The following is a 50,123-nucleotide window of genomic DNA, read 5'->3' as shown; positions in this document are numbered from 1 at the left end:
GGTCGGCTGGCCGTTGAGGGTGACTTGCCCTTGACCGTCAATCGCTATCGTGACGTTGGCGGTCGGTTCGCTGGTCAAGGCGACGGTGTAGGTTTCAGCCGGCCCGCCCTCGGCCACCGTGAGCGCGGTGGGCGTGAGGACGATCCCGGCGTTGTCGTTCTCCAGAATGGTGACAGTGAGCGGTGCTGGCGCCAGAGCGGCGTAGATCGGGTCGCCGCCGCCAAAGGTATGCAGCAGGATGGCATCATAGCTGGAGCCGGTTGACGTCTCATCGATGAGATCATCAATCGCCTGCACACTGACCGTCTGCGGCGTATTCCAGTTGGCCGGCGTGAAGGTCAGGCTCAGGGTCGGCTGGCCGTTGAGGGTGACTTGCCCTTGACCGTCAATCGCTATCGTGACGTTGGCGGTCGGTTCGCTGGTCAAAGCGACGGTGTAGGTCGCCGCCGGACTACCCTCGGCAATGGTGAGAGCGGTCGGGGTGAGTATCACGCCAGCGCTCTCCGTTTCACTGATTGTTAATGTCAGCGGTGCCGGACTGAGCGCGTTGTACACCGGATCGGTTGAGGTAGCAGCGTGATCAAGAACCACAACATACGTACTGCCAACCGGTGATTCATCGATTTGATCATCGATGACGGTTAGAGTGACGGTTTGGTCAGTATTCCAGTTGGCCGGCGTGAAGGTCAGGGTCAGGGTTGGCTGACTGTTGAGAGTTACTTGCCCTTGGCCATCAACATTAACCGTCACATTAGCAGTCGGTTGGCTTCCCAATCGTAGATTATAGGTGACAGTATCACCCTCGTTAACGGTAAGACTGGCAGGGGTCAGAACGACTGCGGCAACATCATTTTCGATTATCGTGAGTGAAAGTGACGTTGTGGGCAACCCATTATAAACAGGATCAGCACCAGCAGTAATGTGGTTTAAGCTAACCAGATACGTTGAGCCGCTGACAGTCTCGTCGATGAGGTCATCAATCGCCTGCACGTTGACCGTCTGCGGCGTATTCCAGTTGGTCGGCGTAAAAGTCAAGGTCAGGGTCGGCTGGCCGTTGAGGGTGACTTGCCCCTGCCCATCAACGGTTACAGTCACGTTATCCAACGGTTGGGTAGCGAGGCGGACAGTGTAGTTCACCGCCGGGCCACCCTCGGCCACCGTCAGGCTGGTAGGGGTGAGAATGAGATTGGCGACATCATTCTCTTGCACGGTAACGCGGAGTAGCCGGTCGGCGAGGCCGTTGTACACCGGGTCGCCGGCGCTGGCAAGGTCGTGGCGCAGGTCTAACTCATACGTGCCGGTGAGGGTCTCGACCACCGCATCGTCTATCGCCTGTACACTGACCGTCTGCGGCGTATTCCAGTTGGCCGGCGTGAAGGTCAAGCTCAGGGTCGGCTGGCCGTTGAGCAACACTTGGCCGCTGCTGGGCACGAGCGGCGAGACGGCGCTGACGATGTCAGGCGTGATGGTCACGGTCACATTGGCAAGTGGTTGCGTGGCAAGGCGCGCGGTGTAGTTCACCGCCGGGCCACCCTCGGCCACCGTCAGGCTGGTAGGGGTGAGAATGAGATTGGCGACATCATTCTCTTGCACGGTGACGCGAAGCAGCCGGTCGGGGAGGCCGTTGTACACCGGGTCGCCGGTGCTGGCAAGGTCGTGGCGCAGGTCTAACTCATACGTGCCGGTGAGGGTCTCGACCACCGCATCGTCTATCGCCTGCACACTGACCGTCTGCGGCGTATTCCAGGTGGCCGGCGTGAAGGTGAGGGTAAGGGTCGGCTGCCCATTGAGCAGCAGTTGGCCGCTGCTGGGCACCAACGGCGAGACGGCGCTGACGATGTCAGGCGTGATGGTCACGGTCACATTGGCAAGTGGTCGCGTGGCGAGGCGGACAGTGTAGTTCACCGCCGGGCCACCCTCGGCCACCGTCAGGCTGGTAGGGGTGAGAATCAGGTTAGCGAAATCATTCTCGATGATCGTCACTGGTAATAACACCGGCGGCAGCGAATTATAAATCTCATCGCTAACGCTACTCGCGGTATGGCGCAGGTGGACGAGATATGTGGTTGCAGAATCGAACGTTTCGTCAACCTGATCGTCAATCACCTGCACAGTAACCGATTGCGGCGTATTCCAGTTGGCCGGTGTAAAGGTCAAGGTGAGGGTTGGCTGGCCGTTGAGCAACACTTGTCCGCTACCGGTAATCAGTGGTGAAGCTGGTGCGACGATTTCCGGTGTGATCTGTATTGTCACCGGCGCAATGGGCTGGCTGTTGAGGCGAACAGTATACGTATCGGTATCTCCCTCAGTGAGGGTCAGGTTACTCGATGACAGAACAATACCGGCCAGATCATTATCGATGACAGTGACATCCACATTCGCAGTTAGCCCATTGTAAAAAATATCGGTGCTACTGGCGACGTGGGCAATCTGCACGACCGTACTAATTCCCTCATCGATTAAATCATCGACGGCGCGGACCGTAACGGTTTGAACAACATTCCAATTTGCCGGTGTAAAGACCAACGTGATCGGAGCCGGCGTGGTTTGTCCATTAAGGAGTACTTGCACAGATGGGGTGATCGTAAGAGTAACATTCGCGGTAGGTTGGGTTGCCAGTCGTACCTGATACGTTGTTTCTGGACCACCTTCAGCGACCGTTATACTGAATGGTAAGGCAATAATGTTGGCGGTATCATTATCGGCGATCCGCACTGCCAGTGGAGACAAACTCAGACCTTGATAGAACGGATCGGTACTGGTACTCGTGTGGAACACTGTACCAGTATGTGGCGATGGTTCGGCCACCTGATCATCAATCGCTTGTACGATAACTGTCTGTGGCGTATCCCACGTAGCAGGCGTAAAGGTCAGCGTCGTCGGGTTCGTGGTCACCTGTACACCGCTAAGCGCAATAGTCACCGGGGCAATTGGCCGACTGCTCAAGCGGATGGTATACGTTCCATCAGGGCCACCTTCGCCGATATCGATCCGTGTCGGTTGCAAGACAATTCCTGCCTGATCGTTATCTTGCACCGTGATCGTATGCGCAGTTGGCTCACCAAGTATTGCATCGACTGGTGCGGTAAGGCGAATAACGATTGTTTCGTCTAGTTCAACTTGAGGATCATCGCTAAGCGGAACTAATAGGCGAACCGATCGAACACCGGCAGGTATCACGATTGTCCCATTGCGCAGTCCATGATCGGTGAGGTCTGCCGTACCGGTGACAGTATACGACACCCGCGCATCGACAGCCGAAATACGGCTTAGGCTAACGGTAATCGCAACGATTCCGTCTCCCTCCTCAGCAGTACTAGAAGCACCGGTAAAGCTTACTTCTGGGGGCAAGCTCGTATCGATAATGGTGACAGTGGCTGTACTGGGCAAGCCAATAAAACCACCCTCAGGATTGAATAAGCGTAACGTGAACGTTTCCGCCGGTTCATAGAGATCGTCAGCAATCATCGGGACGGTAAACATCTTTTGGCGCTCACCGACAGCGAACGTTAGTTGACCGGTGGTAGTTGTATAGTCACTGCCGGCTATGGCACTACCATTCACCGTCTCGTAGCGCACCCGTACCGTTTGCTCTGCAGGGGCGCCCAGTTGCACGGTTACGGTTAGCGTACCGGCATTTTCATTAACGCTCAGGTTTGCGTTGGCGAAGAAAAAGATCGATTCGCCTGGGCGCGGCGTTGGCGTACTCGTCGGTTGTGGTGTAGCAGTGCGGGTGGGAGTAGCGGTTAAAACCGGCGTAGCAGTCCGGGTAGGAGTTGCCGTCATCGACGGTGTAGCTGTCCGCGTCGGTGTCGCCGTGGCAGATGGCCGTAGTAGCGGTGATGTTGGCGATGGCGGTGGTGGCGATGGCGATGGTGTTTCTACCGTAGGAATAGTCGTTGGAGTCAGCGTTGCCGTCGGAATAGGCGTTGCGGTACGAAGCGGCGTCGCAGTGCGTATTGGTGTTGCCGTTGGTAGCACCGGCGGCGTTGCGGTTGGCGTCGCCGTTGGGGTTGGCGTCGCCGTTGGGGTTGGCGTCGCCGTTGGGGTTGGCGTCGCCGTTGGGGTTGGCGTCGCCGTGGGCACCTCGATAACTATCACCGGCGGTACTTCTTCCTCAGGTTCTGGTTCGGTACCGGGGGTACTGATCGGGGTTGGCGTCTCGTTAGGAGAAGCGATCGCTTCAGGATTCAGCGGAGGCAATTGCGGTCCACCGCTCCACAGGCTATAGTCAACCCGTCCACTGTTGCTAACATCACCGCGAAACCACTCCATGCGTGGCGCAACCTGATCGATCATCAGGTTGGCAACACAGGAGATCAGCAGAAACAGTAGCAACAGCGACGCGAGGAACAACCATAGCTGAGGTTGTTGTAGGCGCTCTCGGTCAAGCAGCCGATTCCACGCGGGCTGCCGGTTTTTCAGGACTGGCGGAATCATCGGCGTATCGCAAGGTAAAGAAAAATGTACTGCCCTGTCCCGGCGCGCTCTCTACTCCAATCGTGCCGCCTAAGCGTTCGACAAGCTGCTTAGCGATCGCTAAGCCAAGCCCGATCCCACGTTCGCTCGAGTTAATCCCTTCACTGGTACCTTCACCGCGAATAAAGCGCTCAAAGATCTGTTCGTGCATATGGGGCGGAATACCACGACCCGTATCGCTCACTTCGATCCGCATCATATCAGGTTGCGGAATGGCACGAATCGTAATGGTACCGGCACTTGTGTAGCGACGTGCATTATCGAGCAATTGGATCATAATAGTTCGCACATGATCAATATCGGCCAACACCGCGGGTAGCTTCTTGGGAATAGCGATTTCGAGCTGCAATCCTTTCGCCTTGATCTGTGATTGCACTTGCCAAACCGCATCTTCGATCGGGCGTCGCACTTCGATTGGTTCTAAATTGGATTTGAGCGAACCAGAGTCGAGATTAGCAATGGTAATAACATTACTAATCAAGTTAGTCATATTATTCGCATGCAACCGGATAGACTCGACAAAACTCTTTTGCTCTTCGTCGAGTGGACCGGCTAGCCCTCGCAGCAGCAGATCGGCATTACCACGAATCACCGTCAAAGGCGTGCGCAACTCATGCGAAATTGTACCAATGAAGTTCGTCTTTGCTCGGTCGACCATCACCTCCTCTGTGAGATCCTGTAAGACGGCCACATAGCCGAGCAACGTACCGTTTTCTTCCTTCACCGGAGCAACCGAGAGGCGAATAAATGCATCACCGAGCGCAAAGAGATCTTGCGCTCGTTGGTCACCAAAACCGGGAATACCTTCTTGCAGCGGTTGTAACGGCAGATCGCTCAGCCGTTTGGGAATGGGATTGTCGTCGGCCAACCCTAGTAAACGACGGGTAGCACGATTAATCGACCGAATCTCGCCATGAATGTCGGTAAAGATGATACCGTCGGTAATACTCTCAACAATGGCCGCACGCTGACCGGCTTCGGCGCGGACTTGGGCCAGCAGCTCGATCAGATATTCGGTCATGCGATTAAAATTATGGGCCAACACGCCGATCTCATTTTGGGTGGCCGTACTTAACTGAACCCGCCGCTGGAGATCACCGTTCACGATGGCATTTGCGGTATTGGTCAACTCTTCTAGTGGTCGGGTAATGCGTCTGGCGACCCATAGACCGAGGATAGCAATCCCGGCGCCCAGACCAAGGGTGATCATCAGCAACACCGGGCTAATATCTGCCCACGTCGTCAGGACCTCTTCACGTGCGCGGGCAGTTGCGAGGATGCCAACGCGACTACCGCGAATAGTGAACGGGACATAGGCAAATTGATACTCAGTACCATTGACGGTTTGAACGGTAAAGAGAGTCTGTCCAAACGGATCGGGATTAGCCTTAATGCGCACCACCTGATCGGCGTTTAGGGTGAGTGTTGGTGTGATATTTCCGAAGGTGCCGGTAATAACCTTACCGTTTTGGTCGTAGATAACTATGCCATCGAGACGGGCTTGTTGCACAATCGTAGTAAGTAATCCATCAAACCGGATCGCGACGATTAACCCGCCCACCACTTCGGTATCAACCCGAACAGGAGCAATCGTGGCAAGGTAGAGCGTTTGGGTATTGCTAAATTGGATCAAACCGGCGTATTTATCGCCGCGCGAATCGGACTCGCCGTTGAGGACTTTCGGTGTAAACCACGCACCACTCAGATCGAACGAATCGTGGGTAATATAGGTATCAGATGCCTGCGGCGGTCGCTCAAAATCGGCGATAGTGCGACCATCACGGCCAAAGGCAATCAGTCGATCAAGGCGGACATCACTCCGGCGTGTACCTTGCAGGAAGAATGGTTCAAGCGCGGTCCGCAAGCCAGCGACATCATTCGTGCGAAACGCCTCGGCGACGGCCGGTGCACCGATACTATCGTTGCGCTGAGCAAAAGCAACTTCGCGTAAAAAATCAAGATTGGCTTGTTCTTGAGCAAGAAATGCGTCGCTAACGGTACGAGTGGCGGCAGCCAACTCATTGTCAAAGCGATCTTGTTGCTGACGGGCGATAAAAAATGCGACGATCGACAGCCCTACCACTGCGACTACGATCGCAAGGATAAGGAAGGGGCCGATAATCTGATACTTGAGTTGCGTGCGCAACTCGCCAATCAGCCGTCGCATGACAGATCTCCTACTTGGAAGGTAACCGGTCAGCAATGATACGAATGGATACGAATGTGCGTTCCTAATTATTCTAGAGTATCACTGAGACTGAGATCGTTGACCGCATACCTTACCGTTTACCGATAGTATAAGACAGGTTGTGGTCATCGCGAATACATATTTGATGGCAAACAGTTAACAGTTTATTTATGATGAAAGGTGACATCATTTCTCCATAGGCGCTGGCGAGTAAATGATGAGCAAGCTGTAATCCTTTGATAAGTGTTACCATACCGACAACGACTAATCGCCAACAGCCATGCTATAATGCCGGTGTACATGTTGTTTCATCATTTATTCACCCCTGTACGGACGTTATGCAGGTACGTTTTCTCGGCACCGGTACCTCGATGGGCGTTCCCGTTATCGGCTGCAATTGCCCGATCTGCACCTCATCCGATCCACGTCACCACCGTTTGCGTACTTCGGCGCTTGTTCGCAGTCATGGTCTCACCATTTTAATTGACGCCGGACCAGACTTTCGGTTGCAGGCGCTTGCTGCCGGGTTATGTCGGATCGATGCAGTCCTGCTTACCCATGCCCATTTCGATCATGTGGCCGGTCTCGATGATTTACGGCCGCTTTGTCTACGCCAAGGAACGGTGCCGATCTACGGTAGCCCGCAAACACTCGCCGATGTGCGTCGACGTTTCGCCTACGCATTTGATGAGAGTTCGTCAGGTTCGTCACGTCCGGCAATTACGCTACATCCGGTTGAAGCGCCATTCCAGCTTGGCGCGCTGACCATCGTACCGATCGCAATTCCTCACGGCACGTGGACGATTACCGCCTACCGCATCGGCCCATTAGGGTATGTTACCGATGCGAGTGCAGTACCACCGGATGCGGTCACTACCCTACGAGGGGTGCAGGTGTTGGTACTAAATGCCTTGCGTGTTGAACCGCACCCAACCCATCTCTCGATTGCCGAAGCGGCGGAAGTGGCAACAGCCATAGGCGCACCTCGTACCTTTCTCGTTCACATGACCCATACCGTCGATTATCGGGCTGACTACGGGTTACCGCCTGAGGTGACATTTGCCTACGATGGCCTTGAGGTCGAAATCGAAACACCGTCGAGTTGCCCATGATCCGTTTTGCCATCGATGCCCGTCTCAATGCGTACCGGCAGGGTGGTATTGCTCATTACACGCAGAGCCTCGTGCGAGCTATGGCGCCACTGCTGGCCGATGAGGAAGAGCTGCTCGTCCTTGAACACGTCCGTGCGCGTATGCCACCGGTAGATGGTCTACGGCGTAGTCGGTTGCTCACGCCGCCTCACCATCGGTTTGAGCAACTCAGTTTGCCGGTAGAAGTGTGGTTACGCCGACCGATGCTCTTGCATAGCCCCGATTTTATACCACCGCTCGTACATGCATGGCGGACGGTCATCACGATCCACGATCTGGCGTTCCTCTATTTTCCCGAGATCCTCGACCGTGCTGCTCGGCGGTATTATGGCCGTATCTATCAGGCAGTAGCCGGTGCCGATGCGATTATTGCGGTGTCACAGGCGACTCGTGATGATATTGTCGAACGACTAGGTGTGCCACCGGAGCGAGTAACGGTCATTTATGAGGCAGCCGATGATGATTTTCGACCTTTGACTATACCCGCCGGTACGGCCCGCATCATCGACGGTCAAACATTAATCGCCGACACGTTTCTGCTCTTCGTCAGTACCATCGAGCCGCGAAAAAACATTCCCACCTTGCTGCAAGCGTTACGGATCTGTTGCGATCGGCGCCCATCGGCGGGCTACCGGCTGGTTTTGGCCGGTGCGCGTGGTTGGCTTGATGAACCGATTTTGGCGCAGATCGGTGAGTTAGGTTTGAGTGATCGGGTAATCCGCATCGGCTTTGTGGGCAGGGAGGATCTACGCTGGCTGTATGCTGCTTGTCGAATCTATCTCAATCCATCGCGATACGAAGGATTTGGCTTGCCGGCGCTCGAGGCATTGGCCTGCGGAGCACCGGCCATTGTGTCTGACACCAGCAGCCTACCGGAGGTCGTCGGTGATGCAGCATGGTTAGCGCCACCACTCGACCCCTTGGCTTGGGCCGATCTTATCGAGCAGCTCTGGCACGATGAGGCAGCACGGGCCGACCTCAGCAGCCGCGGCCCGCGACAGGCAGCCCGTTTCTCGTGGCAGACAACCGCGCAACAGACCCTGGCGCTTTACCGGCGATGTATCAGGCATCACGAGTGAGGCTCATCCAGACCGTTGCGAAGCAACGGATGGAGATGCGTTGCCGCCAACCACGCTTCAATCCCAACCGGCGGTGCAATCCCTCGTTCAGAAATAATACCGGTGAGGAGATCGAGCGGCGTGCGGTCACAGTACGCTGTATGTACAGTAATACCTGGTGGTACTTCGGTCCACAACTGCTTGATCGACTGGATTGATTGAGTCGGCAAACGATACCCCGATGGTAAAAGCTTTTCGCTCGAACAGAGCGTATAGATGGGGACACCGGCAGCTTGTGCGGCGAGTGCCAGAGGATAGGTACCGACGCGATTGATCAACCCGTCGCTACTAATGAGATCTGCACCGACCAGCACAAGATTGCATTGTGCGACCTGCGTCGCTGCTGAGGCATCGGCGATTAACGTCGTATGAATGCCACTGGCGGCCAGCTCGCCGGCCAGCATGCGCCCTTCGCCGAGTGGGCGGCTCTCGGTGCAAATCACGCGCGGTCGTCGTCCGGCGCGGTGGGCATGGCGCAAAGCAGCGCGAACCGTCGTACTACGCCCGATGGTCAAAATCCGCGCTTCCTCACCGATTAACCGCAGCGTCGTTTCCGCGATGGCTGCTTCGTGGACGTGCAAGCGACGGCGAAAATCGTTGGTCGTCTCGTCAACCAGCCGGATTGCGCTTTCACTATCTCCCGCCTCTTCAAGTCGCCAGAGTAAACTGTTGACGAGATTCACCAGCGGTGCCACCGTCGGATGACTACGCATCAATGCCCGCCCGACGGTCAGCACCTCGTGTTGTACATCAACGCGACCGCTCATCGGCCGACTGCGGACAGCGCGGGCCAACACCTCAGCGCATTTTTTAGCAATCTCCACCGCACCTGAGACCGTATCGGCCGCAATCGCGGCAACGGACTGGGCGATAAATGGATCCATGGTTATTCCTGTGCCAGTATTCAAGCCATGGCTCAGGCCGGCCTCATTGCCGGCTTACCCTCCACTGGGTTGATCTTACCATAGCATATGTTAGACGTGTTCGGATGAATTGATCATTCGTTTGGGAGGGAGATTACGCAACAGTTCGGTCAGTTGGAGAATGGAGAAAGGCTTACTCAGGAGCCGATCTTGCAATTGCTCTTTCTGCTGCGGTTTGAGAGAATTGAGTGTATCGCCACTGATGAAAATGATCCGCTCGGCAAGATGCGGATGGATCTGACTAATCGCATCTTTGAGTTCAAAACCGCTCTTCCTCGGCATGCGGACATCGGTAATGACGAGATCGTATGGATGAAGGGCTAATTCGTTCAGTGCCGTATCGACATCACCGACAGTCGTTACCTCGTGGCCGAGTTCTTTGAGTAGACGGTCTAGCATCTGGCGGACCGACTCTTCATCATCAACGACCAGTACGCGCTGCAACGGGCCGCTCTCGGTCAGCTCCGGTGGTGGTGGTTCTTCTAGTATCTCATCGTGGGTTTCGATCAGTGGCAAGCGAATAAAGATCCGAGTCCCTACACCTTCACGGCTTTCAGCCCAGATCTGGCCTTGATGCTCTTTGATAATTCCGTAACAGATTGAGAGGCCTAAACCGGTACCCTGACCAACCGGTTTCGTGGTAAAAAACGGATTAAAGATTTTATCGAGATACTGAGCCGGGATACCGATGCCGGTATCAGCGACGACAATCTCAATTTGGGGACCATCGGTCGTATCACAGAGGGCAGTGCGGATGGTCAGCGTACCCCCACCACGTTCGATCATTGCTTGGCGGGCATTCGTAATCAGGTTCAGGAGCACCTGTTGCAACTGATGAGGGTCGGCTACCGTCTTGGGCAACTGCGGATCGAGTTCGAGTTGCACGGTAATATTATCGACCCGTAGTTGATAGACTTGCAAGGCCAACGCACGCTGGACCACATCGTTAATTTGCACAACCGACCGTTCTGGCTTATGCTCGCGGGCAAACATCAGCAGGTTGCGCACGATCCGACCGGCCCGATCAGCCTGCTGATGGATTTGTTCGAGATCGCTACGGGTATCTTCATCGAGGGCACGTTTACGCAACAACAACTGGGCATAGCCCGAGATACTGGTGAGGGGGTTATTCAGCTCATGCGCTACACCAGCGACCAACTGGCCCAACGCCGAAAGTTTATCTGACTGGATCAATTGTTGTTCAAGACGCCGTCGTTCGGTGAGATCGCGACCGATACACGCAATCATCACCTGATCATCAACTGCGAGGCGTTGGGCACTCATCTCGACAATGGCGAATTCGTTGGAGGGGCGTTGAAATGAGACGGTGAAGGGTAGCGATTGCTGACCGGCAGTCACTCGTTGTAGAGCTTGGGCGATGGTTGGCCATTCTGTCGGCAGGCACCACCGTTGCAAGGGCTGACCGATCAACTCATCGAGCGTGACATTCAGAATCTGGGCGCCGCTCTGATTACTACTCACGATACGCCAATCGGTATCGAGCATCAGTATCATATCGGAGGCATTGGCAAAGATAGTGCGATAACGAGCCTCACTACTGCGGACTGCTTGATAAAGGCGTGCATTTTCAATGGCGATAGCCGCGTAATCGGCCAATGCAGAGAGGAGCGATTGATCACTTTCGCTAAATGCTCGACCGGTGCGCCGATTATTGACGGCCAACACGCCGATCACCCGATCGCCAAGCTGCAACGGTACCTGTAATGTCGCTTGGACGGTGACGGACGGCATAATCGTGATCGGCTCGCCGGTAACGGCGCCACTCAGACGTAACGCTTTACCGCTGCGTATCACCTGTCCAGCCAGTGCAGTGTTCAGATGGAGATTATCAGGTGGTTGGACCGCAAGATTACGCCATGCGCGGAGGAGTAAGCGATCCTCCTGTGCGGCGCGTTCAAACAAGATGCCTTCCTCTGCTTGAGTCACATAGACTGCCGCTTCAACAATCCGATCTAACAACTGGCGTTGATCCATCAACGTGGTGACCGATTTACCGACACGGGTCAAGACGGTCAATTCCTGTACACGTTGTTGCAAAAGCGACAGGAGCCGGTCGCGTTCACGTTGCAACCGGCGTTCACGTAATGCCTGATCGATAACCTCACGGGCTTCGGCATCCGAAAACGGTTTGATCAAGTAGTTGCGGGCACCGAGACGAAACGCTTCAACGGCGATCATCTCAGAGCCGTGCGCAGTCATAAGAATAACCGGGACATCAATACCTTCTTGTGTTAAGATACGCAAGAAGTCAAGCCCGTTCATATCGGGCAATTGCAGATCGAGTAAGATGAGATCAGGCTGGCGTGCTCGTAACCGATCCAGACCACTCTTACCGGTCAGAGCGATCGTGGCTCGGTATCCCAACTCAGGGAGAACACTACTGGCCAACATGCGGCCAACTTGTTCACTATCATCAATAACAAGGATCTCTTCCATAATGGAGAGCCCAATCTGTATTCTAGGAAGGAAGTTGCTGGGGTTGTTGACGGCAGTGTCTTGCCAGCTCTATTGTAGAATTGTACACGTAAGCGCCATCAGCTGCAACATGTAAAGGATAACCATGGATGTGGATACGCGGCGAGTGGTAACGACCCTGGGCGACATCAATGTCGATCTCGGTTTTATGTTGCCGCACTTTCCCCGCGAAGGTGATGACAACCCAGCCACGACGGTACATTGGGGTGGAGGTGGTTCTGGATTAAATATGGCCGTTGCCGTGGGCCGGTTAGGGGCGACACCATATGTAATCGGTCGGGTTGGGAATGATCTCGCCGGATCATTTGTGTTGCAAACTGCGCGTGCGCATGGAGTACAGGTGAGTGCGGTGCAGGTCGATCCGGTTGCAGCAACCGGCCTGTGCGGAATTGTTGTCACCCCGAATGGTCAGCGAAGTTTTATGAGTTTTCGGGGGGCAAATATCTATTGTGACGCTTCGACGGTCACGTCGTCCCTTATCCGGTCGAGTCGTATCCTGTTGGTAGGAGCCCATGCACTGCTTGATGATCCGCAGCGATCGGCTGCATTGCACGCAATGGAGCTAGCGATTGAGCAGGGATGTGCGATTGCGCTTGATCTCTGCTTGCCGGCAGTACGGATGGCACGACGCTTGATCGTGCGACTCCTACCGCAGTTGTGGTTGCTCACGATGAATGAAGATGAGTTACGAGCACTGTTGCCGGGACAAAACATACCTCAGGCAATCGATAGCCTGATAGGATCGGGGGTGCGCCATGTAGCGATCAAGCGAGGTGCACAGGGGTGTAGTGTTGCCAGTGTTGATGGTGGGCGGCTCGATGTGTTACCGCCGGCAGTAACCGTAGTAGATACAACAGCCTGTGGTGATGCGTTCAGTGCCGCCTACGCTTGGGCATTGGCGCACGGGCTTGATCTCTCGGAGAGTGCTACCATTGCCAATCTGATGGGGGCATTAACGGCAACACGCCACGGAGCAGTTGAAGCCATTCCTAAGAGTGACGACATTCGCAGTCGGCTCAGTACGGCGATCAACGAACGACTTTGGCCGGCTAATAGGTGAGGAAGAGGAGATACGCAATGCCGCCGCTTTGGAAAGAACAGCTCGACCGGTTGCGTCTGCGCGATTTACGCGAGATCTTTCGTACCGCAAAACCGGTGATTGGGATGGTGCATTGTTGGCCGTTGCCCGGCGCACCCGGTTACACCGGTTATGGAATGCAGACAATTATCGATCATGCAATTCGCGATGCCGAAGCCTTGGCTGAAGGTGGCTGCGATGGTTTGATCGTCGAAAATATGTGGGATATTCCCTTCCGCGCCGGCCCCCACGTACAACCTGAAAGTATTGCCGCCCAGGCTGTGGTGGCGTATGCCGTTCGGCAGGCAGTGCCAGAGTTACCGCTAGGGCTTAATCTGGTGCATAATGGTGGCGTAGCGCTTTTGGCAATGGCCATTGCGGCCGGCGCCAGCTTCATTCGCGTTTGTATGTTTACCGGCGCTGGAGTGTGGGATGCCGGAAGTTGGGATGAAGGTTGTGCAGCCGATCTGATGCGTCGTCGCAAGGAGTTACACGCCGAATCGATCAAGATCTTTGCCGATGTTGATAAAAAACATTCAGTGCGCTTTCCCGGCATCGATCTGGCGACACATATCGAATGGACGCGCTTTTTTGGCGCCGATGCGCTGATCATTTCTGGCCGGATGACCGGCGATGCGCCCGATTTAGCGAAGGTTGAGCAAGCACGGTCGTTAGCCGGCGATACGCCGATCTTACTCGGTAGCGGTACGAATGAGCAGAACATTGCTGCCTTTATGCGCATTGCCAATGGCGTGATTGTGGGGAGTAGTATTAAACAAGATGGCGAAATTACGAATCCCGTCGATGTCAATCGGGTGCGACGATTTGTGATGGCAGCCCGGAGCGCTGATTAGTACTTTTAGGTTACTTGAAAATAGTACCAGGTTGACCCTGTAATAGGACTATCACGCTATTGTGGACAGACCGGGCAGCGGGTATAGTTATTCCTGGACGGTGCGTTGAAGTTGATATTTGATTAGCCGTCCAACGTCCAGACTGCTAAAACGACTTTACGAGAGTACAACTGCCATCGAACCAACGTCACAGCTAGCATCTGACCTTCATCGTAGCCGACATCGCAGCACCGATCTTTCCCGCAGTTGATCGTATTGTTGTAGAAGCCTTCATCTTACAGTACGTTGTTAAGTAACTTCCATCAGCAGTCTGAACTACCTCAACACCCCGCCGTTGCGCGGGGTGTTGATTTTTATCGGCGAGGTGCAAGGAGAACGGTATGACGGTTGTATTGGCCGCAACCCATCATGATCCGGATGGACGGCTCTATCCGCAGATGGTACGAGTCTTTCCGACGTTGCAGCAGTATTTCGACGGTATCGCGATTTTGTTGACGCCAACGAGTGCTACCGAGACCCAGGCATGGTTGGCCCGATCCGAGGTGGCACTGCATGTTGCACCATCGGATGCGCCGATTGGCCATCGCCATCTTGGTCGGTGGCGGCGGGGGGCAGTGCAGACGGCGTTAACGACCTTTGCCAACGCAGAGTGGCTCCTTTTCTGCGATCTTGATCGTGTCTTGCATTGGGCCGAGTACTGGCCGGATGAGTTGGCAGTGACGTTAGCTGCGCTACCGGAGGCTGATCTGACAGTACTGGGACGGACAGCGCGTGCGTTCTATAGTCATCCGCGGGCACAGGTGCTACCGGAGACGATTGTGAATGAGGTCTTTGCCCGCATGACGGGTTTGACGTGGGATGTAATGGCGGCGGCACGCGGTTTGTCACGGCGGGCAGCCGATCTGATCGTTACGGCCAGCCGCGATGATAGTATTGGCGCCGATTGCACGTGGTTGCTGTTAGCGCAGCGAGCCGGTTTGCAGCTTGCGTATCGGGAAACGGAGGGCTTAGAATTCGAGACCCTCGATCGGTATCAAGATGAAGTCACCACCTTGGGAGGGCCACAAGCGTGGCTAGATCGCTTTGATGCCAACCTCAATAACTGGTTGCTACGCCTTGAACTTACCTACACAGTGGTAGAGTCATGTCGGCAGCAGATGAACGAATAAGTTGGGGAAGGAAAGCGAACAGGAAGGAACAAGTTAGCCGCTTGTCCCTTCCTGTTTGTGCTTGTAGGTGGTATACCGAATCGGAGACAACGCTAGCGATACGGTCGAATCGCGCCGACAAAACGGCTCGTCCAATACGCACCCCAAATACTTGAGATTTGGACACCGTAGGCAGGCGTCATCGCATGCACCATTTGACCACCGCCGATATAGATCGCGACGTGGGTAATCCCACGGCCACCACCGGTATTGGCGAAGAACATCAGGTCACCGGGAGCCAGATTATTTAGATTACCAATCACAGCACCGTATCGAGAGTTGAACTGGGAGGCAGCGGTACGCGGTAGGTTAACGCCAAACTGGCGATAGACGTACCACGTGAGGCCACTACAATCGAAACCGGTACGTGGACTAGCACCGCCCCAGACATAGCGATACCCGACAAACTGCACTGCGTAGCTGGCAACATCACCGCTGGCCGGAATATTCACCGGACCGCTATTAGCCAGGCGAGCACGGTTGGGAAGGGGGGGGATATCGTTTGTATAGGGCACGCGGCGAGCGGCCATCGGTGTCACGCTCAACAACTCCGAATAGATCCATGCTCGCGTCCCGTTGCTTAGCTCAACGCGGTACCAATCGTTGTGGCGAGCCAGCAGCTTCAATTCAGCGCCGGCATTGATCGAGCCAATCCGTTCGTATGCAGAACCGGGACCTTTGCGGAGATTAACCGAGTTTTCGAGTACAGACCCGACAAGCGGTGGGTTAGGATCGGGGATCGATGACGCGACCGGCACTCGTTCGATCACACCGGGAGCGATGTTGAGAAACTCAGAGGTTACCCATCCGTAGATACCACCGGTCTCGATAAGGAACCAGCCGTTATACTGTTCGACCAGGTTCAACTCTTCACCGGCGGTCAACCGTTTCATACTGACATAATTCGTGCCGGGGCCATCACGCAGATTAAGGCCGTCTTCACGCACGATTGCCACCTTGGGTGGGGGTGGAGGGGGAATAGTGGATTCGTCTACCGGTTTGAGGTTGTAGAAGATCGCTTCCGGCAAATCGACCAGCTCGGCGGCGATCCAGCGCAAAGTAGGATCGTCGGTAGTGCGGAACTGAAGCCACTCGTTATGCCGACCAACAACTTCAATGGTGGTACCACCATTCAGCCGGGCGATGTCGTCGTAGGCAAGACCGGGGCCATTACGTACTTTGGCTACGTCGGCGGTAACGGTGGCCGGCACAATGAGCGGAGCATTGATTTCACTGCGCGAGAGGATCGTGAGTGGTACCGGTAACGACTCATCGGTAGCGAGGGGTAGATCGCCGACTACCGCACCGGTGCGTGTTTGGTCGAGGTTAATCGGGCCGAGCATGATGAGCGGAACGTCTCCGTCGGGTGCCACAGGTGCAGCAGTGGGTTGGACGGGGATCGGCTTCACCGGGCGTAGTGGCAATTGCCCTAACAGGAGAGCGACCGGTAGAAAGAAGGTAATTACCGCATGGAAAAGATAGCGGGAAGGAAGTCGGTTCAGTTGTTGTTGGATATCTAAGGAGGTACGAACAAAGGCGACGATTGTAGCAAACGGTCGCGAGCGTTGTCGGTGTCTACTCCGATGATGAACAGCGCGTTGACGTAAGCGTTGTAGTTCAAGGGGTAGTAGATCACCAGATCGATCGTGTTGCAGCTCAATCATGGAGCGTCTTTCCTCTTTCTGTCTGCCAACCGGGTCAGCCTAGATTGCATCGCCAAGCGATTAACACGGTCATGGTGAAGCTGAGGTTGGCAGGCTTGGAAGCGAAGCAGACGTTGGGGAGACAATATCAGCGTGCTATCAGTCGTGCTTCAGCTTCTTGCCGGCGTTCACACTGTGTTTGAATCAAATCGTTAGTCACAGCGTCTCGTCGCAAAAGTAGAAAAATAGTAATACAAGTTGCGCCGTTTGTCAATCTTCAACCGATACATGAGGCGATTCATGCGTTGGAATGCGCCACGAGAAGACCTTGCCACCTTCGTTGAACCGATCCTATGTTAAGTGTTTTGAAATGAATATGAGCGTATACCGTCATCTGAGCGACAGCATATCGCATTGCGGCATATTGCGTGTCGAAGCGACCGTATGCAGATTGCTGAGCAACATCTGATAACCGTTATCAGGATGCACGCCAAAATAACAGCATCCGCCAATAGAGTAAGGCAGCAGTCACCCGTTCGGACAGAGTCGGAGCAGTGCCACTATCAAGTGCGGCGACGGCGAAGCCCATTGTTTGTGCCTGGCGAACGAACATCAGGCGATGACTAAACGGCGCAGCAATCATTAGTCGGCGCAAACCGGCAGTGTGCGCGGTCGATAGCAACTGATCGGTGTCGTCCAGTATCCGCAACCGATCATGTGACACACCACGGCGGCTCAGCTCAATGACCAACGCTTCGGTGTTGGGACCGGCCAGATACGCGACTGGTATCGCACCAGTATTGAGAAGATCGGCAAGCTGGGTACTCACTTCGACGGTAGGTGACTCTGTAGCGACAACCAGTACGGCATCGGCGCTGAGCGGGAAGGGTTCGGCAAGTGGCCGATCCACTACCCACAGCGTAATTGCAGCGATAATGACGATACCACCGAGGAGCCAACGGAAGGCAGAGCGAAGCGATTGGAGCCAGAAGTTGTGTGTCTTCATACTTGTTCGGCTGCGTCGACTAAGCTAGCAATGAGATTCTGCACCGATTGGATTGTAAACGGTTTGGCGAGTATCGCGTTGACACCGTACCGCTGCATATCAGCCGGATCAACCTGTTCGCTCCAGCCGGTCACCAGAACGATCCGAACCGTTGTATCGATCTGTCGCACCTGTGAGGCCAATTCCCAGCCTGACATACCGGGCATGCCGAGATCGGTACAGATAATCGCGTACCGACCGGGCCGATACTGGGCAAGCGCTTCTTCGCCCGAAGTAGCTTCGACGACCCGATGACCTTGGCGCTCGAGAATGCGGGTCAGTACTTGCCGCACCGCCGTTTCATCATCAACCACTAAAATATGCAGCGGCATCATAGGTGACGGTTGTGATGATGAGGTGGGTAGTTCTGGTGGTTGTCCTACCGGCAACCAAATCTGGAACATCGTACCTTTACCGGGTTCGCTTTCGAGCGTAATCCGTCCACCATGCTGTTGCACGATACCACGGACAATCGCCAGTCCCATTCCGGTACCGTGCACACCCTTGGTCGAAAAGAAGGGTGCAAAGATCCGTTCGTGGAGGGCGGGATCGATCCCGACACCATTATCTTGGATTATCAACAGCACACCGGCTGCGCCGAACACCTCAGGAGGTGCAGGAGTAGTACGGATCGTTATCGTCCCACCATTCGGTAGTGCATCGATAGCATTTAACACGAGATTAATGATCAATTCGCGTAATGCAGGAGCGTCACCGGTAATTATTGGCAACGCTTTCAGGTCGGTACGCACCTCGATCACAATCCCACGACTCTGTACTTCGTCGCGCCAACGGGGGCGAGTCAGCGCCAGACTCTCTTCGACCACTTGGTTAAGATCAACGGCACCCTGCGGAGTCGATTGGCTGGTTTGAGCAAATCCTTGCAGACGTTTAATTGTAGCTGCGCCATCGATCGCTGCTAACTCAATTGCCCATAACCCCTCTTGCAATCGTGGATCGTGGTACTCGTTGAGCAATAACTGAACGTGACCAAGAATGCTCGCCAGTAAGTTATTGAAATCATGTGCTACACCACTAGATAACTCACCAAGCGCCCGTAATCGGTCACGTTCGATCAACTGTTCACGGGCGCGCTGGAGTTCGGCGTCGTGTTGAAGGTTAGCGATGGTGACACCGATCAGATGAGCCATTGCCGTCACCAAGTCGAGGTCACTTTGAGCAAACACCCCGCGAACATCGCTTTCGATGGTGATGACGCCGAATACACGCTCGTCAACCAAAATCGGGACGATCATTTCAGCCGCAGTAGCCGGCAGAAAGGGATGGCAGACATAGCGTTCGTCGCGGAGGACATCGTTGACGATTGCCGGTTGGGCATGGCGAATGACCCAACCGCTGATACCGACATCACACGGCAAGGGGGGAAAGACCTGTTCACTCGATTGGCAGTGCATCAGGCAACCATGGGCAGCACGCACGACGAGCTGATCATGCTCAATGCCACTAATGAGTACTTGATAGTACCCGAAGGTACGGTGAAGCAATTGGGTAGCTTCATCGAGCAATTGATCGATATCACGTATGGCGCCGATACGGACGGTGAACTGTTGCAGAACCTGAAATTGGCTGGCCCGTTCTTGTGCCTCACGGAGAAGACGAACGTTATTGATGACGACGGCAACCTGTTCGCCAAACATCTGTGCCGTACCGACATCTTCGGCAGTGAAGGCATTGGGTGTCCATTTATCAATCGTTAAAAAGCCAATTGTGGTCTGATCAACCCGCAGTGGCACACCGATCCAGGAACGGATGATCTCGCTATCGGGTACCTTCTGCCAACCGGGTAATTGCTGTACGTCAGAATAATACCGTGCCGTACCGAGTTGACGCAGCTCATAAATCGTTGAACCCGGTCCGGCGAAGAGCGTTACTTGATCGACCGGAGTACGCAGACCACGCTGGGCAATGAGTCGGACATACTCATCGTCATGCACAACGAAGACACAAGCCGAGTCGAACGGGATAAATCGTTGCAATTCGGCCAGGATCTGATCAAGCACGCTGGCCTGATCGATGCGTGCGTTGGTCAGTGCCACGAGACGGTGCAGCGCTTCGGCGCGAGCATGTGCGCGCTGCTCGAAAGCGCGCTGGCGGGCACGCATCAATTGATTGGCCGCAAAAGTAAGCAGGTTAGTATCCTCTTTGCTCCAATAGCGACCCGGTTGGTTGACTACTAACCATGCCGGTAATCCATCGAAACGTAGATCGGTGATCAGCGCGCCTTCATTGCGCCAGCAGTTTAGGTCATCGTAGTGAACGTTGTGACCGGCGTGATCAAGAAGGTTCCCATCATACGTGGTGCTAATAAGGAGAGGTTCGACTCCAAGGACGACGGCTAATTCGGCCAAGATCAACGTTTCGGCTTGGGTCGATTCGGTGCTATGGGCCAATATTCGTTCGCGTGCCGTGGCGTAACGCAGGATCTGGACCTTTGTAGCGTTATCGATAGCGATGGCAGCCTGATCGGCGAAAATAGAAATCGTTTCGATAACTTCTTGGCTAAACGGTGTGACGACACTGTAGCGAGATAGGCTAAGCGCACCGACGCACTGCTCGCGAACGATCAGGGGGATAGAGAGAATGATAGCCGGATGGCGTTCGAGTTTGGGTACGTAGCGAGGATCATGAAGTGGGTCGGTAATTTGGAGGATTTGACGATAGGCAACTGACCAACCGGCAATGCCTTCACCGACCCGCAAACGAAAGATACGTTCATGCTCAGAACGGTCTTCAAGCCCAAGAATAGCAGCGCTTGTCAACCACTCGCCTTGCTCATCGAGCAGCCAGATAGTCACAACATCGGCTCCGCTTAGATCACGGGTGGCGACTAATACACGCTGTAACACATCCGGCAGTTCGAGCCATGAAAGAACTGCCTTACTGAGTGCAAGAATAGTGGCGATCGGTGAGGTGACGGCAGATTGGTCAGATGGTAAGTCTTGGTTCGTCATGACTTTATTATACACTCCCGGTGTTACCAATAGCATATACTGGTGGATACTTTTGGAAATACGTGCAAATTTTTTGCGAATTGCGCAACTTTTGCCCTCTTTCTACGGTTTACTACATGCAACGGCAATTGAATAGTCAATTTGAGCACAGAGGAGGGCACGATGCGTAGCTTCAAAGGGACGATGAATCGGGTCGAGTTGATCGGACGATTGGGGGCCGATCCTGAACTAAAACATGTAGGAAATGGTGTAACGGTCTGTCGGTTTAATCTGGCGACCAACCGTCCGGGTGGCAACGATGAGCAGGGACATCGGACCAGTGAAACTGAGTGGACGACGGTGGAGGCATGGGAGCGTTTGGCAGAAGTGTGCGGTAATTATCTGCAAAAGGGGCGGCGGGTGATGGTGATGGGCAGTTTGCGCACCGACAAATGGCAAGATAGTGAGAGTGGGCAAACGCGATGGCGGACGTATGTACGGGCCGATGAGGTGATTTTCCTTGACGGTGGAGCTGGCCGGCAAGAAGAGGGAGATGAGGAGTAGGGGAGCGTACAGAGGTTAACGCAGTTAACGCAAAGGCGCAAAGGGCGCAGAGGCGCGGAGAGGTTAACGCAGTTAACGCAAAGAACGTTAACGCAAAGGCGCAAAGGGCGCAGAGGCGCGGAGAGGTTAACGCAGTTAACGCAAAGGACGTTAACGCAAAGGCGCAAAGGGCGCAGAGAGTAGATGAGGTAGTTACTCCGTATTCTTCGCGCCTGTGCGTGACGGTGTGGGTGACGACGGCAGCTGGGTTGCCACCCCGACCATCTTCGCGCCTGTGCATTACGGTGTGGGTGACGACGGCAGCTGGGTTGCCACCCCGACCATCTCCGCGCCTGTGCATTACGGTGTGGGTGACGACGGCAGCTGGGTTGCCACCCCGACCATCTCCGCGCCTGTGCATTGCGGTGTGAGTTACTCTTCAGCGAAGAGAGGAGTAGAGAGATAGCGTTCACCGTTGGAGGGCACGATAAAAACGATCAATTTGCCGGCGTTTTCAGGACGACGAGCAACGCGGAGGGCGGCGGTAGCGGCAGCACCACTTGAGATGCCGACCATCAATCCCTCTTCACGGGCGAGGCGGCGAGCCATCGCAAAGGCATCTTCGTTGCTGACTTGCTGGATCTCATCAAGAATGGAGGTATTCAACACATCGGGAATAAAGCCGGCGCCGATGCCCTGAATCTTGTGGGGGCCGGGCTTACCGCCTGATAACACCGGTGAAGCTTCCGGTTCGACGGCAACAATACGCAGGCTAGGCCGGCGCGGTTTGAGTACTTCACCAATGCCGGTGAGGGTACCGCCGGTACCGACACCACCGACGACAATATCAACCTGACCATCAGTATCGCGCCAAATCTCTTCAGCGGTAGTAGCGCGGTGAATAGCCGGGTTAGCAGGGTTCTTAAACTGCTGAGGCATAAAACTATTCGGAATCTCGGCCAGTAGCTCTTCGGCACGGGCAATGGCGCCGCGCATTCCTTCACTACCCGGTGTCAGTACCAATTCAGCACCGAAACCGCGCAGAAGTTTACGCCGCTCGATGCTCATTGTTTCAGGCATTGTCAGGATGAGACGATACCCGCGGGCGGCGGCTACTAGCGCCAAGCCGATACCGGTATTGCCACTGGTTGGCTCGATAATCACCGTCTCACCGGGACGGATCAGACCTTCACGCTCGGCGGCGTCGATCATCGCCAAACCTATCCGATCTTTCACCGAACCGGCTGGATTGAAAAATTCGAGTTTGGCAACAACAGTAGCATGGGTGTCGTTAACGCGGTTGAGACGGACGAGCGGTGTATTACCGATCAGTTCGGTGATCGAATTGTAGATGCGGGCCACGGTAGGCTCCTTTGTACTAAGCAGATCCTTATTTATCGTATTGTAATTGGATCGGTGTGAAATGTCAATTTGTTGCTTGACAAAGTTAAGATTAACTATAGCTGTGACCGACGAAAATCATGCTATACTGAACTGACGCGAAGGAACGCAAGTAACGGAGGGCAAAGTATGCGCGGTCGCGCAATACGTCCGGTTGATCGAGCCGGTGGTGGCGAAGAAGCAGTTCGGCTGACACGGTGTGCCGGAACGTGGTTAGCCGATCCACCCGATGACGCCGAGCAAGCGCGGATTGCGGCTGCGGTGCGGGCTGTGAGTGAGCAGCGCACCTTAGCACTCGAATTGCATCGTGATCAAGCAGCACTCGATGCATATTGTATCGAATTGTTTCGCGACCCAATGTTTGATCCATTGCATATTGGCCCAGAGGTGATCCGGCGGATCATTGACAAGCTCGGTGAACCACCGGTGGACGATGAGGCGAACACGACTGCTTTTTCAGAGTATTTGCAACGTGCAGTGCTGTTGTTTGCACTGCCCAACCCACGCCGATTGCTAGCGGCGCAACTGCGTCGTTACCTACCACGTTTTACCGAGGTCGGCGATTGGAAGGCAGCGGTGGCAATTGATTACAGCGCGTTCCGCACCTCGCTCGGCAACGAAGTGACGCCGTTTTTGGTCCAGATGACGCTGGCCGGGTTGGCTGATTACTACGATGAATTACCGGAGGCGTAGGCGGCTGGTTGGTAACGGCTAACGCATATATTTTCTTGGCACAACAACGCCGAAAACCCTGGGCGAACGGGCAAGACGGACCAGTACCTCGTACCACGTTGTGTGGCGGCTGTGGAAGAGTGCCAACAGCGGCGAGACCGCTGCTCGCTGAGCCTGTCCGATATGACCAAACGCCACGCACACCGGCTGCGGCGAGACCGCTGCTCGCTGGGCCTGCCCGATATGACCAAATGCCACGCACACCGGCTGCGGCGGAGACCGCTGCTCGCTGGGCCTGCCAGATATGACCAAACGCCACGCACACCGGCTGCGGCGGAGACCGCTGCTCGCAGCCGCTATCCGACCGGGCTGAACGCTGTTGAGCCAGTAGCATTGAGGTGGAACGTTGGTTTCCTTCCTTGAAGACCCTGCCCCGCGAATAGTGCTGGTGCCGGAGCGATACCGCTCTCGGTGTGCGAATGGATACATGATTGCGACGTGAATGCGACGAAGAATCCAGAGCATCGCACTCCTATATGAGAAGCATGCGAATGATGTTTACGGAGATCGGTTCTGCGGCGGAACGGTGATTACCGGTCTCCGCGTATTCGGCTGTTGAAGCAGGTATCAAAACGATTTGGGTATAGTTTGCGCAACAGTTGCAACAATCGCAAAGTATGGTATAATGCACGAGCGTCAGGCCCCCATCGTCTAGTGGCCTAGGACATCACCCTTTCAAGGTGGAGATCGCGGGTTCGAATCCCGCTGGGGGCACCAGCACAAGCGCGCCACCACGTGGTGGCGCGCTTCGTATTTCTCCGATTAGCTTGGCTGACGTTCGGTCGATGCCCACGCTGGCGGGCGTTTTTCGACGAACGCAGTTACCCCTTCTTGCGCGCACGGTTCCATCATATTGCAGGCCATTGTTTGCCCGGCCAGTTGGTACGCCTCAGCCATTGGCAGCTCAATTTGGCGATAGAAGAGCGATTTGCCAATCGCAATCGACTCGGCGGGTTTGGTCAAGATAGCACTGACTAGTTGCTCGATCGCGGCGTCGAGTTGGTCGGGTGGTGCAACCCGGTTGACCAAGCCGAGGCGGTGAGCGGCTTCGGCATCGATAAACTCGCCGGTAACCAGCATCTCGAAGGCTGCTTTGCGACCGATATTGCGCGATAGCGCCACCGATGGCGTCGAGCAGAACAGACCAACATTAATTCCCGATACCGCAAACTTAGCCTCACTCGAAGCGACAGCGAGATCGCACATCGCCACCAACTGGCAGCCAGCGGCAGTCGCAATTCCGTGGACGCGGGCGATAACCGGTTGCGGCATGCGCTGAATCGTCAGCATCATGTGAGAGCAGCGGGCGAAGAGGTCTTCGTAATAGTGCTGGTCGGGATGGGCCAGCATCTGTTTCAGATCGTGTCCGGCGCAAAACGCTTTACCGGCGCCGGCCAGTACGACAACGCGGATCTGCGGATTGGCGGCAATCGCGTCGAGTTGGGCTTGCAGCGCAGCTAACATCTCTTCGGATAAGGCGTTGAATTGGCGTGGTCGGTTGAGTGTGATCCGAGCAACGCCACGACCATCGGTTTCGCACAAGACATAAGGTTCGACCGCTATTTCACCGGCCCGCATAGCAACCTCCTCATTTAGTGATCGGCAATGTGGGATCGTCACGAGTATTGTACACGATAAGGGCAAATGGATCGACGGGTGTGAGGTTGGCTACTCCTCTCACAACCAATCTTTTCCAAAATCCCAACTCACGTTCGGTTATACCGAATTTGGTTATCGACAATGGTGGCATCCCTCTCTATAATCGGAATTACCGCGGCGAGGAAACTAAATAATATCAAAACGCGGCAATGGCGCTAGGGATTCGTGTACAAGGAGGTGATGTGATGACGGTATCCGAAGTAACGACGGAGACCACCATAGCCAGTGTGCGTCCAATGAACGGGCGGGAGTATCTCGAAAGCCTGCGCGATGATCGGGTCGTCTATTTTCAAGGGGAACGGGTCAAGGATATCACGACTCACCCAGCCTTCCGCAATTCGGCGCGCATGGTAGCACGATGGTACGACCGGCTCCATGAACTGCATCAGGAGGATGTAACACGCGGTGGTCCCGATCAGTGGAAGTGGACAATGCCGACCGATACCGGCAGTGGTGGCTGGACCCATCCCTTCTTTGTCGGGTCGCGGACGGTCGAGGATCTGGTACGGGCACGGGATACTATTGCCGAGTTGCAGCGCGCGGTCTACGGCTGGATGGGGCGTGCGCCTGACTACAAAGCAGCATTTACCGGCACACTAGGAGCGAATGCCGAGTTCTACGCACCCTATCAAGAGAATGCGCGGCGCTGGTATCGGAAGACGCAGGAGGAGTTGATTTACTGGAATCATGCGATTGTGAATCCGCCCATCGACCGCAATCGACCACCGGACGAAGTTGCCGACGTGTACATGCATGTCGAACGGGAGACGGATGCCGGGCTGATCGTATCGGGGGCGAAGGTAGTAGCGACCGGTAGTGCCTTAACCCATGTGAACTTTATCGCTCACTATGGTCCACTGCCGATCAAAGAGAAGCGATTTGCACTTATTTTTGCGGTACCGATGAACGCGCCCGGCGTCAAGTTGATTGCACGCACCTCGTATGAATACAACGCGGCAATCGTCGGTAGCCCTTTCGATTACCCGTTATCGAGCCGGCTGGATGAGAACGACTCGATTTTGGTCTTCGACCGCGTCCTGATCCCGTGGGAAAACATCTTTGTGTACGGTGACGTTGAGAGGGTCAACACCTTCTTCCCGCTCTCCGGCTTCGGCCATCGCTTCCCGTTGCATGGTGGTGCGCGCTTTGCCGTTAAGCTCGATTTCATTACCGGGCTTATGCTCAAAGCGGTTGAGTCTACCGGTGTCGCTGAATTTCGCGGTGTGCAGGCACGGCTTGGCGAGATTGTCACCTATCGCAACCTTTTCTGGCAATTGACCGAGGCAATGGTGCGTAATCCGATGCCGTGGGTAGATGGGTACCTCTTACCCAACCTCGAAGCCGCCTTCGCCTACCGAGTATTTGCCCCGGATGCCTACGTCAAGATCAAAGACCTGATCGAGAAAGACGTCGCGAGCGCGCTGATCTATCTGCCATCACATGCAGCCGATCTGAAGAACCCTGAAGTGCGCGCCTACCTCGACCGTTTCGTGCGCGGTTCAAACGGTTATAGCGCATTCGACCGAATCAAGCTCATGAAACTGCTCTGGGATGCCATCGGTACCGAGTTTGGTGGTCGGCATGAATTGTACGAGCGCAACTATGCCGGCAACCATGAAAACATTCGCATCGAGACGTTAGGTGCGGCGATGGCGATGGGGGTGACGGCAAACCTGAAGGCATTTGCCGAACGTTGCATGGCTGAATACGACCTCGACGGCTGGACGGTGGACGATCTGATCAATCCAACCGATGTCAATGTGGTGATGAAGTAATAGGTGACCCAAAGGAGGGCTTCCATGAGCGAACCGATCTTTGATACTCATCAATTGGCGCACGTTGAGATTCTCACGCCCAAACCCGATCAGACACTATGGTTCTTCCGCGATCTGCTGGGCATGGAGTTGACGAAGCAGGAGGGGCAATCGGTCTACATGCGTGCTTACGAGGACTGGTACCATCATACCCTCAAAATTACCGAAGCCAAAGAGCCGGGCTTGGGTCACGTAGCGTGGCGCACCAGCTCACCACAGGCGCTAGAACGTCGGGTCAAGGCGATTGAGGCATCGGGTTTTGGCAAGGGCTGGATCGACGGCGATCTCGGGCACGGGGCGGCCTATCAGTTTACTACGCCTGATGGACACCCCATGGAGATTCTGTGGGAGGTTGAATACTTCCAACCGACTGAAGATCAGAAGACTCCACTCCTCAACCGGCCACAAAAGCGACCGTTGCGCGGGGTTCCGGTACGTCGTCTCGACCACGTGAACCTGCTAGCGTCGGATGTAACGGTCAACAAAAACTTTTTAATGGAGCAGTTAGGCTTCCGATTACGCGAGCATATCGTGCTCAACAATGGGACTGAAGCCGGTTGCTGGCTGAGTGTCTCGCCGCTGGTACATGAAGTGGCGCTGATGCGTGACGGGAAAGGTGCACGTGGCCGCTTGCACCATGTCTGCTACTGGTACGGCTATCCGCAGAACCTCAACGATCTGGCCGACGTCTTCCGCGAGCAGGGCATCTTTATTGAAGCCGGTCCCGGCAAGCATGGCATTAGCCAAGCGATGTTTATGTACGTCTATGAGCCGGGAGGCAATCGCGTTGAATTGTTCGGTGATCCGGGCTACCTGATCTTCGATCCGGCTTGGAAACCGATTGTCTGGACGGAAGAAACTCTGGCAGCAGGGATCGTTTGGTTTGGGGGCAATTTGCCCGGTGAATTCTTCCTCTACGGCACACCGATAGTACACGAGCAGGAGCCGGTCGAAGCAACAGCGTAAGGTAGAGGAGCGTGCCCTCTTCCGGTCGGATTCGGCCGAGAAGAGGGCGAACGCGGTATTATCCCGGTGAAAGGAACGAGCTATGTTGCAGACCCTGCAAAAAGCAGCACGAGCACTCACGCTTTTTACGCCGCAGCACCCAGAGTGGAGCGTTGGTGAGATGGCAAAAGCATTGGAGTTGCCAAAATCGAGCGTCTCGGAGCTGCTCAGTAGTTTGGCCGAGCAGGGTTTGCTCCGTCGGATTGGTGTAGGGCGTTATCGGTTAGGCTGGCGGCTACTCGAACTTGGTCAAACCTTACTCAAGACAACCGAGTTCCGCGATGAAGCACGAGCCGTTATGCAGGAGATGGTTGCAGTATGGGGCGAAACCATGCATTTGGCCGTGTTAGAAGCCGGAACAGTCGTCTATCTGGAGAAGTTGCGCGGCCAGCAAGGGTTGCAGGTGGAATTATCGGGGATTGGTGTGCGCCTACCGGCGCACTGTTCAGGGGTAGGGAAAGTCTTGCTCGCTCACCAGCCGTGGGATGCGGTATTGCGTGTGGTCGGCAATGATCAACTGTATCCCTTTACGCCCAACACCATCACCTCACTCGACGCACTGGCCGAAGAGCTGGCACAGGTGCGGCAATGCGGCTACGCCTACGATCTCGAAGAGGTCTCAATCGGCCTCTGTTGCGTAGCAGCACCGATCCGTGACTATGAGGGACAGGTTATTGCCGCCATTAGCTTTTCGGCGCCGACCCATCGCTTTCGCCTCCACCGCGATCAGTACACGCGAGCAATTATCGAAGGCGCACAGCGCATTTCAGAGCGGCTAGGCTATTATGGAGGAACATCTGCATGCAAGCCGACAAAGTCAAAGTCGCCATCCTCGGTTCCGGTAATATAGGTACCGATCTGATGTACAAACTGTTGCGACAGCCGGGACCGATGGAGCTGGCGCTGGTAGCCGGGATCGATCCTGCGTCGGAGGGGTTAGCACGAGCCCGGCAGTTGGGCATTCCGACCAGTGCCGGCGGTATTGAGGCGATTCTGGCCGATCCCGAGATTCGGATCGTATTTGACGCGACCAGTGCAAAGGCGCATGTGCGTCATGCGAGACTGTTACGGGAACACGGGCGTATCGCGATTGATCTGACTCCGGCGGCGCGCGGGCCGTATGTCGTGCCACCGGTGAATCTTGGGATGCATCTTGATGCGCCGAATGTCAACTTGATAACCTGTGGCGGTCAAGCAACCATCCCGCTGGTCTATGCGGTCAGCCGGGTGACGCCGGTGCGTTATGCGGAGATGGTGAGCACCGTGTCGAGCCGTTCGGCAGGACCGGGAACGCGCCAAAATATCGATGAGTTTACCTTTACCACGGCACGTGGCTTGGAGGTCATTGGTGGGGCACACCAAGCGAAAGCGATCATCATCCTGAATCCGGCTAACCCACCGATTCTGATGCGGAATACCATTTATGTATTACCGGAAGGGGAGTTTGACGAAACGGCCGTACAAGAATCAGTAGCGCAGATGGTCGCCGATGTCCAGCAGTACGTTCCCGGGTACCGGCTGAAGAATCGACCGGTAATAGAGCGACGGGCAACCCCATGGGGTGAGCGACCGGTGTTGATTATGCTGCTCGAAGTTGAGGGAGCAGGTGACTTCTTACCACGCTACGCCGGGAATCTCGACATCATGACATCAGCGGCGCGGCGAGTAGGGGAAGTATTTGCACTGCACATACTGAAGGAGGTGGTAGCATGAAGGCGCCGCGCTTGACCGATACAACCTTACGCGACGGTTCGCACCCGATGCGCCACCAGTTTACCCGCGAACAAGTAGCCAAGATTGTGCAGGCGCTCGACCGGGCCGGCGTACCGGTGATCGAGGTCAGTCATGGTGATGGATTGGCCGGATCGTCACTGCAATATGGCTTTTCTCATACATCGGAATTTGATCTGATCGAAACTGCGCGTAGTCATGCCGAACGGGCCAAGATTGCCGCATTGATGCTGCCGGGGATTGGCACACGCCAAGAATTGAAAGAAGCGGTAGCGCGTGGTATTCAGGTGGTACGTATAGCTACTCAGTGTACAGAAGCGGATATTTCAGAACAGCATTTTGGTTTGGCGAAAGCGTTGGGTCTAGAAACGGTCGGCTTTCTCATGATGGCGCATATGCGTCCACCAGCAGCGTTAGTCGAGCAGGCGAAACTAATGGAATCGTATGGAGCCGACTGCGTCTACATCGTAGACTCGGCGGGAGCGATGTTACCGCACGACGCTGCGGCACGAGTTCGGGCGTTGAAAGAAGCGTTGTCGGTACAAGTTGGCTTTCATGCCCACAATAATCTCGGGTTAGGCATCGGGAATACCCTCGCAGCACTCGAAGCCGGCGCCGATCAGATTGATGGCTGTTTGCGCGGATTAGGAGCTGGTGCCGGTAATGCTGCAACCGAGCTGCTGGCAGCCGTGCTCGACCGGCTAGGACTAAATCCGGGGCTTGATGTCTTTGGGCTGATGGATGCTGCCGAATATATTGTAGCTCCGATCATGCCCTTTCAGCCCTTTCCTGATCGTGATGCGATCACCATCGGATATGCCGGAGTCTACTCAACCTTCCTCCTACACGCGAAGCGTGCAGGCGAGCAGTACGGTATCGATCCGCGGGAGATACTCGTCGAACTTGGTCGGCGGCAAGCAGTAGCCGGCCAAGAAGACTGGATTATCGACGTAGCGCTCGATCTGAGTCGCCGGCGGAGAGCAGGGACACGTAAGGAGGCGCGCGGATGAGTAATCAATCAGCGACAGTAGCGGTAAACATCATTGACCAGCGCCTGTTTCGCACTACAATGGGCTGCTTTGCCACCGGTGTGACCGTTATCACCACTACCCACGATGGTCATGTGCATGGAATGACTGCGAACGCCTTCCTATCGGTCTCGCTCGATCCGCCGCTGGTGTTGGTCTCCATCGGACGATCGGCGAAAATGCACAGCCTCCTTGCGCCGGGAGGTCGGTATGGGGTGAGCAAACTGAGTGAAGAGCAAGAGCATCTTAGCCGCCATTTTAGTGGAAAACCGATTACCGACCTTCAGCCACAATTCGTTTGGCACAACGAGACGCCGCTGATCGCTGACGCACTGGCCCACGTTGTTGCCCGCGTCGTTGATGCCCACCCGGCAGGCGATCACACCCTCTTCATAGGGCTGGTGGAGCATCTCGCGTATCGCGATGGGCGACCGTTGTTGTATTACCGTGGTCGGTATGGCCGGATGGCGGCACTCTAACCTTTATTTAGTGATTCTAAATATTTTACAATGTCGTCGTGACAGCTTACCGAACACCTTTTCGATAAGGATTACCGTCATGATGTTATTGCGGATTACCATGCTGGAAGGACGCAGCCCCGAACAGAAAGCGGCGCTGGCCCATGAACTATCGATAGCAGCCGCAGAAGTGTTTCACGTACCACTCGCTGAAGTACGGCTTGTCATCCACGAGGTACCACCCGCGCACTGGACTGTCGGTGGTCAGTCGATGGCCGAGTTGCGCCGCAATAAGGCAGCCGGGAGCGGACAGTAGCTGAGTCGCCTGAACAATATCGCAAGCGATAGGGAGAATGGCATGGAACTCGCGAGCACCGAACTCGCGTTAGCCAACGCAATTGCCGATGCACGATCGGCGCGGCGGCCGATTGCGAGCCGCAACCGTGATTGGGGTGTTGATCTCGCAGGGGCATACCGGATTCAGCGAACCCGCCTACCCGATCCAACGTGCATCGGTTACAAACTTGGCCTGATTAGTCCGGCAAAGCAACGCCAAATGGGGATCGATCGGCCGATCTACGGTCGGATCGGACGGTCGATGATTCGGGAGCGTGTGGTGCCGTTAAACGAATACATTCAGCCGCGGCTCGAACCGGAATTGGCGGTGGTGTTAGATAGAGCGTTACCGGCGACGGCCGAGCCGGGAATGGCGGCACGTGCGATTGGCGGTATCTTTCTCGGTGTCGACATCCTCGATAGTGTATGGTCAGACTATCGATTTAGTGCTGTGGAGGTTATCGCCGATAATGCGTCGGGCGGTGGTTTTCTGCTCGGTGAACGGTTGCACGAACAGATGCCGGACGGCGAACTGCGACTATACCTCAACGGCGAACTGCGCACTGCCGGGCCGGTAGCGGCGTTGGGCAACCTCAATCAACAGCTCTGCTGGTTAGCGCAGGCAGTGGGCGGTTTGGCAGCCGGGCAGATCATCTTTCTCGGCTCACCGGCGCCGGCCATCCCGGCAATGCCCGGTGTGCTTGAAGTAACGATCGGTGAAGACATCTTACAGGCACAGTTGGTAGGAGAAGCCTGATGGATTACCCATTTTTTCAGGTGCAACACTACATCGACGGCCAGTTTGTTGATGGTGGACCGCGATTTGAGATTGTTTACCCAGCGACCAACCACGTCATTGGTTCGGCGCCGGAAGCCGGGATGGCTGAAGTTGATGCAGCGGTGCAGGCCGCGGCACGCGCCTTTCGGCAGTGGAGTCGTACCTCGGTCGCCGAGCGTCGGCTCATGTTAAAGCGGTTTGCGCAACTTATCCGCGAGCATGAAGCTGAACTAGCTGCGATTGAAACGTGGGATGTCGGGCGACCGATCAATGAAAATCGGGCCGGCTACATTCCACGGATTGCAGCGAACATCGAATTTTTCGCTGATTTTGCGGCGACGCATGGGAGCGAAGCCTATCCGATGGATAACGGCTATATCAACTACGTGCTACGTCAACCGGTCGGTGTGGCAGCGCTCATTGCACCGTGGAACATTCCGCTCTTGCAGGCCACGTGGAAGATGGGGCCGGCGCTCGCGTTCGGCAATACGGTAGTTCTGAAACCGGCCGAGTTAACCCCGATTGGAACATGGCGGTTGGCTCAACTAGCGCACGAAGCCGGTCTGCCACCGGGTGTGGTCAACGTGATCCACGGTTTTGGCCCCAACTCAGCCGGTGAATTCTTGACCAAACACCCTGATGTGAAGTTAATCTCGTTCACTGGTGAGACAACCACCGGCAAGATCATCATGACTGCTGCGGCTGCCACCCTCAAACGAGTCTCCTTTGAATTAGGTGGTAAAGGCGCAAACATCATCTTTGCCGACGCCGATCTCGAACGGGCGGTAGCGATCAGCTTACGTTCGTCCTTCTTCAATCAAGGTGAATTTTGTCTGGCCGGGCCACGGATCCTTGTTCAGCGACCAATCTACGAAACTTTTCTCGAACGGTTTCAAGCGGCGACGAAGCGGCTCAACGTTGGTGACCCGTTCAATCCGGCAACGCAGGTCGGCGCACTGATCGCCCGTGAGCATCTCGACCGTGTCAGCGGATACATCGAGGTGGCCCGCACAAGTGCAGCACGGATCGTCCTTGGCGGGGGTCGTCCGGAACTACCAGCACCGTTCGATCAAGGAAATTTTCTCCAGCCAACGATAATCGTCGATGTCAAGCCACAGGATCGGGTGTGTCAAGAAGAGATCTTTGGGCCGGTGGTAACGGTGGCACCGTTTGATGAGGAAGAAGAGGCCATTGCGATTGCCAACGGCGTGAGCTACGGCCTATCGGCAGTAGTTCAGACCCGCGATGTAGGACGGGCGGTGCGGCTTGGTGCTGCCCTGGAGGCCGGTACGATCTGGGTCAACGACTTCTTTGTGCGTGATCTGCGTGTACCGTTTGGCGGTATGAAAAACAGCGGCATCGGGCGAGAAGGCGGCCACTACAGCCTAGAGTTCTACACGGAGGCCAAGACGATATGCCTGAGCAATCAGTAGCGAGCAGCAGCGTCACGGAAGCAACAATTGCAACGTTAGCGCAGCGTCTCGACCGAGCGTGGGAAGAGCGTTTCACCATTGCCCCGCTGACCGAGAGCGAGGGAATAGAAGATGCTGCAACCGCGTATCGCATTCAAACGCACTGGACAACGTTGCGGTTGGCACGGGGAGAGCGGATCATCGGGCGTAAAATTGGCCTCACCAGCAAAGTGGTGCAAGAGCAGATGGGGGTCAACGAACCGGATTACGGCACACTCTGGGCATCGCGCTACTTCCCGGCGGTCAACGGGCGCGCCGAGGCACCGGCAGCGATCTTTCTCCAACCGAGGGTTGAGGGGGAACTTGCGTTTCTTATCGGTGAAACACTCGATTGGCCCGAGATTACGCCACAACAGGTGATGGCGGCGACGGCAGCGCTGGCTGCTGCGATTGAGATTGTCGATAGCCGGATCGACCGTTGGCGGATCAAACTTGCCGACACCATCGCCGACAATGCCTCGTATGGCGGGATCACCCTTGGCCCGTGGAGCAAAGCCTTACGAGGGAGCGATCTGCGAACCATCGGTATGGTGATGAGTCACAACGGCAAACCGACAGTGTTCGGTGCCGGTGCAGCGGCACTCGGTCATCCGGCGGTGGCGGTTGCATGGCTGGCCAACAAACTGCGCAGCTTTGGCATCCCGTTACAAGCCGGTGATATTGTCATTTCAGGCGCGCTAGCGGCAACCATTCCGGCGCAGCAAGGTGATATTTTCGTATTGGAGATGCATGGTCAGCCGCCACTCAGCTTGCGGTTTACATAGGATCATGAGGTTAACGTATGCCAATGCTCGAAGTGTTTTACAGTGGCGATCATCCACCGACGCGCGAACAGAAGCGGGCTTTTGCTGCTGCGGCCAGTACGATTTTCCAGCGGGTGATCGGGACCTCGCCGGGGCGGTTACAACTGATGATACGGGTTCTCGAACGTGAAGATACGTTAGCTATCCTCGACGACAGAGAAGAGGAGGAGGAATAGGGACGACCGCGGGGGTTGCCCCAACGGGCGGATACGGTAGATACGGTAGGGGCACCCCCCGTCGGTGCCCTAACGGGGGTTGCCCCAACGATCACGGCGGATTGCCCCAACGGGCGGATACGGTAGATACGGTAGGGGCACCCCCCGTCGGTGCCCTAACGGGGTTGCCCCAACGATCACGGCGGATTGCCCCAACGGGCCCCCATTGACACGTCATCCCATCGCGTACCCTTGCGATAAACGCCTCTTCGTGTGGAATGAGGGGGAATAGTGCGCGTCTGATCAAGCTGGCCGGAAAGATAATCGGATGCGGACATTTGGGGATTACCAAATTTTAGATATTGATTTCGTATATAGAACGACCTACAATTAGTGTTACTAACCTACTGCATAATTGCACGTCAATAATGCAACAGCGGCAGGTGTAATATTCAGGGAAGCAGGTGCTCGTGTGGTGGGAGACCGGGTGGAGTCATCAAAGTTATCATTACAGTTGGAGGTGATGGTTTAGTATAATATTTGATAAAAAACATAAACCCAGACGAATGAGTTGAATGTCATCCTATCCTGAGAGACGTGCTATGTTTTTGATGTGAAATAACAGCCTACGAGAACGATCCACTAACAGTGCGGATGAAGAACGTGTAGATAACTCGTTCATCCGGCTAGAAAGCGGTCCCCGACCGTCAAGTAAGAGTGCTGGTGACCGAAGGGTAGTTTGGACTTACAGGCAAATCTTCGAGGTCAGACTTTTTGCTTCGTTAGCATGTTCGGAGAAGTCATGTGTCAATAGCACAAGAACATCCCTCTCGAAAGTGGGATATCTTCATTTCTTATGCGTCTGAGGATAGAGAAGTGATTGTCATGCCCTTGGTGGAATCACTTTGCGCCAAGGATCCTACGGTTTGGTATGACATTTTTGAGCTAACTCCAAGGAAATTGCTACTCAGGTCAATAGACGAAGGCTTAAAAGAATCAAGATTTGGGATTGTGGTACTTTCGCCGAACTTTTTGCAAAAGAATGGCCGATACGCGAGTTGTCAGGTTTATACCAACGTTCGGTTCAAGCAGGTGATCGCCCCTTTATAATCCCGATTTGGTATAACCTTTCCGCTTCGGATGTTACAAATTTTTCGCCATTGATGAGCGATATAGTATCTATTAGGTGGGAAGATGGGATCGAGCGTGTCGTAGAAACGATCTTGGCAATCGTCACACCTGAAAAGAAAGATAATTCCCTCCAGCTCCAAACCAAAGTGTATGGAAAGATATATCAGGCTCTTACTCATGAAGACTATTTTCAGCAAATAACGAACATCTATAGCGACTATCCACCGCAGAGCATAAGAACAGCTTTAACCTTAATGTTGTTCAATGAGCAGATAAACCCACGAATGCGAACACGAGCGCTATAGATGCTTGTTGAGTTAGGAATTGCTACTAATGATGATTTCAATATAGTGCTCCGCACAGAGAACACAGATTTACTTAAAGAGCTTATTGCGTTTTTTACAACAGCAAGAAAGATTATTCTATCAGAAGAGCAAGTAAAGCTGCTATTTTCAAACCCTCGGCTACCCAGGTCCAGTAATGGCTTGGGAGCCATGGTAAAAGCATGTATTGAACGGGGTGCAGGCTACACGACAAGTATCTTTCTGTCCGGAGCGAAATATCCATCGTGGGAAGTAAAATATGATTGTGTAAAAACAATAATTGACATTGATGACGAAGACTCGCTTCAAACTCTAGCGTCCTTCTCCACAATGAAATATTGGGTGGCAAGGAAGAGGATTATTACCTATATTCGTAGAAAAATTGAATTCGGGAATATCGCTGCATCAGACAAAGCTATTGCGCAGCACATACTCTCACAAATCATCTCGGACGGAAAAACTCCAGAACGAACACCGACGATGCGTCTCGCTCAAGAGACCTTGGCATCGTTACAAGGACAGGTTGTCGAGTCGAAGAAAGTAATTTCGGTGCTGTTTCTAGCTGCTGATCCTTCTGATGCAAGTCACATTCGTGTGGGAGAAGAGTTTCGTGAGATCCGCGAGAAGCTTCAATTAGCCAGGTATCGGGAGCAATTTGATCTGCATCTCAGAATATCGGTCCAACCTGAAGATATAAGTCAGACAATGTTAAATGTGAAGCCAGATATTATCCATTTTTCTGGACATGGTACGAAAACAGGCGAAATTTGTTTCGAGAATCGATCGGGTGTTATTCAACCGGTATCTCCTGAAGCAATTGCCGATCTGTTAAGTGTATTTTCTGTAAATTGTGTGATATTGAATGCCTGCTATTCAGCACGACAGATACAAGCCATTGCCAAAATTGCTCCCTATGTAATAGGGTTGAAGCAAGCAATTAGAGATAGCGCGGCGATTGCCTTTTCTATCAGATTCTATCAAGCATTGGGGGATGGCTTATCCATTGAGAAAGCTTACAAACTCGGGTGTAAATTAGACTTCAAGGGATTGAAGAACATCTAGTACCGGTCCTGCTGATCAAAGACGAAGATGTCAATGACTAACTACGGGGAGGTGGGCAACCATAGGGGGTCGCCTCAACGGGCGGATTACCCTAACGGGCGATTGCCCCAACATGTATCGGGGTAGGGGTAGGGGCACCTTCCGTGGGTACCCCAACAGGCAGTTACCCCGCGTGGGTGCCCCACCGATTGCCCCAACGACCGCGGCGGATATGGTAGGGGCACCCTCCAATGGGTGACCCAACAGGTATCGGGGTAGAGGCCCCCCCCGTGGGTGATCCCCGTGAGTACCCCAACAGGTATCGGGGTAGGGACACCCCTCGTGGGTACCCCAATTACCCCACAATCGCACGTTGTCCAACGCCACCGGGCCACGATGATGCCTAGGTACCAAAGATGTCGTGCCACACGTCGTAAACTGCATTTTTAGGGACCCCTAATTCCTGGGCAGTACGACGCACAGCAGTGCTGCTACTGACACCTTGTGCGACAAGTTCACGCAAATAGGCGGCGATAGCCTCTGGCGAAACCGTCTCAGCAGTGGCTCGGAGACGCCGGCGATTGCGCTTTCGTTCCCCAGACGGCACTGCCCCGGCGATTACGATTGTAAACTCGCCGCGGGGCGGGTGTTGGGTAAAGTGCTCGACCAGTTCAGCAGCCGTGCCGCGCACAATCGCCTCAAACCGTTTGGTGAGATCGTTGGCGACGGCTAATTGACGCGCACCCAAGGTGGCGGCGATGTCGTGGAGCGCCTCAAGCAAGCGGTGCGGCGTCTCGAAACAGATGATCGTCAACGTCATATCGGCGATCTCGCGCAACAATTCGCGCCGTTCACGCGGCTGGCGCGGCAAAAAACCAATGAAGGCAAACCGGTCGGTGGCCATACCCGAAGCGACGAGCGCCGCTACTGGCGCGCTCGGGCCGGGGATCGGGGTCACGGTATGCCCTGCTGCCAGACACACCTGGACTAGCTCGTGGCCCGGATCGGCAATGGCCGGCGTGCCGGCATCAGACACCAACGCCACGTCACCTGTCTGCAACACAGCCAGTATCTCATCGCGCCGGGCCAGTTTGTTGTGTTCGTGGTACGAAATGCACGGCGTCACGATCTGATAGTGATCGAGCAAGATGCGGGTATGGCGCGTATCTTCGGCGGCGATTAGCCGCACTTCGCGCAGCACCCGCAGCGCGCGCAAGGTAATGTCTTCGAGATTGCCGATCGGGGTGGCGACGAGATATAACGTGCCCATACTACGACCGTGGAACGCCAAGTTGTTCCCGCCAATACGCTAATACCTCGGCCACAATCTGCTCGATCCCAATCTCAGGCTGCCAGCCAGTGGCTGCGCGCAGTTTGCTGTTGTCGCCTTGTAAAATCGGCTCATCGACCGGACGTAGGCGGGCCGGATCGACTTGCACTGTCACCGGCACGCGCCCCATCGCGATCACCATATCGACAATATCGCCAATACGCACAGCTTGACCTGAACAGAGATTGTAAACCTCGCCGGGTGTGCTGTGTTCAAGCAACAACCACAATGCGCGTGCTACATCACGGGTATGGGTAAAATCGCGACGCGGTGACAGATTGCCGACATAGATCACCGGTGTCTGCTGACGGGCTTCGATCAACGCCATCTGACGGCAGAAGGTTTGGATCGAACAGCGGTCGCCTTGGCGCGGCCCGACATGGTTGAACGAGCGGGTAACGACAACGTGCAGGCCGTAGCTGGCGTGATACTGCAAACCACTCAGCTCGGCGGCAACTTTGCTCACGCCGTAGGGGCTGACCGGGCGGAGCGGGTGATCTTCGCGGATGGGCACATCTTCCGGGCGCACCGGCCCGTACTCGGCGCTGGTGCCGGCGATGTGGATGCGGGCATGCGGCACGTGGCGGCGGGCCGCTTCGAGCAGGTTGATCGTGCCTTCGACATTGGCCCGCATGGTCAAGATCGGTGCATCCCACGAGGCGCTGGGGTAACTTTGCGCGGCAAGGTGAAAGATGCGGTCGGGCCGGGCAACAGCGATCGCGCGGTCGACCGAAAAAGCATCCTCAATGTCGCCCTCGTGAATCGTGATCTTGCCCAGCAAATGCTCAATCGGGCGCAGATCGCTACGCCAGCGTTTGAATGCGTGAATGTCAAGGCCGGGTATGGTCAGTAGGTAATCGGCCAGAAAGCTGCCGACCGGGCCGGTAATGCCGGTAATGAAGACTCGCATACAACCTCTCCATTGTGCGTGCCGTCGCTATCATACCACGTTATGCCGCTACGCTCGGTGATGCCCGCCAATCTTGCCGTTGCAGCTATTTGACAATTTCGGTAAGATGGTACATTATATAATTGAAACATGGTTTCATTAAGGAGGCAGATACTATGCGACATTTACAGCGAATCATCGGTATCCTATTGACAGTATTGCTAATTGTCGCATGTGGTCAAACCCCGGCAGCCCAACCGACCGGAACACCGGGTAACGAAACAGCCGCCCTGCCGACCACTGCACCAACAACAGCACCAGCTCCGACCGAAGTACCAACTGCTCAACCGACCGTAGCGCCAACCACTCAGCCGACCGTAGTCTCCGAACCGCTTGCCGTCATGGCCAGCACGACCATCGTGGCCGACATAGTACGTCAGATCGGCGGTGAACGGGTGAAGGTGGAGACCATCGTACCGCCCGGCGCCGATGGTCACAACTATGAGCCAACACCACAAGATTTAGCTCGGGTTAGCACGGCCAAGATAATCTTTACCGTTGGCGCCGGATACGAAGAGTTTCTCGATCGGCTAATCGCCAGTTCGGGGACGAAGGCCGAAGTCATTAGCTTGTCCGAGAACCTCACCTTGCGCACGCTGCGCGAGGAAGAGGTTGGCAATGTTTCGCAGAGCCACGAGCACGGTGATGAGCACGGTGATAAGCACGGTGCTGGTGCAACCGATCCCCACACATGGACCGATCCGACCAACGTCAAGATTTGGGCCGATGTGATTGCCTCAAACCTGAGCCAGCTCGATCCGGCGAATGTATCATTCTACGCCGAGCGTTCCACCGCTTATCAGCGCCAGCTCGATGAACTCGACCGCTGGATCGCCGAGCAGTTTGCCACAATCCCTGCTGAACGACGTTTGATCGTGTCGGATCACATTATCTTCGGCTACATGGCCGATCGATACGGTTTGCAGCAGGTTGGTGCCATTATTCCCGGTGTCAGCACGAGCGCAACACCTTCGGCCCAAGAACTCGCTGCCTTACAAGATCTGATCACCGAACGGGGAATCAAGGCGATCTTCGTCGGTAATATAGCCAACACACAACTGGCCGAGCAGATCGCACGCGATACAGGAGCCAAGATCGTGACGGTTCTTACCGAAACTCTGACTGATGCCAACGGACCGGGGGCAACGTATATCGACTATATGCGCTTTAACGTGCAACAGATAGTTGATGCGCTACGCTAACAGCCCGGTTTCTCGGTTACAATACAGACAGTACAGCGGGCGATGCAATGCATCGCCCACCCTTCATTGTATAGGGCGGATGGAGTTATCAATGATGGTTGCAGCATCCCCCGCTTCGGTGCAAATTGCCGATTCGACAATTGCGCCGGCGCTTGACATTCGTCATCTCACCATTCGCTATCGCGAGATCGAAGCGATCAGTGATATTTCAGCCACGATTACTGTGGGCGAACACATCGCGATTGTTGGCCCAAATGGAGCAGGCAAAAGTACCCTCCTGAAGGCAATTGCCGGTCTGCAACCAATTGCTACCGGTGACATTCGCTGGTTCGGCAATACCCAAGCCGAACCGAACACCATCGCGTATGTTCCGCAACGACTGCAAGTAGACTGGCGCTTTCCGGTGACCGTCAGTGACGTGGTGTTGATGGGGCGGGTCGGCCGGATCGGTTTATTCCGCCGGCCATCGGCCCACGATCGTTTACTCGTTCAGCGGGCGCTCGAACGAGTAGGACTGGCCGCATTTGCCAACCGTCAAATCGGGCAGTTGTCGGGTGGGCAGCAGCAGCGGGTCTTCCTGGCACGAGCGTTGGCCCAAGAAGCTCGTTTGTTGTTGATGGACGAACCACTAGTTGGCTTGGATATTCCATCACAAGATGAGATATTCCGTGCATTGGCTTCACTACGGAGTGAACGAGTGACAGTCTTGACCGCATTGCACGATCTGCAACAGGCAAGCCGGTATTTCGACCGTGTGATGCTGCTCAACCGACGGCTCATTGCTTTTGCGCCGGCTCGTGAAGCGTTTACCGCGATGAATCTCGTCGCCACCTACGGCGGCCATCTCCATCTGACCAGCAGCGGTGATAGCATCTTGACTATCGCCGATAGTTGTTGTGATTCCTCACAAATGACACGCCATGATTGATCTTCTGACAGCTCCGTTGGTGTATTCATTCATGCAGCGCGGACTGATCGCAGCGCTGTTGGTCGGTATTGTCTGCTCCGTCGTCGGTGTGTATGTCGTACTCCGCGGGATGGCGTTTTTGGGCGATGCACTGGCCCACGCCATCTTACCTGGTATTGCCGTCGGCTACCTCGTTAACGGGGCCGACCGAGGGACGCTGTTTTGGTGGGCATTGGGAACGGCGCTGGTCAGCACACTTTCAATTGGCGCCATCAGCCGGGCTACCAAGATTCGCGAAGACACTGCCATTGGGATCGTCTTTGCCGCGATGCTCGCGCTGGGTGTCGCCCTCATTTCGACCGTGCGCAATTCGGCGGTTGATCTGTCGCACTTCCTGTTTGGCAATATTTTGGGGGTCAGCGAGAGCGATCTCTGGCGGATCGCCCTCTTTGGCATAGTGGTCATTACGGTGATTATCCTCTTCTACAAAGAGCTGATGGTGATTACCTTTGACCCGATTCTTGCCACGACCTTGCGCTTACCGGTACGATTCTTCGATGTGCTCTTGCTCACGTTACTGGCTATCGCGATTGTCGTTGCCATTCAAACGGTCGGCGTTGCGCTGACCATCGCCATTCTGGTGACACCACCGGCAACCGCAGCGTTCTTTACCCATCATATGCATACCATGATGATTGCAGCCACCGGCCTGGCAATGATCGCCGGTGTAGTAGGCCTCTATGCCTCATACTACTTTAGCATCGCCTCGGGGTCGGCGATTGTGCTGACCAGCACCCTCATCTTCGTGTTGGTATGGATCGGTTCGCGTCTGCGTCGGCGTAACGTCTGATCATGTAGTACAATTGTTGCAATCGGCACACGCGGTCGTCGTGTGGCGATGGTGTGATCAGACAATAGGTGTGATCATCGTTCCCCGACACAGCGTCGGGCCTGTTGCGACGAGTGGAACGTCAGCCCACGCACTGCGACGCGGTATGAACATCCGGCATTGGCTTGCAATCGTGGCCTTCCTGGTGGTGATCCCCGTTCCAACGGTCACTGCTCAGTCCACCACGGCATCGCTTTGGGCACTGAACCGCTGTGGCGCCGGCGATACCGTTCAGTATACGCTACTGGCGGCCGGTGCGATTGATCCAGCAGCACTTTCTCCCGGCGGGGTGGAAATTCCCAGCTACACCGAGGCATTTAGGCCGTTGCAGCCATTCCTGGCAGCAGCCGATCTAGGAATGGCAATACTCGCCGGTCCGCTCGCCGGTGGAACCGCACCGGTATTTGCGACAGCGTTGGCCGAACATAAGCTGTTACTGCTTGGGGCAGCGCATCCCCGCCTTCTTGACCTCGGCCCGTCCGGTGTTACCGCTACACTCCAGACGTTATCACGCCACGGTATCTATCAGCACGGTGCTGCCGATAATCGGGATGCACCACCGTTCTTGAAAGTTACCGTTCCCCATCCGAACGCACCACTGACCATTGGCTTTCTTAGTGCGACGTGGGGGTTAGATGGTAACGCCGATCCACGGGGTCAGCTCAACATCTTAGCCGACGTAGCCGGGGTATTGCCGAGCATTACCACGGCGATTGAACAGGCCCGCCGGCAAACCGAACTCGTTGTTGTCATGACAGCATGGGGACAGCCGAGCGATCCCGATCCCAACCAGGCACGGTTCAACGCAGCGCGTAACTTGATTGCCGCCGGGGCCGATGTAGTAATCGGAAGTATTCCGGGAACGACTGCTACCGTCAATTGGGTACAGGCCGGTGAGCGGGAGGGGTTGTTGATCGTTTCGCCGGGTGATTTGATTAGTAATGCAACCACACCGGCATTTCTTGCTTACATCGGTGTGGCACGTGATACCGATGGTGCCGTGCGCGTAACCGGCTTTCGCTATTTGCCGATCAACCCTGGCAACGGCAATCGTGGTCCTACCCCGTTGCCGGACGTACCCAACGAATTGGCAACGTTGCTCGGCGATCCTGGCCGGCTCCATGCTGTACCATCAACGCCACCACCCACCAAGGTCGAGGTGTGTCCGGCAATCGTCTTGCCCGAAGCGCCAAACATACCGATACCCGGTGATTTTGCCCGCTTTTATCAGACTTTCGGGAGTGATCGAGCGCAAGACCTGATCAATGCAATCGCCTTGCTTGGCTTACCACTTGAATCACCTCGACGTGAATTGACCGGAGATTGTCGTCAAGAGGTTGCCGTGCTCTACACTGAACGTCAACGCTTAGAGTTACACCCAGAGAACGATTGGCCATATCGTGTCCTGGGTTCGCATCTCGGCACGGTTGCATTTCGCTACAGTTATCCCAGCGAAGCGGTTAGACCACGCACCAATCTAGACGACCCGGCAACCTTTGCGCATCCGCACTTTCGAGCTTTCTACGAACGCTACGGTGGGCTAAGCATGTTCGGGTATCCGATTAGCGGTGCTCTAACCGAACGCGACCCCACCACCGGGCGCGATCTGGTAGTGCAATACTTTGAGCGGGCCAGATTTGAGCTAGACCCGGTTGCTTTGGCCCCAGAGAACCCACTGTGGCAAGTACGTTTGGGCTTGCTCGGACGTGAAGTAGGATCATTAGCGATGAACATTCTCTGCCCAACCAGCATCGCACCGGCAGCGAGTAGTAGTCTACCGGCGACAATCCCTGCGCTTACCCCGACGATCGCCGACATAGCCCAACGTGACGGTGGAGAAACATTGGCGATTATATTTCTTATCGTACTTGCGCTCGCGTTCGTCATAACCCTCATGGCCGCAATGTACGATTTGTATCGTTATGCCGAACGAAAAGCGATCCCTGGTCTTAGCAGACGACGTAACTATCAAGCGGCGATCAACGATACACCATCTACGCGAACTGAAACATGGCAAGAACAACTGAAGCGGATTACCGCGTGGCGCAGACCGGCATCATCTTCGGAGTCAGAGTCACGTGAAGACACCGACCTGCTCACTACACTCAAATCTTTCCTTTTCAAACGGCACATAGGTAAACGTGACTCTGACAGCGCGACACGCAACCGATCGGCCTGGCGCCAACCTTCACGTTCGCGAACGCACCAGACCCAACCAACTGAACTATTATCTGCGCACACCACTAACCAACGGCCAACCAATCCACGGACAATAGATCAAGCGACCCTGCGGCAGCGTACAGCCGAGTCTGGATCACCTGACTCATCGAACAACCGGGCAGAACAAGAGTGGCTCGATGAAACAACGTCCAACCTTTTCCCGAACAGAACCGACCATCCGGTAGACTGGAGTGATCTCCCACCGGCCGAGCGCGAGCGGTGGATGCAAGAATTGGAACCATTGACCGAGACAACGGATACCGATGTACCACCGGCAGAGCGCGCCCGTTGGCAAGCTGAAATCGAAACACCGGCCCCAATGGTTGAACCGGATTGGGACCGCACCGAACCACCGGTCTCACTACCGGCGAACAGTCGTGCCACGCGCCGTCTTGACGATACAATCGCCGAACCACCGCAGCAATCGTCTGGTGATGACGATGAACTATTGCAAAAACTGCTTGGTATATACTAATATAGTGTCAGGCGGGCACAAAATCGTTCGCATGACGGTTGATCGGTGAATGGTTGAATGCTATACTGCCTGCATACATACAATGCACAGCAGTGCAGCCTGCACAGGTTGTTAATCACGATAGAGGAGAAGAGCGTATGCCCCAGACGCGACTGGTGATCGCCGACGATGAATCGATCATCCGCATGAATCTGAAAGAGACGCTCGTCAGTCTCGGCTATCTGGTAGTCGGCGAAGCCGGTGATGGCGTAAGCGTCATCAATCTCGCCCGTGAGTTACGTCCTGATCTCGTCTTGATGGACATCAAGATGCCGAAACTTGACGGTATTCAGGCCGCACGCATTTTGACCGAAGAGAAGATTGCCCCGGTCCTGCTGCTGACGGCATACTCCGACCGCGACCTGGTCGAGCGGGCCAAAGAGGCGGGGGTCGTCAATTATATTGTGAAGCCATTCCGCGAGGCCGAACTTTTGCCGGCCATCGAGATCGCCATTGCCCGCTATCAAGAGTTCCTCGAAATGGATCGGCAAGTCGCGGATCTGAAAGAGACGCTCGAGACGCGCAAACTGGTCGAACGTGCCAAAGGCATTCTGATGGATACGCAAGGCTTGAAGGAAGCCGAGGCCTTCCGCAAGATTCAGCAACTGTCGATGAATACACGCAAGTCAATGAAAGAAATTGCCCAAGCAATCCTGCTAGCGCACGAGATTTAGGGGTAAATTGCAAGGGAGACAAGCGGGTCGTTGAGCGAATGTACAGCCTCGAACGCTACCCTGCGACGTATTCGATACGGGTAGTTTGATGACTGTTTTCCCGCTATGTTTCTCTCCCTTCTGCGGATGTTGCAGTCACTCATGAGGTTACGTTCATGTCATCCGCCGATGCCCCTTTGCCTCCCGAACCACCATTACCGGTACGTTGGCGACGGTATCTAGCGCTGATCGGGCCGCATTTCGTGACACTTGTCGTAAGTTTGTTGTTGTTCACTACTCTTCACTACTGGTTTCTCCCCACACCATCACCGAGCGGACCACAATTTGTGACCGCCACCCCTGCGCCTACCATCCCCCCAACGCCCTTACCCACCCCGTTACCAACCGTACCGGCAGCGCTACTTGACGATGGCTTGATCCGTCTCACCATTCTCGATCTGCAAGCCGAAAACGCACGCTTACGGGCGGCAACGCTGTTGCTTCGCGCAGCCATCACCATTGATGAAGCAGTCAGCGCGCTGCAACGGAACGACTTCGCCGAAGCCGACCGCGCATTAATGTCGGCTCGTCGCGCGCTCGATCATGCGTATCAACTCAGCGTTGAGCCACAAAAAGGTCCTATCGATACTATTCGCTTGCAGATGAGCCAGATCCGCGACGATCTCGGCATCCGCCCCGAAGGGGTTGACCGACGGCTTTGGCAGGTGCGGCGACTCATCCTTACCCTCATTGACGAATGAAACCAGCCATCCTTTTCGCATCGAGCGTCGTATAATACCCATGACGACTGCATAAGGCTGGCAATCTAGAAAGTCCTGCTATGTACCGCGATCCTACGATACGTTCGTCAGAGATCACCCCCGAATCGGTCTATTTCAGTCGCCGCACCATTTTGCGCGGCTTGGGTGTGCTCGGATTTAGTGCGCTGCTGCATGCCTGCGGCGTACCGGCACCTGCCAGTACCATCGATTCGCCATCAGCGAGCAACACGACCGGTCTTCGCGATGAGCTAGGTGATCCGGCGAACAGTTTTGAGCAAATTACGACCTACAACAATTTCTACGAATTTACGACGAATAAGGAAGATGTGGCCCGACTCGCCACCAATTTCGTCACTCACCCATGGACGGTTGAGGTGACGGGGATGGTGCGTAACCCACAGATTTTTGCAATTGAAGATATCTTAACGCAGTTCGAGCAAGAAGAACGGATCTACCGTCTGCGCTGCGTTGAAGGCTGGTCGATGGTCATCCCATGGCAAGGTTTTCCGCTCCGTAAATTGCTGACCATCGTCGAGCCGACAGCACAGGCTCAATACGTCCGTTTTGAGACCCTGTACGACCCCGATCAGATGTCGGGACAACGCGATCGCTACTTTCCCTGGCCCTATGTCGAAGGGTTGCGTATCGATGAAGCAATGCACGATCTGACGCTCCTCAGCACCGGCCTCTATGGGCGAACCCTCTTGCCTCAAAATGGTGCGCCGCTACGGTTGGTTGTTCCGTGGAAGTATGGCTTCAAGAGTATCAAATCGATTGTTAAGATCGAACTAACCGACAAAATGCCGGTTTCGTTGTGGATGGCAGTCGCCCCGCACGAATACGGCTTCTACGCCAACGTTAATCCCGACGTACCACACCCGCGTTGGTCGCAAGCGACCGAGCGGCGTATCGGCGAGTTGGGCCGCCGGAAGACGTTACCGTTCAACGGGTATGCGGAACAGGTAGCGGCACTCTACGCCGGTATGGATTTACGCAAGAATTATTAGCTTTACCACATGACTAGATTTGGTAGCGCGAAGTTCGTTGTGCGGCCTACTGCGCTAGAACCACCGAGTGGTTTTGCACCGTGGGTGTTCAGACCTGCTGCTACCAACTCCACGTTACCCTTCGAGGGTATTGACGATGACGAAATTGATACGTCTGGCCCCGCACCTGATCGGCTGGCTACCTCTCGCCCTGCTCATCGGCGATGCGCTCGGCAATCGACTAACGGTGAATCCGATCCAATATCTGACCCAGCGAACCGGCTGGTTTGCGTTGGTCTTATTACTAGCGACATTAGCATGCACCCCGCTGAATCACTGGCTAGGCTGGAAACAAGTTATGCGCTGGCGCCGCCCGCTTGGCCTCTACAGCTTTGCGTATGCCGGAATGCACGTCGCCATCTTTGTAGGCGTGGATTATGGGCTTGATCTCGGCCTGATCGTCCAAGCCATCGGCGAGAAACGCTATATTATCGCCGGACTATTCGCTTTTCTGCTACTCGTGCCACTCGCCATCACCTCGACAACCGGTTGGCAACGACGCCTCAAACACTGGTGGCGTCGCCTCCATCGCCTCGTTTACCTCGCAGCCTCGTTGGCAGTGCTCCATTACCTATGGCTGAGCAAAGACCCTCGCCCGGCATTCGTGGCGGGTGGCGTCCTGATCGGACTACTGCTCGCCCGTTGGCTACAGGTGAGACTACCGAGACAGCACGCGCAGTTGAAAACCGATGTGGAGTAGAGCTTCCACATGGATCAAGGTGATGGTATCATACTGGCTAGGCAAAGTCGGATGAACGTGATACAATGCAATCATGAGCGAATTAAAAGACAAACTTGTCCTCGTCGTTGATGACGAGCCGCGCATGATCACCTTCATGCGCATGAATTTAGAACTCGAGGGGATGCGGGTGACTACTGCCACCAACGGCCGTGAGGCCGTCGATAAGGTGCGCGAGGAGATGCCCGACATCGTCTTGCTCGATGTGATGATGCCGGTGATGGACGGATTCGAGGCACTGCGCCGCATCCGTAGCTTCTCACAAGTACCGGTGATCATTCTCACGGCAAAAGATGAGGAAGAGGATCGGGTGCGTGGTCTCGAACTTGGCGCTGACGATTACGTCGGCAAACCGTTTAGCCAACGTGAACTGATCAGTCGCATTCGAGCCGTCTTACGCCGCCACTACACCCAACCGCCCATCCCACAAACACTGGTCAAGGTTGACGACCGACTTAGTATCGATTTCGCCCGCCGTGAAGTGTTGGTTGACGGGAAGCGGGTCAATCTGCGCCCCACCGAATATCGCTTGCTGTACCATCTGGTGCAGAACGCCGGTTATGTGTTAACCCACGAGATGTTGCTGAGCAAAGTGTGGGGGCCAGAATATCGTGACGAAAGCCATTATCTGCGTTTGTACATTACGTATCTGCGCCAAAAGATTGAAGAAGACCCTTCCAATCCGCGTTACATTTTGACCGAACGTGGGGTAGGGTATCGGTTTGTTGACTTTCCCGGCGCACGCCGGCTCAATACGACCGAAACACCGGTGGTCTGAACGACCGTACCGGTTGATAGGCCGGCGATCTTAACAGGAACCACCACGGTGGGCAGCACTGTTATGGCCGACACTCGGCTAACAGGTGTTCGGGCTGACCCCGATACGTATCCCACGCCAATTCACCACGCGCGATTCCACTTAAAATCCGCCATAACCCGGCATTGACCGGCGCAGCTAGCCCATGCGCCTGCGCCGTTGTAGCAACGGCGCCGTAGAGAAATTCACCCTCGGAACGCGACCGCCCGGCACGGAGATCGCGCAACAGGGACGGGTCCTTGCCACCACGTCCACCGGCCACCCGCTGCTGCAAGATCGGGTCGAGCACGACCGGCGGTATCCGGCGGACACCAAACGCCAACAGGGCCGCCGGATAGCGTGGTAAATTGACCGGCTTGATGCGCAGTGCATCCATCACCGCTAACGCTTCACGCACTGCCGCCCGCTCAAGTGCAATCAGCCGGCGATCAGCATAGACTTTTGTGACCGGCCAATCGAGAATTGCAGCCGTCGCGTTGCCCAACATATTCAACAACGCCTTTGACCATTTCATTGCCCGATAATCGGGGT

At 55.1% G+C, this 50,123-nt stretch carries 41 protein-coding genes and 1 tRNA gene (1 of these 42 cut by a window edge); 30 read left to right on the top strand and 12 right to left on the bottom strand.

Translation table 11 applies throughout. The annotated features are described in order from the left end of the window. Positions 1-4,275: Calx-beta domain-containing protein (locus ACP5OT_RS01240; RefSeq protein WP_428131106.1), on the bottom strand; the 4,275-nt coding region annotated here is incomplete at its 3' end. A gap of 112 nt (positions 4,276-4,387) precedes the next feature. Then, positions 4,388-6,646 carry an ATP-binding protein gene (locus tag ACP5OT_RS01235; RefSeq protein WP_424675334.1) on the bottom strand — a complete coding sequence of 753 codons (2,259 nt, stop codon included), beginning with the start codon at positions 6,644-6,646 and terminating at the stop codon, positions 4,388-4,390. A 359-nt stretch (positions 6,647-7,005) separates the two neighbouring features. On the opposite strand from ACP5OT_RS01235, the gene ACP5OT_RS01230 reads away from it, so the two are divergent. Continuing rightward, positions 7,006-7,779 carry an MBL fold metallo-hydrolase gene (locus tag ACP5OT_RS01230; protein ID WP_428111931.1) on the top strand — a complete coding sequence of 258 codons (774 nt, stop codon included), beginning with the start codon at positions 7,006-7,008 and terminating at the stop codon, positions 7,777-7,779. Next, positions 7,776-8,897 carry a glycosyltransferase family 4 protein gene (locus ACP5OT_RS01225; RefSeq protein ID WP_424675332.1) on the top strand — a complete coding sequence of 374 codons (1,122 nt, stop codon included), beginning with the start codon at positions 7,776-7,778 and terminating at the stop codon, positions 8,895-8,897. The genes ACP5OT_RS01230 and ACP5OT_RS01225 overlap by 4 nt, the downstream gene beginning before the upstream one ends. Here the strand turns inward: ACP5OT_RS01225 and ACP5OT_RS01220 are convergent. Both ACP5OT_RS01220 and ACP5OT_RS01215 read right to left on the bottom strand, forming a co-directional pair. Continuing rightward, entirely contained in the window at positions 8,888-9,820 is a 933-nt protein-coding gene (locus ACP5OT_RS01220) for a translation initiation factor eIF-2B (RefSeq protein WP_424675331.1), read from the bottom strand. The two genes, ACP5OT_RS01225 and ACP5OT_RS01220, sit on opposite strands and share 10 nt — an antisense overlap. 90 nt (positions 9,821-9,910) lie before the next feature. Beyond that, positions 9,911-12,316 carry a hybrid sensor histidine kinase/response regulator gene (locus ACP5OT_RS01215; RefSeq protein ID WP_428131102.1) on the bottom strand — a complete coding sequence of 802 codons (2,406 nt, stop codon included), beginning with the start codon at positions 12,314-12,316 and terminating at the stop codon, positions 9,911-9,913. Between the two features lie 124 nt (positions 12,317-12,440). Here ACP5OT_RS01215 and ACP5OT_RS01210 point away from each other — a divergent pair, with 124 nt between their 5' ends. From ACP5OT_RS01210 to ACP5OT_RS01200, 3 genes are all read left to right on the top strand, one after another. Then, entirely contained in the window at positions 12,441-13,415 is a 975-nt protein-coding gene (locus ACP5OT_RS01210; RefSeq protein WP_424675329.1) for a carbohydrate kinase family protein, read from the top strand. A 17-nt stretch (positions 13,416-13,432) separates the two neighbouring features. Further along, positions 13,433-14,287 carry a BtpA/SgcQ family protein gene (locus ACP5OT_RS01205; protein WP_428111938.1) on the top strand — a complete coding sequence of 285 codons (855 nt, stop codon included), beginning with the start codon at positions 13,433-13,435 and terminating at the stop codon, positions 14,285-14,287. A gap of 380 nt (positions 14,288-14,667) precedes the next feature. Further along, positions 14,668-15,456, top strand: a complete 789-nt coding sequence (locus tag ACP5OT_RS01200; protein WP_428111941.1) for a hypothetical protein — start codon at positions 14,668-14,670, stop codon at positions 15,454-15,456. Between the two features lie 92 nt (positions 15,457-15,548). On the opposite strand, the gene ACP5OT_RS01195 is transcribed toward ACP5OT_RS01200, so the two are convergent. From ACP5OT_RS01195 to ACP5OT_RS01185, 3 genes are all read right to left on the bottom strand, one after another. Beyond that, the gene (locus tag ACP5OT_RS01195) at positions 15,549-17,159 is read right to left on the bottom strand and encodes an SH3 domain-containing protein (RefSeq protein ID WP_428131100.1); all 1,611 of its coding nucleotides are present in this window, start codon (positions 17,157-17,159) and stop codon (positions 15,549-15,551) included. Between the two features lie 457 nt (positions 17,160-17,616). After that, positions 17,617-18,144 carry a hypothetical protein gene (locus tag ACP5OT_RS01190; RefSeq protein WP_424675325.1) on the bottom strand — a complete coding sequence of 176 codons (528 nt, stop codon included), beginning with the start codon at positions 18,142-18,144 and terminating at the stop codon, positions 17,617-17,619. Further along, positions 18,141-21,155 carry a GAF domain-containing protein gene (locus ACP5OT_RS01185; protein ID WP_428111945.1) on the bottom strand — a complete coding sequence of 1,005 codons (3,015 nt, stop codon included), beginning with the start codon at positions 21,153-21,155 and terminating at the stop codon, positions 18,141-18,143. The genes ACP5OT_RS01190 and ACP5OT_RS01185 overlap by 4 nt, the downstream gene beginning before the upstream one ends. Positions 21,156-21,317: 162 nt before the next feature. Between ACP5OT_RS01185 and ACP5OT_RS01180 the strand changes: the two genes are divergently transcribed. Next, positions 21,318-21,698, top strand: coding sequence for a single-stranded DNA-binding protein (locus ACP5OT_RS01180; protein WP_424675323.1), 381 nt, complete (start codon positions 21,318-21,320; stop codon positions 21,696-21,698). 411 nt (positions 21,699-22,109) lie between these two features. On the opposite strand, the gene cysK is transcribed toward ACP5OT_RS01180, so the two are convergent. Then, on the bottom strand, positions 22,110-23,039 hold the full coding sequence (cysK, locus tag ACP5OT_RS01175; protein ID WP_424675322.1) for a cysteine synthase A: 930 nt from the start codon (positions 23,037-23,039) through the stop codon (positions 22,110-22,112). A 168-nt stretch (positions 23,040-23,207) separates the two neighbouring features. On the opposite strand from cysK, the gene ACP5OT_RS01170 reads away from it, so the two are divergent. Together ACP5OT_RS01170 and ACP5OT_RS01165 are read left to right on the top strand one after the other, a co-directional pair. Beyond that, positions 23,208-23,771 (top strand): hypothetical protein, encoded by a 564-nt coding sequence (locus tag ACP5OT_RS01170; RefSeq protein WP_424675321.1) that lies wholly within the window; start codon positions 23,208-23,210, stop codon positions 23,769-23,771. 679 nt (positions 23,772-24,450) lie between these two features. Further along, positions 24,451-24,527, top strand: a tRNA-Glu gene (locus tag ACP5OT_RS01165). A 45-nt stretch (positions 24,528-24,572) separates the two neighbouring features. Here ACP5OT_RS01165 and ACP5OT_RS01160 read toward each other — a convergent pair. Continuing rightward, the gene (locus ACP5OT_RS01160) at positions 24,573-25,388 is read right to left on the bottom strand and encodes an enoyl-CoA hydratase (protein WP_424675320.1); all 816 of its coding nucleotides are present in this window, start codon (positions 25,386-25,388) and stop codon (positions 24,573-24,575) included. 266 nt (positions 25,389-25,654) lie between these two features. Here ACP5OT_RS01160 and ACP5OT_RS01155 point away from each other — a divergent pair, with 266 nt between their 5' ends. From ACP5OT_RS01155 to ACP5OT_RS01095, 13 genes are all read left to right on the top strand, one after another. Next, positions 25,655-27,244 (top strand): 4-hydroxyphenylacetate 3-hydroxylase N-terminal domain-containing protein, encoded by a 1,590-nt coding sequence (locus ACP5OT_RS01155; protein ID WP_424675339.1) that lies wholly within the window; start codon positions 25,655-25,657, stop codon positions 27,242-27,244. Between the two features lie 24 nt (positions 27,245-27,268). Next, positions 27,269-28,249, top strand: coding sequence for a catechol 2,3-dioxygenase (locus tag ACP5OT_RS01150; RefSeq protein WP_428113195.1), 981 nt, complete (start codon positions 27,269-27,271; stop codon positions 28,247-28,249). Between the two features lie 82 nt (positions 28,250-28,331). Next, positions 28,332-29,138, top strand: a complete 807-nt coding sequence (locus tag ACP5OT_RS01145) for an IclR family transcriptional regulator (protein ID WP_428131098.1) — start codon at positions 28,332-28,334, stop codon at positions 29,136-29,138. Next, on the top strand, positions 29,090-30,001 hold the full coding sequence (locus ACP5OT_RS01140) for an acetaldehyde dehydrogenase (acetylating) (protein WP_424675318.1): 912 nt from the start codon (positions 29,090-29,092) through the stop codon (positions 29,999-30,001). Before ACP5OT_RS01145 ends, ACP5OT_RS01140 begins: the two co-directional genes overlap by 49 nt. Continuing rightward, complete coding sequence (gene dmpG, locus ACP5OT_RS01135) at positions 29,998-31,029, top strand: 4-hydroxy-2-oxovalerate aldolase (protein WP_424675317.1); 1,032 nt, start codon at positions 29,998-30,000, stop codon at positions 31,027-31,029. Before ACP5OT_RS01140 ends, dmpG begins: the two co-directional genes overlap by 4 nt. Next, entirely contained in the window at positions 31,026-31,526 is a 501-nt protein-coding gene (locus tag ACP5OT_RS01130) for a flavin reductase family protein (RefSeq protein ID WP_428113191.1), read from the top strand. The genes dmpG and ACP5OT_RS01130 overlap by 4 nt, the downstream gene beginning before the upstream one ends. 79 nt (positions 31,527-31,605) lie before the next feature. Continuing rightward, positions 31,606-31,821, top strand: a complete 216-nt coding sequence (locus tag ACP5OT_RS01125) for a tautomerase family protein (protein WP_424675315.1) — start codon at positions 31,606-31,608, stop codon at positions 31,819-31,821. Positions 31,822-31,863: 42 nt separating this feature from the next. Beyond that, complete coding sequence (locus tag ACP5OT_RS01120; RefSeq protein ID WP_428113189.1) at positions 31,864-32,598, top strand: 2-keto-4-pentenoate hydratase; 735 nt, start codon at positions 31,864-31,866, stop codon at positions 32,596-32,598. Next, a complete protein-coding gene (locus ACP5OT_RS01115; RefSeq protein WP_424675313.1) occupies positions 32,598-34,052 on the top strand; it encodes an aldehyde dehydrogenase in 1,455 nt (484 codons plus the stop codon). Before ACP5OT_RS01120 ends, ACP5OT_RS01115 begins: the two co-directional genes overlap by 1 nt. Then, positions 34,034-34,855: a 2-keto-4-pentenoate hydratase gene (locus ACP5OT_RS01110; protein ID WP_428131096.1), complete on the top strand. Its 822-nt coding sequence runs from the start codon at positions 34,034-34,036 to the stop codon at positions 34,853-34,855. The genes ACP5OT_RS01115 and ACP5OT_RS01110 overlap by 19 nt, the downstream gene beginning before the upstream one ends. 17 nt (positions 34,856-34,872) lie before the next feature. After that, entirely contained in the window at positions 34,873-35,070 is a 198-nt protein-coding gene (locus tag ACP5OT_RS01105; RefSeq protein WP_424675311.1) for a tautomerase family protein, read from the top strand. A gap of 864 nt (positions 35,071-35,934) precedes the next feature. Beyond that, positions 35,935-36,159 carry a TIR domain-containing protein gene (locus tag ACP5OT_RS01100; RefSeq protein WP_424675337.1) on the top strand — a complete coding sequence of 75 codons (225 nt, stop codon included), beginning with the start codon at positions 35,935-35,937 and terminating at the stop codon, positions 36,157-36,159. A gap of 326 nt (positions 36,160-36,485) precedes the next feature. Further along, positions 36,486-37,565 (top strand): CHAT domain-containing protein, encoded by a 1,080-nt coding sequence (locus ACP5OT_RS01095; RefSeq protein WP_428131094.1) that lies wholly within the window; start codon positions 36,486-36,488, stop codon positions 37,563-37,565. Between the two features lie 382 nt (positions 37,566-37,947). Here ACP5OT_RS01095 and rsmI read toward each other — a convergent pair whose 3' ends face one another. Both rsmI and ACP5OT_RS01085 read right to left on the bottom strand, forming a co-directional pair. Next, on the bottom strand, positions 37,948-38,814 hold the full coding sequence (rsmI, locus tag ACP5OT_RS01090; RefSeq protein ID WP_424675309.1) for a 16S rRNA (cytidine(1402)-2'-O)-methyltransferase: 867 nt from the start codon (positions 38,812-38,814) through the stop codon (positions 37,948-37,950). 1 nt (position 38,815) lies between these two features. After that, entirely contained in the window at positions 38,816-39,784 is a 969-nt protein-coding gene (locus ACP5OT_RS01085) for a GDP-mannose 4,6-dehydratase (protein ID WP_424675308.1), read from the bottom strand. Positions 39,785-39,939: 155 nt separating this feature from the next. Between ACP5OT_RS01085 and ACP5OT_RS01080 the strand changes: the two genes are divergently transcribed. The 9 genes from ACP5OT_RS01080 (at position 39,940) to ACP5OT_RS01040 (ending at position 49,553) form a co-directional block, all read left to right on the top strand. After that, positions 39,940-41,025: a metal ABC transporter substrate-binding protein gene (locus tag ACP5OT_RS01080; protein ID WP_428131092.1), complete on the top strand. Its 1,086-nt coding sequence runs from the start codon at positions 39,940-39,942 to the stop codon at positions 41,023-41,025. 91 nt (positions 41,026-41,116) lie between these two features. Continuing rightward, positions 41,117-41,953 carry a metal ABC transporter ATP-binding protein gene (locus ACP5OT_RS01075; protein WP_424675305.1) on the top strand — a complete coding sequence of 279 codons (837 nt, stop codon included), beginning with the start codon at positions 41,117-41,119 and terminating at the stop codon, positions 41,951-41,953. Continuing rightward, complete coding sequence (locus ACP5OT_RS01070) at positions 41,946-42,782, top strand: metal ABC transporter permease (protein ID WP_428131090.1); 837 nt, start codon at positions 41,946-41,948, stop codon at positions 42,780-42,782. Before ACP5OT_RS01075 ends, ACP5OT_RS01070 begins: the two co-directional genes overlap by 8 nt. Before the next feature lie 145 nt (positions 42,783-42,927). Beyond that, positions 42,928-45,516 carry a CapA family protein gene (locus tag ACP5OT_RS01065; RefSeq protein ID WP_428131087.1) on the top strand — a complete coding sequence of 863 codons (2,589 nt, stop codon included), beginning with the start codon at positions 42,928-42,930 and terminating at the stop codon, positions 45,514-45,516. 137 nt (positions 45,517-45,653) lie between these two features. Next, positions 45,654-46,229: an ANTAR domain-containing response regulator gene (locus tag ACP5OT_RS01060; protein ID WP_012257866.1), complete on the top strand. Its 576-nt coding sequence runs from the start codon at positions 45,654-45,656 to the stop codon at positions 46,227-46,229. Positions 46,230-46,384: 155 nt separating this feature from the next. Continuing rightward, on the top strand, positions 46,385-46,969 hold the full coding sequence (locus ACP5OT_RS01055; RefSeq protein ID WP_424675302.1) for a hypothetical protein: 585 nt from the start codon (positions 46,385-46,387) through the stop codon (positions 46,967-46,969). Between the two features lie 80 nt (positions 46,970-47,049). Beyond that, complete coding sequence (msrP, locus tag ACP5OT_RS01050; RefSeq protein ID WP_424675301.1) at positions 47,050-47,997, top strand: protein-methionine-sulfoxide reductase catalytic subunit MsrP; 948 nt, start codon at positions 47,050-47,052, stop codon at positions 47,995-47,997. Between the two features lie 136 nt (positions 47,998-48,133). Next, on the top strand, positions 48,134-48,736 hold the full coding sequence (locus tag ACP5OT_RS01045) for a sulfite oxidase heme-binding subunit YedZ (RefSeq protein WP_424675300.1): 603 nt from the start codon (positions 48,134-48,136) through the stop codon (positions 48,734-48,736). A gap of 73 nt (positions 48,737-48,809) precedes the next feature. After that, complete coding sequence (locus ACP5OT_RS01040; RefSeq protein ID WP_424675299.1) at positions 48,810-49,553, top strand: response regulator transcription factor; 744 nt, start codon at positions 48,810-48,812, stop codon at positions 49,551-49,553. A 61-nt stretch (positions 49,554-49,614) separates the two neighbouring features. Here ACP5OT_RS01040 and ACP5OT_RS01035 read toward each other — a convergent pair whose 3' ends face one another. After that, positions 49,615-50,123, bottom strand: partial view of a ketopantoate reductase family protein gene (locus tag ACP5OT_RS01035; protein WP_424675298.1) — the 3' end only. 526 nt of this gene lie beyond the right edge of the window; only the last 509 of its 1,035 coding nucleotides appear in the window; its start codon lies off the right edge, out of view — the gene reads right to left on this strand; the stop codon is at positions 49,615-49,617.

It is taken from the genome of Chloroflexus sp., from assembly GCF_049970315.1.
Lineage (GTDB): Bacteria > Chloroflexota > Chloroflexia > Chloroflexales > Chloroflexaceae > Chloroflexus.
This window is presented reverse-complemented; position numbering and strand designations above follow the sequence as displayed.

Bases quoted from the DNA above. Each gene is read 5' to 3' on its own strand.
- ACP5OT_RS01160 (WP_424675320.1), bottom strand. From the start codon at position 25,388: ATGCGGGCCGGTGAAATAGCGGTCGAACCTTATGTCTTGTGCGAAACC.
- ACP5OT_RS01130 (WP_428113191.1), top strand. From the start codon at position 31,026: ATGAGTAATCAATCAGCGACAGTAGCGGTAAACATCATTGACCAGCGC.
- ACP5OT_RS01110 (WP_428131096.1), top strand. From the start codon at position 34,034: ATGCCTGAGCAATCAGTAGCGAGCAGCAGCGTCACGGAAGCAACAATT.
- ACP5OT_RS01060 (WP_012257866.1), top strand. From the start codon at position 45,654: ATGCCCCAGACGCGACTGGTGATCGCCGACGATGAATCGATCATCCGC.
- ACP5OT_RS01200 (WP_428111941.1), top strand. From the start codon at position 14,668: ATGACGGTTGTATTGGCCGCAACCCATCATGATCCGGATGGACGGCTC.
- ACP5OT_RS01195 (WP_428131100.1), bottom strand. From the start codon at position 17,159: ATGATTGAGCTGCAACACGATCGATCTGGTGATCTACTACCCCTTGAA.
- rsmI (WP_424675309.1), bottom strand. From the start codon at position 38,814: ATGGGCACGTTATATCTCGTCGCCACCCCGATCGGCAATCTCGAAGAC.
- ACP5OT_RS01230 (WP_428111931.1), top strand. From the start codon at position 7,006: ATGCAGGTACGTTTTCTCGGCACCGGTACCTCGATGGGCGTTCCCGTT.
- dmpG (WP_424675317.1), top strand. From the start codon at position 29,998: ATGAAGGCGCCGCGCTTGACCGATACAACCTTACGCGACGGTTCGCAC.
- ACP5OT_RS01080 (WP_428131092.1), top strand. From the start codon at position 39,940: ATGCGACATTTACAGCGAATCATCGGTATCCTATTGACAGTATTGCTA.
- ACP5OT_RS01070 (WP_428131090.1), top strand. From the start codon at position 41,946: ATGATTGATCTTCTGACAGCTCCGTTGGTGTATTCATTCATGCAGCGC.
- ACP5OT_RS01140 (WP_424675318.1), top strand. From the start codon at position 29,090: ATGCAAGCCGACAAAGTCAAAGTCGCCATCCTCGGTTCCGGTAATATA.
- ACP5OT_RS01220 (WP_424675331.1), bottom strand. From the start codon at position 9,820: ATGGATCCATTTATCGCCCAGTCCGTTGCCGCGATTGCGGCCGATACG.
- ACP5OT_RS01150 (WP_428113195.1), top strand. From the start codon at position 27,269: ATGAGCGAACCGATCTTTGATACTCATCAATTGGCGCACGTTGAGATT.
- ACP5OT_RS01205 (WP_428111938.1), top strand. From the start codon at position 13,433: ATGCCGCCGCTTTGGAAAGAACAGCTCGACCGGTTGCGTCTGCGCGAT.
- msrP (WP_424675301.1), top strand. From the start codon at position 47,050: ATGTACCGCGATCCTACGATACGTTCGTCAGAGATCACCCCCGAATCG.
- ACP5OT_RS01145 (WP_428131098.1), top strand. From the start codon at position 28,332: ATGTTGCAGACCCTGCAAAAAGCAGCACGAGCACTCACGCTTTTTACG.
- ACP5OT_RS01105 (WP_424675311.1), top strand. From the start codon at position 34,873: ATGCCAATGCTCGAAGTGTTTTACAGTGGCGATCATCCACCGACGCGC.
- ACP5OT_RS01190 (WP_424675325.1), bottom strand. From the start codon at position 18,144: ATGAAGACACACAACTTCTGGCTCCAATCGCTTCGCTCTGCCTTCCGT.
- ACP5OT_RS01215 (WP_428131102.1), bottom strand. From the start codon at position 12,316: ATGGAAGAGATCCTTGTTATTGATGATAGTGAACAAGTTGGCCGCATG.
- ACP5OT_RS01055 (WP_424675302.1), top strand. From the start codon at position 46,385: ATGTCATCCGCCGATGCCCCTTTGCCTCCCGAACCACCATTACCGGTA.
- ACP5OT_RS01225 (WP_424675332.1), top strand. From the start codon at position 7,776: ATGATCCGTTTTGCCATCGATGCCCGTCTCAATGCGTACCGGCAGGGT.
- ACP5OT_RS01155 (WP_424675339.1), top strand. From the start codon at position 25,655: ATGACGGTATCCGAAGTAACGACGGAGACCACCATAGCCAGTGTGCGT.
- ACP5OT_RS01180 (WP_424675323.1), top strand. From the start codon at position 21,318: ATGCGTAGCTTCAAAGGGACGATGAATCGGGTCGAGTTGATCGGACGA.
- ACP5OT_RS01115 (WP_424675313.1), top strand. From the start codon at position 32,598: ATGGATTACCCATTTTTTCAGGTGCAACACTACATCGACGGCCAGTTT.
- ACP5OT_RS01085 (WP_424675308.1), bottom strand. From the start codon at position 39,784: ATGCGAGTCTTCATTACCGGCATTACCGGCCCGGTCGGCAGCTTTCTG.
- ACP5OT_RS01120 (WP_428113189.1), top strand. From the start codon at position 31,864: ATGGAACTCGCGAGCACCGAACTCGCGTTAGCCAACGCAATTGCCGAT.
- ACP5OT_RS01125 (WP_424675315.1), top strand. From the start codon at position 31,606: ATGATGTTATTGCGGATTACCATGCTGGAAGGACGCAGCCCCGAACAG.
- ACP5OT_RS01235 (WP_424675334.1), bottom strand. From the start codon at position 6,646: ATGCGACGGCTGATTGGCGAGTTGCGCACGCAACTCAAGTATCAGATT.
- ACP5OT_RS01100 (WP_424675337.1), top strand. From the start codon at position 35,935: ATGCCCTTGGTGGAATCACTTTGCGCCAAGGATCCTACGGTTTGGTAT.
- ACP5OT_RS01095 (WP_428131094.1), top strand. From the start codon at position 36,486: ATGCTTGTTGAGTTAGGAATTGCTACTAATGATGATTTCAATATAGTG.
- ACP5OT_RS01075 (WP_424675305.1), top strand. From the start codon at position 41,117: ATGATGGTTGCAGCATCCCCCGCTTCGGTGCAAATTGCCGATTCGACA.
- ACP5OT_RS01210 (WP_424675329.1), top strand. From the start codon at position 12,441: ATGGATGTGGATACGCGGCGAGTGGTAACGACCCTGGGCGACATCAAT.
- ACP5OT_RS01045 (WP_424675300.1), top strand. From the start codon at position 48,134: ATGACGAAATTGATACGTCTGGCCCCGCACCTGATCGGCTGGCTACCT.
- ACP5OT_RS01170 (WP_424675321.1), top strand. From the start codon at position 23,208: ATGCGCGGTCGCGCAATACGTCCGGTTGATCGAGCCGGTGGTGGCGAA.
- ACP5OT_RS01040 (WP_424675299.1), top strand. From the start codon at position 48,810: ATGAGCGAATTAAAAGACAAACTTGTCCTCGTCGTTGATGACGAGCCG.
- ACP5OT_RS01185 (WP_428111945.1), bottom strand. From the start codon at position 21,155: ATGACGAACCAAGACTTACCATCTGACCAATCTGCCGTCACCTCACCG.
- ACP5OT_RS01065 (WP_428131087.1), top strand. From the start codon at position 42,928: ATGAACATCCGGCATTGGCTTGCAATCGTGGCCTTCCTGGTGGTGATC.